Below are 57,671 nucleotides of genomic sequence, written 5' to 3'. Positions count from 1 at the left end.
GACAAAAGTTTCTTCAAATAATGAGATACATAACGTAACCGCAGTTGCTCAAGATCCAAGACCTGGATTTCAGAATATTTGGTATTATGGTACAGGAGAACTTTTAGGTAATAGCGCTTCATATGGTGGACCTTTTTATTTAGGTCAAGGTATTTGGCAGTCAACAGATAATGGGTTGACATGGAATCAATTACCTGGTACTAATTCCGTTCAGGAGAGTTTCGATTCAGATTTTGATTTAATTAATTCATTAGCGGTCAGTCCTATTACAGGTGAGTTGTTTGTAGCTGCTAATAGAAGTTTATATAGGTATGATGGTATTAACTTCAATTTGGAATTAGATAATACAACCGGAGGTAGAGAATCGGACGTGAAAATAACCAATACAGGTAGAGTTTATGTTGCTTTTCCAGGAGGAAGTACATTAGCAGGAGTGTATACTTCCCCTACAGGTAATGGAGGGTTTGTTAATATTGCTAATAATGGTAGCCCAGCAGGATGGACACCAACGGGCAGAATTGTTTTAGGAACTGCAGCATCAAATGAAAATATTGTTTATGCATTATATGAAAACGGTGTTAATGGTGGTATAGAAGCAGATTTGTGGCGTTATAATTTTACATTAGATGATTGGACAGATTTCAGCGCAAAACTGCCAGACGAGCCAGGAGGGAATCTTTCAGGGAATGACCCATTTGCTATTCAAGGTGGTTATGATTTGGAGGTTACGGTAAAACCAGATGATGAAAATTTTGTAGTTATTGGAGGTACAAACGTATATCGTATTAATAATATCAATGTAGATGCAGAATTTAATAGAATAGGAGGTTATGTAAGTAATAATAGCTACGGAAAATATAATTTAGGTGGAGGAGATGTGCACCACCCAGATATTCAAGATTTAGTGTTTAGTCCATTTAATCCTAATTTATTATACTCAGGTACTGATGGTGGAATACATAGTGCTGATGTAACGGCAGGGACTGTTGGTTGGACTAATTTGAATAATAATTATCAAACATACCAGTACTATCATGTTAATTTAGATCCTCAGGCCGGAACAGACTTGGTAATAGGTGGAGCACAAGATAATGGCACTACTCTAGGCGGACCTTTGGCAATCGGTTTGTCTAGTAATACCGAAATGTTAGATTTCGCTGGTGGAGACGGTGTTTCAGTAGCTGTTGGAAGAACAGGAACAGGTCCAACAAATTTTGGTGACATACAGCTTTATTATGGTTCTCAATTAGGTAATATAAGAACATTAAGAAATGGAAATCAGGCGTTTGATATTAGACCTTCGACCGCTAATAATAGCATATTTGTAACTTATTTTTATTTGGATACTGAAACCAACACTTTATACTATGCTGATGGAAATAAAATATTTAGAAACCTCGATGCTCCAACGGCTAGTAATACTAATTGGTCAGATATAAATAGTTTGCCAACTAATGAAGATATCAGGAGCATGGCTGCTACTAGAGGGACTTATAATGCAACTACAAGTTTCACTCTAATTGGTGGAGATAGTGGTGGTGTATTTATTCATAAAGATCCACGGGGAACTGACTTAAGTACTGCCAGAGATATTACGCCAGCAGATGCGACAACAAATTCTATAGTAAGCGGAGTAGCAATACACCCTTCTGACCCAAACATTGCTATGGTTGTATATTCAAATTACGGTATTAATAGTATTTATATAACCGAAAATGTTACAAGTAGAAATCCTGTTTGGAATTTGGTTGAACGAAATTTAGAGTCATCTTCTGTGAGATCAGCCGCAATAGCTGAAATAGATGGAGATGTGGGTTATTTTGTTGGTACGGCAAGAGGTCTGTATAGATCAGACGATCCTTTAACAACCGATTGGGAAATAGAAGGTGCAGACCAAATTGGTCTTGCATTGGTAACTAGTTTGGTTTTTCGTCCTGAAGATGAAGTTTTATTAGTTGGAACGCATGGAAATGGTATGTACCAAGGCAATTTTTCAACACTGAGTATTAATGAAAAAAGTTTTGATGAAAATACCGTAAAACTGTATCCAAACCCTGCCTTTGAAACCTTCACAGTATCATATAGCGGAGATATTCAACTCAAAGGAGCTAGTATCTCTGATATAAATGGAAAAATAGTTAAAAAATACGTACTTGACAGTTTCAACCAATCTAAACAACTTGATATAAGTCAATTGGTTAGTGGTATCTATTTCGTAAAGCTATATGATGTAAAAGGATCTACTTCAGTAAAGAAATTGATCGTTAGATAAAAGTTTAGGTTGTCCTAAATAGAATTTTAAAAAGCCATGTTAATCATGGCTTTTTGTTATTTTTAGACGTTTAAGACTAAGAATGGCATTTTTTAAAAAAGACCCACTTCAGATTATTGCGTTTCAAAGTTACGGGACAAATAAGCATTTCTACGCTCGAGGAAGGGCTATAGAAGACGAGTCTATTGACTTAGAAGCTCAAAAAATTTGGCACTTGGCTGTAAATACCTGGAAGCGGTTTGAAGCCGACGAAATTAAACATGTCGGTATCAATGTAAAACTACCCAACAATAAAGTTTTAAAATGCACAACAGATGACAACGGTTATTATAAAGTTGAAGAAAATTTAGAAGACTTAAAATCTCTTGCCAATGAAGAGGGCTGGTTATCATTTACTCTTTCTTATGATGATGTTAATATTGAGCGTACTATTCAAAATGATAATAGATTTCCGGGTGAATTACTGATACCATCAGACAAAGCTCAGTTTGGTGTGGCCAGCGATATTGATGATACAATACTCCATACTGGTGTCGTATCCCTTCTTAAATGGAAGGTGATTTATAATTCAATTTTTAAGCATGCCAAAAACAGAAGTCCATTAGAAGGTGCTGCCGATTTCTATCATAAATTACATCGTGGAAAATCTGGAGAAAATGCCAATCCTATTTTTTACGTTAGTCACAGCCCATGGAATCTTTATCGGTATTTAGAACTGTTTTTAAAGCAAAACAATTTTCCTAAAGGACCAATTTTATTGAGAAGTCTAAGTAATTTTTTAAGAAAAAAACCACTAGACGAAAAACCACAAAAACAAAAGGAAATTTTAAATTTATTAAAAACATACCCAAATTTACCTTTTATTTTAATTGGAGACAGTGGAGAGCATGACCCAGATATATACATGGAAATTGCAGAAGAATTTCCTGACAGGATTTTGGCCATCTACCTCAGAAGTGTAAAGCATAAAAAGAAAATGCTGCGCGTAAAAGGTTTAGTGGACAACTATAAAACGACAATGGTTCTTATGGTAGAAAGCAGCGAGCAAGCAATAGAACATGCTAGAAAACACGGATTTATTGCTTAAAATAGGCATAAGTAGCATATTGCGCTCTTACCTCTTTTTTTGAATTTTTTAAATAAGTATTTTTCTGGTCAGCATCAATTATTCTAGCTTTTACATTATCTGAAAGCTGAATATCTATTAAATCCTTCAATGTTTTATGAATGTCTTTATCCAAGATTGGCGTAAGCACTTCAATACGGTGACTTAAATTTCTAGTCATCCAATCCGCTGAACCTATATACATCTTTTCCTCTCCGTTATTACCAAAAATATAAACCCTACCATGTTCTAAAAAGCGATCCAAAATGCTTATTACCTCTATATGCTCACTTTGATTTTTTATACCTGGAACTAAGCTGCATATACCCCTTACAATCAATTGAATTTTCACGCCTGCATTATTTGCACGATAGAGTAACTTAATCATCGATTTATCTTGCAGACTATTCATCTTTAGAATAATGGAAGCGTCTTCTCCATTCTCCGCATTTTCGATTTCTTTATTTACTAACTTCTCTAAAGAGGCCCTTGTTGTATAAGGTGAAACTAAAAGTCTTTTGGTTTTTGGCATAATAGTTACACCTTGCAGTACCATAAAAACTTTATTTAAATCCTTAGTTATTTTTTTGTGAGAGGTTAACAAAGCATAGTCAGTGTAAAGTTTTGCGGTTTTTTCATTAAAATTTCCTGTACTAATGTAAGCATAGCGTTTTTTTTTGCCATCGACATTACGCTCTATATATAGAATTTTGGAATGTACCTTTATGTCGGGATAGCTGTAAATTACAGTTGCTCCGTTTTCCTTAAAAATACTTCCCCATTTCATATTGTTATCTTCGTCAAAGCGTGCTTTAACTTCAATAAAGACAATAACTTCCTTGCCGTTTTTTGCAGCTTTTGCAATGGCTGTATTCAGTCTAGACTCATCCGCAAGTCTATAGAGAGTCATTTTTATTGTAGTAACATTAGGATCTTCGGCAGCAGTTTCTACCAAATCTATTACTGGTTGAAATTGCTGATAAGGATAATGCAGTAATTGGTCGTTATGGTCAATAGTCTCAAAAATATTATTAGTTTTTGAAAGTACTGGATGCGGAATTGGCTTTAATTCCTTAAATGATAAATCTGTATCTGTTGGATTTGGAAACGAAAAGAAATCCTTGAAGTTATGATGTCTGCCACCTAGAACCAAATCTGCATTAAAAATATCAAGAGCATCTTTAATAATCTCCTGAAGATGCTCTGGCATCCTCTTATCTATAAGAACTCTGGTTGGTTGGCCTTTATCTCGTTTAGGAAGAGCATCTTTGATTTTTTTCATTAAATCGCCAGAAAATTCATCTTCAATATACAATTCGGCATCACGAGAAATTTTTAGCGCGTAATAGCGAACATTATCGTCTGGGTGAATTTTTCCTAAACCGTATTTTAAAATATCATCTATAAAAGTGATATAATGCTTGCCATTTTCAGACGGAAATGAGAAAAAACGTGGCTCACTATCTGGAATTTTCACCAACTGTAAAGTTTCACCCGAAAGAGTAGTTAAATATGAAGCTTCATTCTCTACAAAAATAGAATCTGGATTGGTGTGAAAAGATGAGTCGAGGTTAAGAAGCTCTTTTAGCACCGTTTCAAAATATGTGTTGGCTATTCTCTGTTGTTCTTCCGAAAATTCGTGATAGTCAATGAGGAATATATTTTCTTTTTTAAGGTCTGGAATAATTTCTTCCTTGAAAATTTTTCCAAATTCTTCTTGTTGGATATGAACCTGCTTTTTAATTTCCTTTAAAACCTTATTGGGTTTTGTGATCAGCTTTTTTCTCAGCGGCTTTTCAATATTTTTTATTTGTCTTATATCTGAAACTCTTACCCTAAAAAACTCATCGAGATTTGAAGAAAATATGGCTAAAAACTTAATGCGTTCGTATAGCGGATTTCTCTTGTCGCTTACTTCTTGAAGTACACGGTGGTTAAAGCGTAACCATGATAAATCACGATGGTAGTATTTAGAATTGTACAATTTCATAGGGCAAAAATAGGTGTATAAAATTGAAAGAGTGTTAGCTAAAAGCTAAGGTTTAGAATAAACCATTGATTTGTGCATCGATTTTATTAATGATGCCTCCCAAGTCTTCAGGTTCCGCTACAAAATCTAAATCATCAACATCAATGATGAGCAAATTGCCTTTATCGTATTTTGAAATCCAAGCTTCGTAGCGCTCGTTTAACCGACTTAAATAATCTATGCTAATTGTGTTTTCGTAGTCTCTACCCCTTTTGTGAATTTGATTGACAAGATTTGGTATGGAGCTACGTAGGTAAATTAATAAATCTGGACCTTTTACAAAAGACTCCATCAATTCAAACAACGAAGAATAATTTTCGAAATCCCGATTGGTCATCAGTCCCATGGCGTGCAAATTGGGTGCAAAAATATGTGCATCCTCGTAAATTGTTCTATCCTGGATTATATCCCTGCCGCTATTGTGTATTTGATTGACTTGACGAAATCTGCTGTTCAAAAAGTAAACCTGTAAATTAAAGCTCCAGCGCTCCATCTGATTGTAAAAATCATCTAAATACGGATTGTCCACCACGTCTTCAAGCTGTGCTTCCCATTTATAGTGTTTGGCCAATAATTTTGTGAGAGTGGTTTTGCCAGCTCCTATATTTCCTGCAACAGCAATATGCATATTTTAATCCTTTTTAAGTTGGTATCGACGAAGGTATTTGTCGTCGTAAATATACAAGGTTTCGTCGGTTACCAAAAACTGATTTATTAACAAATCAGGAAGTTTAACGGGTAGAATTTCGTCTTCATTTTTATGTAAAATAAATAATAAATTATCTTTTTTAAGCATCAAATGACCTTTGCTAAAAGCCATAGTTATATAGTTCTTGTTTTCGTATTTGTTAATGAGACTTCCAAAGTAATTATAGATGTATAGGTAATTTTCTGTAAGTAAGTAGCAGTAATTATAGTCGCTCTTTAAATCGAGCACTTTGGCTTGTACAGGAACTGTTTTTAATCTTGTTTTATTGGCCTTGTAATCATATAATTCCAGCACTTGTAAATCTTGATTAAAAAGCCATAACGTGTTGTCAAACCCTGTTGACACATGACTAATGTTTTTATAAGGTTGAAGCGTGTTGAAATCGACTTTAAATATCTCGGCAAGTCGATTATCTAATATTATGACCGTATTGAAATCTTGATAAAATAGGTTGATTTTTAGAGGATTGAATATATTCGCAGTGGTCACTCCTCCCAACTGAAAATTGGTGTAGGTTATTGTTGTGTCTTTGGTTTTTTTGTAAAATGTATTGTCCTCAGTAGTATAATATAGAGTTTCAAAATTATCAATGCCAAAAATAGTGGCAACTTTCAATTCAGTTGAGTCTATTGCGGTTACTCTAATACTTTTCTGAGCGAAAAGGAAACAACTAGAAAATAATAAAAGAAGTAAAATCTTTTGCATGGGATTTAGAGCATATAATTTAGAAAATTACAAAAATTGCTCCACATTTATTTAAACGGTCAACTTATATCCAAAACCGCGCACGTTAATAATCTGAATTTGCTCATCACGGCTCAGTTTTTTTCTGAGTTTTGAAATAAAAACATCCATACTTCTGCCTGTGAAAAAATCTTCCGTTCCCCAAAGCTTGTTTAGAATGAGCGATCGGTCTAAAACACTATTTTTGTTTTTGACTAAATGAAACAATAAATGAGCTTCCCTGTGGGTGAGTTGAATGTGGTTCTCAGACTTATATTGAAGCAATTGTTTTGGAAAATCAAAGGTGTAGTCTCCAATTTCTAAAATGTCTGCAATTTTTTGCACTTTAGTTCTGCTTATCAAATTATGGACTCTAACAATAAGCTCTTCCATGCTAAATGGTTTTTTGAGATAATCGTTTCCTCCGATAGAAAAACCTTCAACTACATCGGCAGTTTGTGATTTAGCTGTTAAAAATATAATTGGAACAGTATCGTCAATGGCTCTTATCTCCTTAGCTAAAGTGAAGCCATCTTTTTTAGGCATCATGACATCTAACACTAAAATTTCTGGCATTTCAGACTTATATTTTTCAAATGCTTTTTCACCATTATCGCATAAAATGACATCAAAATCCCGTGTTTCTAGACTCTCTTTTATAATTTGTCCTAAAGCTGCTTCATCTTCAGCCAATAGTAATTTTATGTTATTGGCCATTTGGAAGTATAATTTTAAAAGTTGTAGCAGTATTGCTCAGTTCTAGTTGAATAGAACCATTGTGTTTGTCGATGATTGTTTTTGTATAATACAGGCCAATCCCAAAACCTTTTACATCGTGTGTATTCCCTTTCGGTACACGATAAAATTTTTCGAAAATACGGTCTTTATTTGCCTTGGTTAAGGATCTACCATTATCAGAAATTAGAATACCAACGTTGTCTTTCTTCGTAACTAAATCAATTAAAATAATAGGGCCACCATATTTAACAGCATTGTCTATAATGTTGTTCAGGGCATTTTCAAAATGAAATGTATCGACATTCACTAATAAACTTTCAGTCTTAAAATTGATTTTGAATTCCTTTTCTGCAAACTGAATTTTAAACCTGTTTACTATTGAATTGAGTAGCTTAACAATATCAACAGGTTCCTTGTTCAGCTCTAAATTATCGCTATCTAAAGTGGCAGTTTCCAATAATTTTTCGACCATGAGATTCAATTTTTTCAATTGATTTGTAGACATCGAAAGGTATTTTTTTGTTTTTTCTTTATCCTCAATTGCGTTGAAGTTGCTCATGCTTTCCAATGCTACTCCTATGGTAGCAATAGGTGTTTTAAACTCGTGAGTAATATTACTGATGAGGTCGTTCTTAACTTCTGCCAATTGCTTTTGGTGTTTAATAATTTTTAGCAGATAGAATAAGCAGCTGATTACTGCTAAAACGAGAAGAGTTGAAATTAGAATGCCTCCAAGAATACGATTTAAAATTGCCTTTGTTGTATTTGTAAAAAGAATGGTCAAAAATGTACCTTCTGGAAGAAATGTGGATTTTGTATCTGTCTGAAGGTAATCATTAGATTCGTGGTTAGGATTTAATTCTGGCATGCTTCCATTCTCTATGGAATGTTCTATAGAATGTTCAGGATTTTTATAATCTAAATAAAAATCTACAGCGATATTTTTGCGTTCTAATTCTTGTGCTACAAGGCTATCGACAGCTTTTAAATCAAGGGTATCATTTGTTATCGAAATCATTACCTTGGATGTTAAAAACTCTACATTTTTAAAGTTAAGATCTTGATTAACGTTTTTTATACTATCAATTTTTGATTTAAATTCATCTATTGAGACCGGATTTTTAGTTTCATCATGCCTCTTCTCCATTGAGTCTGCCTTAAACCCTCTAACTATTGTGATACCTTCAATACTTTGCGTATCTATAGAATCTAAGTTTACGAATTCGTTATCGGTTTCATCAATATTTTTTAAAATTTTGGAGAGTTTGCTATTGTCGTCAAAAGCATTTTTCTGCTCATCACCTTCTAAAAAAACACCGACGGTAGTGCGTTCTGCCAAAGCTGCGTAATAATCATCGACGGCTTTATCTAAACTTATTTGCACATCATTAATAAGTTGTTGCTTGTTGGTTTGATAATTTTTATAATTCCAATAGACTTGTATTGCTATAGTTGCTATTATCACAGCAACGATAGTATATAAAATCCAACTGTAGCGTTTGTCGTTCATACTTCAAAAGTAAACGTTAAAATGAATTACTACTAATCGGTTAACACTCGTTAACGTTGGTTAACTTAAAAATGAAATATTAAAGCTAATATTTGTAGGGTATTAATCATAAGAACAAAATCATGAAGTATGTAATTGTAATTCTAGCAGTATTAATTTCAACAACTAGCTTTGGGCAATCCAAAAAAATAAATGGTAATGTAACTAAGGACAAAGTTGTAAAAGTAGAAAATGTTAAGATCGAAGTTAGTGTAGATTCGGCAGACGATTTAGAATCAAATTTTAAAATTGAAGATTTAAGAGAACTCTTTAAACATTCGAGTGAAAATGAAGCGATTTCAATAAAGATTATCTGTAACGGAAAAAAGAGGGATGATGGTATTGAGTCCCACGTATCTTATAAAGTGGATGGTAATAGTAACGATATTGAAGGACTTATTAAAAGTGTTGAGGTCATACGCAAAGCGGCCGTTAAATATTATAACGATAAAAAATAAACTATGGCAACAGTAATTAGAACACTCACTATTTTTCTTGTACTCGCAGTATCCAAAGGATTTGCGCAAGATTTTCAAGGTGTTGCAACCTATAGAACACAGAGAAGTATCAATATAAAGATGGACAGTACAAAGGTTAATTCCGACATGCAAGCCCAAATATTGGCACAAATGAAAAAGCAATTTCAGAAAACCTTTAAACTTACATTTAATAAAAGTGAGTCAATTTATAAAGAAGAAGAAAGCCTCGATACACCACAAGTTGGTGGCGGAAACTTTCAAATGGTCATGGTTGGTTCTGGTGGAGGTAATGATGTACTTTATAAAAACACCAAAGATCAAACTTTTACGAATCAACAGGATGCCATGGGCAAGATCTTTCTCATCAAAGATGATATTGAAAAAATCGATTGGAAATTAGAAGCGGACACTAAATATATAGGAGAGTACCAGTGCTATAAAGCTACCTATACTAAACAAGTGGAAGTTTTCAATGATTCAGGCTTCAGTAGCTCTAATGATAAAAAAGAAGTTGATAAAGAGCCGGAAATGCAAGATCACATAATTACAGCATGGTATGCGCCACAGATTCCTATCAATAACGGGCCTGCTAAGTATCAAGGTTTACCTGGTTTAATATTAGAAGTGCATGATGGGAAGTTAACAATTATGTGTAGTCAAATTGTGTTGAATCCAGAAGAAAAAGTTAAAATCGAAGCACCTACTAAAGGAAAGGAAGTGAACCAACAAAAATTTGATGAGATTATGGATAAAAAGGCCAAAGAGATGATGGAGCGTTATGCACCTAAAAATGGTAGAAAAGGCGAATCGATAGAAATAAGAATTGGTGGGTAATCGTTTTTTAGTTTAAGGCACCAATTGTGACAATGTTAATTTATTGATAAACAAAGCAAGTGTTGTTTAACATAACAGTATATTCGTTAAACAAAACAACATAGGTTTATCATGAAATCAATCTTAACTAAATTAGTGGTGCTAACATTTACTTTGATAGTGCCAAAGACCATAGTCTTCAACGAAACAAACCAAGGGTTCCAAGGAGTCGCTTATTATTATTCGAAATCAACGATGGAATTGGGAAATTGGGGAGCAAGGCTAAGCGAAGAGCAAAAAAAGCAAGTTGCAGCTCGATTAAAAAATAGACTGGAAAAAAAATATGTATTAACCTTTAATAAAGAGGAATCATATTTTGAAGAGGAAGATAAGCTCGATGCCATGTCTGGAGCAACCGATTCTTGGGGCAAAAATTTTACACCTGGCAACCAATACAAAAATTTAACAACGAATACACAAATTCAAAACCAAGAGTTTTATGGTAAGAATTTTTTAGTAAAAGATAAGTTGCAGCCAATTGAGTGGAAAATGGGATCAGAAAGTAAACAGGTAGGAAGTTATACCTGCTTTAAAGCTACAGCGTCCATACCCAAATCTGATTTGCAATGGTACAATTTTTCATGGGACAGTGTAAGAAATGACGAGAACGAAGACGATGAACCAATTGAAATGACCGAGGTTGAGGCTTGGTATACACCGCAAATTCCCGTGGGCCATGGACCATCAGAATATTGGGGTCTTCCAGGATTGATTTTAGAAATAAGTGCAGACAATACTACGGTGCTTTGTTCTAAAATTGTACTGAACCCTAAAGAAAAAACTGAAATTGAAGCACCAAGAAAAGGTGAAGAAATAACTAAGTCTAAATATCAGGAAACCATTAAAAGAAAAATGCAAGAATTTAGAAATAATAGAGGCGGGAGACGAGGTTAGATTTCTTTAACAAGAGTTTAACGTATCTAGGTTTAACTTTTATTGTTTTTTAGAGTCTAAAAGATGTCAATTATGCCGTCAGAGCAATTTAATTGATTTTAAAAAAAATAATTTAGACAGATTAAAATGAAGAATTTACCACTTAAAATTTCACTATTCGCACTTACTCTTTTTATCGGTTTCGGTGTATTTGCACAGGATTTTCAAGGAAAGGCCTATTACATGTCCAAAACTACTATGGATCTTGGAGAATGGGGAGGGCGCGAAATGACTCCTGAGCAAAAAAAGAGAATTGAAGCACGTATGAAGAATTTCCTGGAAAAAGAATACATACTTACCTTCAATAAAACAGAATCGATATACAAAGAGGATGAAAAGCTTGAAGCGCCAGGCGCAGGCGGAAGAGGTTTTGGAGGATTTGGAAGCAGCATGACTGGTGGTCCAAAATATAAAAACGTAAAGGAAAAAGAGGTTATCCAAGACCAAGAATTTTTCGGGAAACAATTTTTAATTAAAGACGAGCTTAAAGATCTCGAATGGAAAATGGGAACCGAAACCAAACAAATAGGTGCTTACACGTGTTTTAAAGCAACTGCAACCAAAGCAGTCGACGCTTTTGATTTTAGAAGTATGAGAAGACGCGGTGGTCGTGATAATAACGAAGAGACCAAAAAAGAAAAGGACTCAACTAAAAATGATAACGACCCAATGAGTGAGGTGGAAATTCCAAAAAGTATTGAAGTTATAGCATGGTACACACCTCAAATACCAATTAATCAAGGACCAGATGATTTTTGGGGATTACCAGGTTTAATTTTAGAAGTCAATGCGGACAGAACTACGATCTTATGTACAAAAATAGTCCTGAATCCCGAAGACAAAGAAAACATAGAAAAACCGGAAAAAGGTAAAGAAGTGACCCAGGCTGAGTATAATGACATTATTACGAAAAAAATGGAAGAGATGCGTGAGATGTATGGAGGAAGAAATAGAGGTCGCAGAAACTAAAACTATTAATTAGAAATACATAACCAATTAAATAAAATGGCTTTTCCAATAGAAGCCATTTTACTTACCAACCAAAAAAATCAAACTACACATGAAGAATTTACTAGTCCTGCTAGGTTTACTGGTAGCAAGCAGTTCCTTTGCTCAAATCAAAATGCAAGGAGTGGTGCGAGATAGCATCGGTACACCTTTGGAACTTGCTAATGTCATTGCAATAAATCAAGAATCCAATTCTTTAGAGTCGTATGCCATTACCAATAATCAAGGTAAATATGTTCTTTCTCTAGGTAAAAACGGTAAATATAAAATTCAGGTAAGTTATATAGGTCTCAAATCTATAGACGAAACTGTTACAACTTCAGAAGCTGATATCACTAAGGATTTTAAAATGCTTGAAGATAACATGTTGGATGCCGTGGAGCTTACCTACGAAATGCCTGTGACCATAAAAGGAGATACGCTCATTTATAATGCAGATTCCTTTAAAAATGGTACAGAACGAAAATTAGAAGATGTCCTCAAGAAATTGCCAGGAGTGGAAATCAATGCCGATGGACAAATCGAGGTCGAAGGCAAAGTGGTTAATAAACTTATGGTAAACGGAAAGGACTTTTTCGATGGGGATACTAAATTGGCCACAAAAAATATTCCGTCAAATGCGGTTGATAAAGTCGAAGTCTTAAGAAACTACGCGGAAGTAGGGCAGCTAGGTGGTGTTCAAAACAATCAAGATAATACGGCTATTAATATTAGATTAAAAGAGGGAAAAGAGAACTTTTGGTTTGGTAACGTCACAGCAGGTGGTGGTGTAGCACCTTCACCCAATGATGAGTTATATTTGGTGCAACCTAAACTGTTTTATTATAGTCCAAAATACAGTGTCAACGTAATCGGAGACTTAAACAATGTTGGAGAAGTAGCTTTAACAGGTAGAGATATCAGAAATTTTGGAGGTGGTTTTAGAAGACCTAGCAACAGTAGCGGCACAAGCATCAACTTAGGGGATAACGGTCTTGGTGGATTAACCAACCTTGGCAATGCTGAAGAAATTGAAGCAAAATTGGGCGCAATAAATTTTAGTTACGCACCAAACAAAGCATTGGATTTAAGCGGTTTTGCTATTTACAGTAGCAATAGGTTAAGAACAAGACAGGAAACGTTTGTGGAGTATACAGATTCTGATTTAGGAATCCCAGATGAACGAACGGTAGAAACTGGAAGAGAAGCTACAAATCAAGGGCTTTTAAAATTAAGCGCACAATACAAGCCAAACGTTAACAATCAATTGGATTATGATATTTTGGGTAGAATTTCGGACGATCAAGAAAGACAGGATTTATTCTCTAACGTCGTAGGTAGTATCAATCAGTTAGATGAAGCCAAACCATATAGCATCAACCAAAATCTAAATTATTATTATACACTAAACGCAACAAACATTTTTGCTTTTGAAGCTCAGCATCTAATCAAGGACGAAGACCCATTCTATAATGCGTTATTACCAAATGATCCAAATGCAGACACTGATGCCTTTGACAATACAGCTGAAAGTTTAGGCTTAAACCAAGACCAATTTGGATATAATCTTAACCAGGAAAGACGGATTAAATCTAATCAACTCGATGCTAAATTGGACTACTATAATATCTTGAATTCCAAAAGTAATATTAACTTGACTTTAGGAACTATTCTGAGTCGTCAAGAATTTAATTCTAATATTTTCCAGTTTCTGGATGATGGCTCATTTTTTGACCCAACGGCAAATTTGGAAGATGAAGATGGAAATTTATTGACCAATGAAAATGATACAGAATACAATTTCAGCGATGTTTATTTAGGAGTACATTATAGGTTCAAAACTGGTAAATTCACCATTACACCAGGGTTTTCGCTTCATGCCTACGGTAACAAGAACACGCAGTTTGGTGAAACGTTTGAGGATAACTTCTTTAGAATTTTACCAGATTTTGAAACACGTATCGATTTTAAGAAAAGTGAAAACCTAACATTTAGGTATAATATGAGAAATGCTTTTACGGACGTTACGAATCTGGCAGAAGGGCTGGTTTTAAATAACTATAATAGCATTGCTTATGGTGAGCCAGGATTACAAAACTCTTTATCGCACAATTTACAGTTGCGCTACTTTAGTTTCAACCTATTTAATTATACAAATGTGGTTGCTATTCTTAATTACAATAAAAATATTGATCAGATAAGATCTCTTACCAATTTTGACAACGTAATTAGAACGAGCACTTTTTTCAACTCTAATTTTGCAGACGAAAGCTTCACCGCTTTTGGTCGTGTAGAACGCACGTTTGGAAAAATAAGAGCTCGATTGGGAACTAGATTTAGTTATAATAAAAACAATCAATTTATACAAGATAGACGTTCTGTCAACGAGAGCTTTTCACAAACATATACGCCAGAATTGCGAACTAATTTTAGGGAAGCACCCAATGTGAGTCTCAGATATGCTTATACAGTAAACGATAATAGTCAAGGAAATAACGATACGCAATTTGTTACCCAAACACCTACTATAGAATTTGATGCTTATATCTGGAAGGCATTGACTTTTAGAACAGATTATTCATATACAAGGCAGAGTAGTGATATTAGCCCAACAGAATCATTTCAGAATTGGGATGCAAGCCTTTCTTATCGAAAAGATAAAGATGCCAAATGGGAATATGAGATTAGAGCTTCAAACTTATTGGATATAGATTCTCGGGTGAGTAATGGCTCTAATAACATTTCAGTATTTAGCTCAGAAACTTTTATACAGCCAAGGTTTGTAACATTAAGAGTTATTTATACCTTGTAAATTATCCTTTTTCCGAAACGAAGACCCATTGATGTTTTTTCAATGGGTTTTTTCATATTAATATATCTTAATTTCAAAGAAAATTGTAATTTAATAACCTAAACCAATTAAAAATGAAAAGACACTTATTTGTAACTATTGCCGCATTCTTTATAAGCTTCAATGGCTTAATAGCACAAGAAAACAACGTTATTGTAGAAGCTATTGTTAAAGAAGCCAACGAAAATTCCCATCTAGAAAAATTAGCACACGAAATGCTCGATGTGATCGGACCACGACTGGTCGGGACGCCACAGATGCAAAAAGCTCACGATTGGGCTGTAGCTAAATACGAATCTTGGGGAATCGACGCTCGAAAGGAAAAATGGGGAGAATGGCGCGGTTGGGAACGTGGTATTACACATATAGATATGCTAACGCCACGAGTGCAAACATTACAAGGTATGCAGTTGGCATGGAATCCAAGCACATCGGAAAAAGGCGTAACAGGTGAAGTGATTACATTACCAAAAAATATAAAAGATTCTTTGGATTTTCAAAAGTGGTTGCCTAACGTCAAAGGAAAATTTGTCCTGATTGCAATGAATCAACCAACGGGCCGTCCAGACTACAACTGGGAAGAATTTGCTACTGAAGAATCATTCAAAAAAATGAAAGATGAAAGAGATGCCCAATCTCAAGAGTGGCGAGCAAATATTGGTCGGTCTGGGTATAATTCTCGTTCAATAATTCCTGTGTTAGAAGAAGCTGGTGCGGTAGGTATAGTTGACTCTTATTGGTCCAGAGGTTTTGGTGTAAGCAAAATATTTAGTGCACGTACAAAAGAAATACCTACTGTAGATCTAGAATTAGAAGACTATACCATGCTTTATAGATTAGCAGAATATGGAGATAAACCAACAATAAGAATAGTAGCACAATCAAAGGAATTAGGAAGGGTACCAACTTTTAACACCATAGCAGAGATAAAAGGCTCAGAAAAACCAGAAGAATACATAATTCTTTCTGCACATTTTGATTCTTGGGATGGCGCAACAGGCGCTACGGATAACGGTACAGGTACATTGGTAATGATGGAAGCCATGCGGATTCTAAAAAAATTATATCCGAATCCTAAACGAACTATTTTAGTAGGTCATTGGGGAAGTGAGGAGCAAGGTTTAAATGGGTCGAGGGCTTTTGTAGAAGATCACCCGGAAATTGTAGAGAATGTACAGGCATTGTTTAATCAGGATAATGGAACGGGTCGTGTAGTTAATATTTCCGGAGCAGGATTTTTACATGCTTATGATTATTTATCGCGCTGGTTATATGCAGTACCAAGGGATATTACCCAACATATTGAAACTAATTTTCCTGGCAATCCAAGTGGTGGTGGATCAGATAATGCATCTTTTGTGGCTGCAGGAGCTCCAGCAATTAATCTAAGCGCATTAAATTGGTCGTATTGGAATTATACATGGCACACTAACAGGGATACATACGATAAAATTGTTTTTGATGACGTTAGAAACAACGCCATCCTAACTGCAATTTTAACTTATATGGCATCCGAGGATGATGAAAAAACATCAAGAGAAAAGATTGTGCTTCCTGTGAATCCCAGAACTGGTGAACAACGTACATGGCCTGAGCCACGTTCGCCACAACGTGATGGTGGTAGAAATTAAACAAAGAAAGCCTTTTCAAAATTCTGAAAAGGCTTTTTTTTATTTTAACAGTTAACAGTTAACAGTTATATCTCAAAAGCAGCTTTTACTTTATCAACATAATCTAATTTTTCCCAAGTAAATAATTCTACATCCATAGTTGCTGGTTCACCATACGGCTGTTCAAAGGTTTTGGAAACCGTTTCATTTTTTCGTCCCATGTGACCATAAGCCGCAGTCTCACTATACATTGGTTGACGGAGTTTTAAACGGCTCTCTATTGCAGCTGGTCGCATATCAAAAAGTTCAGTAACTTTTTTAGCGATTTCACCATCCGTAAGATTAAATGGGCATGTACCGTAGGTGTCAATAAAAATACCCATAGGTTCAACCACACCAATAGCATAAGATACTTGTACTAAGATTTCTTCACAAAGTCCTGCTGCTACTAAATTTTTTGCGATATGGCGCGTAGCATATGCACCACTTCTATCTACTTTACTTGGATCCTTTCCCGAAAATGCACCACCACCATGAGCACCTTTACCTCCATATGTATCAACAATTATTTTTCGACCTGTCAAACCTGTATCTCCATGAGGTCCACCAATAACAAACTTTCCTGTAGGATTGATATGATATTTGATGTCATCGGTAAAAAGAGGTTGAATGTGCTCAGGTAACTTGGCAACTACTCGTGGAATTAATATTTCAATTATATCTTTCCTTATTCTTGAAAGCATTACGTCGTCATCCTTATCAAAATCATCGTGTTGTGTCGATACCACAATAGAATCTATGCGCTGAGGTACATTGTCATCACTGTATTCTATCGTCACCTGGCTTTTAGAATCTGGTCTTAAGTAGGTTATATTTTTGTTTTCTCTTCTTAACTCCGCTAACTCCTTTAAAATGGTATGCGAAATATCAAGAGCAAGCGGCATATAATTATCCGTTTCATTAGTGGCATACCCAAACATCATACCTTGGTCACCTGCACCTTGTTCTTCTTTCGAAGCACGGTCCACACCACGATTAATATCTTCAGATTGTTCATGGATGGCTGAAATTACGCCACATGAATTACCATCAAACATATAAGCGCTTTTGGTATACCCAATCTTATTTATTGTATCTCTTGCGATTTTTTGCACATCGAGATAAGTTTTGGATTTTACCTCTCCTGCCAAAACTACTTGCCCTGTAGTTACCAAAGTTTCACAAGCTACTTTAGACTCTGGGTCAAAAGCTAAAAAGTTATCAATAAGTGCATCACTAATTTGGTCTGCGACTTTATCTGGGTGACCTTCAGAAACACTCTCTGAAGTAAATAAATAAGCCATATACGCTTTTTTTTTAATTATTTGATATTGAAAAAAAATGAGATTGCTTCGGTCGCTAGAGGAGTAGAATACTTACTGCTTTAGCATTTTTTTATCCCAAACTCGATTTGGAATATGCTTTCCGATTTACGTCAAGCAGAGAGGTTGCAATCAGACAAATTTTTCCTCTTAATTTTAATCTGGGCAAAAGTACAGATTAAAATTTAAGATAAAAATTTTTAAGGTGTTAAGTAAAACCAAAAACTTTCTATGAGGTTATATTTCAGTGAAATAAGTATATGGGCAAGACCTGGTTTTAAGGTTGATTAAATATTTGATTAAAAAGGCATCAATAATTTGTCAAAGTCATAAAATATGTAAAAATTTTGAAAATTATTTTGAATTTCAATTTTAATAACGCAATATTTGTATTCACAAAGTTCAAAAACTTACTGAAAAGGAAAACTTTTAGAGAAAAAGTTCAAGGCGCAATGTATTTTAAAAACGCAGTTTACTCTTGTAAATGAGGATTTTAAAATTTTGAAGCAACGAAGAAATTTGAATTTAAAATTTTCCGTAAATGTTATCAAGAAAGGTGGAGGGATTAGACCCGCTGAAGCCTTAGCAACCCTTAGACTTACTGAGAAGGTGCTAAATTCTACTTGAAGCTGCGAATCATTTCTCGCAATTCTAGATAGATAACTCAAGACTAATCACCCATCTGTGATTAGCATTTTCTTATAACATTTTTCTATTAGGTACGCTTCAGACGAGGCTTATTTGGCTTTTGGTTTAATTTATTTTAACTCAAAAAACTAGAAAAATGAGTACACAAAAATTTGCAACAAAAGCGTTGCACGCAGGACATGATGTCACAACAAATGGCGGAACTAGAGCAGTTCCTATTTATCAATCAACAGCATACGTATTTAACAATACAGACCATGCTGCCAATCTTTTTGCTTTAGCAGAACCTGGTAATATTTATACCAGAATCAACAATCCCACAAACGATATTTTAGAACAGCGTTTAGCTGCTTTAGAAGGAGGTATAGCTGCTGTTGTTACAGCTTCTGGCACCTCTGCAATCGCTACAACATTACTTACATTGTTACGAGCGGGAGATCATATCGTGGCTTCAAGCAGTCTCTATGGTGGAACATACAATTTGTTAAGTGTAACTTTACCAAGACATGGCATTACAACGACTTTCGTTGACCCTTCCAACCCTGAAAATTTTAAAGAAGCAGCACAAGAGAATACCAGAGCTTTTTTTATTGAATCCCTTGGAAATCCAAAATTGGATGTATTGGATATTGAGGCCATTTCAAAACATTCAAAAGCGCACAAAGTACCGCTAATTGTGGATAATACTGTGGCAACGCCATATTTATTAAATCCAATAGAATATGGTGCAAACCTCGTCATTCATTCATTAACCAAATACATTAATGGTAATGGTACAGCTTTGGGTGGAGCAATTATAGACGCTGGAACCTTTGATTGGACTAATGGAAAATTCCCAGAATTCACGGAACCTTCAGCAGGTTATCACGGCTTAGTTTATAGTGAAGCTTTGGAAGAAGCTGCATTTATAGCAAAAGTGAGGATTGAAGGTTTACGGGACTATGGAGGTGCATTGAGTCCATTTAATGCATTTCAAATTATCCAAGGTTTGGAAACTTTAGAACTTCGAATTAAAAAGCATAGTGAAAATGCACTCGAGTTGGCAAAATGGCTGCAGCAACAAGATGAAGTGGCTTGGGTTAATTATCCAGGATTGGATTCAAGTGACTATAAGGATTTAGCTGATAAATATCTACCTCAAGGTCAGAGTGGTATCGTAACTTTTGGTTTAGAAGGGGGTTTTGAAGCGGCTAAAAAAGTAACGGACTCTACTAAACTGTTTTCGCTTCTAGCGAATATTGGAGACACAAAATCACTCATCATTCACCCAGCAAGTACAACACATCAACAACTAAGTGACGAAGCTCAAGAGAGCACAGGTGTTACTAAAGACTTAGTAAGATTGTCTGTTGGGATTGAAAATGTAGATGACCTCAAAGCCGATTTAAAAGAGGCTTTTGCTACAGTAAACCAAACAAAAAAAGTTCAAAATTAAATTGTATTAGTGTTGTTAAAGTAAATAGGTGCCTTTAATTATAAAGGCATCTATTTAAACATTTTTTTATGCACTTCAATTTAAACATTAAGGATGAGTGATTTAAAATATATAGATATTCCAAATTTCAATATTGAAAACAATAAGACAATTGATATAAAGTTGTCTTACCAAACTTTTGGCAAACCATTATATGAAGCGCCAATTGTTTTGGTAAACCATGCGTTGACAGGAAATAGTAATGTATGTGGCAATAACGGTTGGTGGAGCGATTTAATCGGTATGAATAAATGTATTGACACCAACAATTATACAGTGTTGGCATTTAATGTACCAGGGAATAAATACGATGTTTTAGAAGAAAACAACATCGAAAATTATAAAGATTTCACTGCTCGTACAATTGCCGAAATTTTTTCAGAAGGACTTAAAGCATTAGAAATAGATAAACTTTTTGCAGTTATCGGAGGCTCAGTTGGTGGTGGAATTGCTTGGGAATTGTCAGCATTGCGACCAAAGTTGATTGAAAATTTAATTCCTGTTGCAACCGATTGGAAGTCCACGGATTGGGTGATTGCAAATTGCCATATTCAAGATAGTATTCTCAATAATTCAAAGAATCCTTTATTTGATGCGCGTTTGCATGCTATGACTTTATATAGAACACCGGAATCTTTCACCTTCAAATTTAATAGAACCGAAAAAGAAAAAGGATTTTATAATGTAGAAAGTTGGTTGAGCCATCACGGAAATTTCATGAATAAAAGATTTCAACTTTCAGCATACAAACTCATGAATCAGATTTTAAGGACTATTGATATTACCCAAGGAAATGAAACTAATTTTTTGAAAGTGGCTTCAAAAATCGAATCCAATATTCATCTCATCACTATAAAATCAGATTTATTATTTAAGACTGAAGAGCATTGGGATACTTACGTGCAACTAAAATCAGTAAAGCAAAATGTTACTATGGGAGAGATCAAATCCATTCATGGACATGATGCATTTTTAATTGAATACAAGCAACTCATAAAATTATTGCGTCCCATATTTGACATAAAAAAAACTAAAAATGAAAACAATCAATTTAGTCATATTCGGGATTGGTAATGTAGGTTCTACATTACTCAATCAAATCAATTCAACACAAACCAAGCTTAAAAAACAGCAGGATATTGACCTTCGTGTACCCATAATCGCCAATTCGCAATTAGCACTGTTTGCTGAAAATGGAAAGGGTAATTGGAAAGCAGATTTCGACAAATTTTCTGTGCCTTACAAACTTGAAGATATTTTAAGCTATGTTGAAAATCAAAAACTTAAAAATTTAATTGCCATAGATGTTACGGCAAGTGAAGGTTTCGTTCAGAATTACAATAGGTTAATAGCCTCTGGGTTTCATCTAATTTCAGCTAATAAAGTAGCAAATACTTTAGACATTGAATTTTACGAATCACTCAGGAAAACTTTGAAACAATTCAACAAACAATTTTTGTATGAAACTAATGTGGGAGCCGGTTTGCCAGTTATTGAAACCGTTAGAAATTTGCATAATTCAGGTGAAGGTATCACTAAAATTAAAGGTGTGTTTTCGGGTTCTTTGAGTTATATTTTCAATCGATTTTCGGAGGAAGATGAAGATTTTTCAAATATTTTGAATGCAGCTGCCAACGAAGGATTAACAGAGCCAGATTCCAGAGACGATTTATCAGGAAAGGATGTTGCAAGGAAGTTATTGATACTTGCTAGAGAGCTAGGTTTAAAGCAGGAATTGAAAGATGTAAAAATCCAGTCTTTAGTGCCAAAACAACTGAATGGGAAAACCACCTTAAGCCAATTCAACAAACGAATCACAGAGTTGAACCCAGCTTTTCAAAAAAGTAAAAATCAACAGCCAAAATCATCCGTATTAAGGTATGTTGGCGAATTGGATACAATCACGAACACACTCGATGTCAAATTGGTTTCAGAGCCCAAAGCATCACCGTTAGGTCAACTTAAGGGTGCAGATACCTTATTTGAGGTTTATACGGAGTCATATAAAGAACGGCCATTGGTTATTCAGGGTGCAGGTGCCGGAAAAGCAGTGACCGCAAGAGGTGTCTTGAGCGATATTATTAAAATTTCAGCGCAACTCAATTAATATGGCGGAGCAACATCCAGAAACCATAGCGATTAGGACACAAATTGAGCGCTCTCAGTTCTTGGAGCATTCCAATCCGTTATATCTCACTTCAAGCTATGTCTTTGAAGATGCTGAGGATATGAGAGCTTCGTTCGCAGACGAAAAAGACCGCAACATTTATAGTCGTTACTCTAATCCAAACTCATCAGAATTTGTAGATAAGGTTTGCCAAATGGAAGGTGCAGAACGTGGTTATTCATTTGCATCAGGTATGTCTGCAGTGTTTTCAACATTATCAGCTTTGCTCGATGCTGGTGATCATATCATTTCGTCACAAAGCGTTTTTGGGTCCACACAATCCTTATATAATAATGTGTTTCCAAAATGGAATATTGATGTCAGCTATTTTCAGGTAAATGAACTCGATAAAATGGAAAGCTTAATTCAGCCGAATACAAAAATCATTTTTGCCGAGAGTCCCACCAATCCAGCTGTTGATATTTTGGATTTAGAACTGTTGGGTAATATTGCCAAAAAACATGGCATTTTACTGCTTATAGACAATTGTTTTGCCACACCATATTTGCAACAGCCGATAAAATATGGAGCGGATTTAGTCATCCATTCCGCAACAAAATTAATGGACGGCCAAGGCCGTGTTTTAGGTGGAGTTACAGTTGGTAGAGAGGATTTGATTGAAAAAATTTATAGATTTTCAAGAATTACAGGGCCAGCTTTATCACCTTTCAACGCATGGGTACTATCCAAAAGTTTGGAAACGCTACCAGTAAGAGTCGATAGACATTGCGAAAACGCATTAAAAATAGCGCAATTTCTGGAAAGTCACGAGAAGGTAAATTTGGTAAAATACCCATTTTTAAAATCCCATCCACAATACAAATTGGCGAAAAAGCAAATGAAATTAGGGGGAAGTATTGTCGCTTTCGAAGTCAAAGGAGGTATTAAAGCAGGCCGAAAATTTCTTAATAGTATCCAACTGCTTTCGCTTTCCGCAAACTTGGGTGATACCAGAACAATTGTAACGCATCCAGCATCCACCACACATGCAAAACTTACCGAAGAAGACAGATTGCTAACGGGAATTACGGGAGGTTTAGTAAGAGTTTCCGTTGGATTGGAACACACAGACGATATTATTAAAGATTTAAAGCAAGCCTTGGAATCTTAGTTTTTTGTCATTCCTGCGAAGGCAGGAATCCATAGAAATCCTATTGAGAACATTTAAAAAAATATGGTAAACATTAAAGAAGAAATAAAAAAACGAATTCTAGTCTTGGACGGAGCGATGGGCACCATGCTACAACGCTATAATTTTTCCGAAGAAGATTTTAGAGGAAAACGTTTTAAGGATTACCCAACGTCATTAAAAGGGAACAATGATTTGTTATCCTTAACCCAACCTCAAGCCATTGCAGATATCCACAGAAAATATTTTGAAGCTGGAGCAGACATCGTCGAAACCAATACGTTTTCAGGGACTACAATAGCCATGGCAGATTATAATATAGAGGAGTTGGTATATGAATTGAATTATGAATCGGCACAAATTGCCAAAAAAGTAGCCGAAGAATTCACAAATAAAAATTCAGAAAAACCAAGATTCGTGGCAGGCAGTATTGGACCAACCAACAAAACAGCAAGCATGTCTCCAGACGTTAATAAACCAGAATATAGAGCTGTTACATTTGAAGAATTAAGGGTCGCATACAAGCAGCAAGTTGAAGCATTAATTGATGGTGGAGTAGATGTCCTATTAGTCGAAACCATTTTTGATACGCTCAACGCTAAAGCCGCTTTATTCGGTATAGAAGAAGTAAAAGAAGAACGCCAAATTGATATTCCGATCATGGTGTCAGGTACGATTACAGATGCTTCGGGTAGAACGTTATCTGGTCAAACGGTTGAAGCATTTTTGATTTCAATTTCACATATTCCGTTGCTAAGTATTGGATTTAATTGCGCTTTGGGAGCAGAGCAGCTTAAACCTTATTTGCAAAGATTGTCCAACGAAACTCAATTTTACACATCCGCACATCCCAATGCAGGACTGCCAAATGCTTTTGGCGAGTATGATCAATCCGCAAAACAAATGAAAGTCTTAATTGAAGATTATTTAAAAGAGGGATTAATAAACATTATAGGAGGGTGTTGCGGTACTAATCCAGAACACATCAAGGCGATTGCAGAAGTTGCAAAAAACTATAAGCCTAGATTGATAAAAGAATTTGCATAATGGCAGAGAGTGACTGTAAGAAATATTTAGCCCTTTCCGGATTAGAGCCTTTGGTGGTTACACCTGAAAGTAATTTTATAAATGTTGGTGAACGCACCAATGTTACAGGTTCAAGAAAATTTCTTCGCCTAATAAAAGAAGAAAAATATGACGAGGCTTTAGACGTAGCCAGAGACCAAGTTGAAGGTGGTGCACAGATTTTGGATGTCAATATGGACGAAGGTATGCTCGATGGTGAGTATGCTATGGTCAAGTTTTTAAACCTGATTGCGTCCGAACCTGACATTGCTAGAATTCCATTAATGATTGATAGTTCCAAATGGCACATTATTGAAGCCGGACTGCAAGTCGCTCAAGGAAAATGTGTGGTCAATTCAATAAGTTTAAAGGAAGGAGAAACCGAATTTAAACGACAAGCAAAACTTGTAAAACGTTACGGAGCTGCAGTAATTGTCATGGCCTTTGATGAGGTTGGGCAAGCTGACACGTACCAAAGACGTATCGATATTTGCAAACGCTCTTATGATATTTTGGTGAACGAAATTCACTTCCCACCTCAAGACATCATTTTCGATCCCAATATCTTTCCGGTTGCCACAGGAATGGATGAACATCGTTTAAACGCGCTGGACTTTTTTAAAGCCACCAAATGGATTCGAGAAAATTTACCGTATGCTAATGTCTCTGGAGGAGTGAGTAATGTATCGTTTTCGTTTCGAGGAAATACAGTCGTTCGCGAGGCTATTAATTCGGCATTCCTGTATCACGCTATCCAACACGGCATGAATCTGGGAATTGTTAATCCAACAATGTTAGAAGTTTACGATGAAATTCCAAAAGATTTATTAAAACATGTCGAGGACGTGTTATTGGATAAAAGTGATGATGCCACGGAACGCTTATTGGATTTTGCCGAAACTGTAAAAGGCGATAAAAAAGAGGATATCACAAAAGTTTTGGAATGGAGAGAAAAACCATTGCAGGAACGGATCACCCACAGTCTTGTAAAAGGTATCGATGCATTTATTATTGAAGATGTTGAAGAAGCAAGATTGGCTTCAAATAAACCAATTGAAGTGATTGAAGGCCATTTAATGATTGGAATGAATGTGGTTGGAGATTTATTTGGAAGTGGAAAAATGTTTTTGCCACAAGTAGTGAAATCTGCAAGAGTAATGAAAAAAGCAGTGGCATACTTGCAGCCATTTATTGAAGCAGAGAAAGATGGTAAGCAAGAATTTGCCGGAAAAATTTTAATGGCAACGGTAAAGGGAGATGTACACGACATTGGTAAAAATATAGTGAGTGTGGTTCTCGGTTGTAATAATTACGAAATTGTGGATTTAGGCGTAATGGTGCCACCTGAAAAAATAATACAAACTGCTGTTGAGGAAAAAGTGGATATTATCGGTTTGAGCGGATTAATTACACCGTCGCTTGACGAAATGGTGTACCTCTCAAAATCCATGGAAAAAGAAAACTTGGATATTCCATTGATTATTGGTGGAGCAACAACATCAAAGGCACATACCTCAGTAAAAATTGCACCGAATTATAACAATTCCGTTGTTCATATTAATGATGCATCGCGAGCTGTAACTGTGGTTGGCGAATTACTTAAAAAAGATAATAAGATTTATAAATCCCAAATTCGGGAAGAATACGATAAGTTTAGAGAACAGTTTTTAAAGCGTGGCAAACGAAAAGAATACCTTTCTATTGAAGATGCGCGAAAGAACAAGTTCAAGATAGATTGGAGGCATACAGAAATTGTAAAACCGAAGAAACTCGGTATTCAAGTTATAGAAGATTTTGATATTACAAAACTCGAAGATTTTATAGATTGGAGTCCATTTTTTAGAAGTTGGGATTTGCACGGTAAATTTCCAGATATACTGAAAGATGAAGTTGTTGGTAAACAAGCCACGGAATTATTCGAGGATGCAAAACAATTATTAAAACGAATTTTTGATGAAAAATTATTGAAAGCAAAGGCTGTTTTCGGTTTGTTTCCTGCAAATACTGTGCATGTTGATGATATTGAATTACTTGTCAATAATCGTCATGCTAAACTTGATTCAGCATCACACAGCGAGCTAGAGGATTACCAATCAACATTCAAATTCCTAACCCTTCGTCAACAATTGAAAAAGAGAGAAGGAAAACCAAATATAGCTTTAGCAGATTTTATAGCGCCAAAAGAATCAGGCATCAAAGATTACATCGGTTGTTTCTGTGTCACCACGGGATTCGGCACAGAAAAATTAGCAAAACAATTTGAAGCTGATAACGACGATTACAATTCTATATTGATTAAGGCATTAGCAGATAGATTAGCAGAAGCTTTCGCAGAGTATTTGCACAAAGAAGTTAGGACTAAACATTGGGCTTATGCTTCCGATGAAAATTTATCTAATGACGAATTAATAAAGGAAAGCTATAAAGGCATTAGGCCAGCTCCTGGCTATCCTGCTTGCCCAGACCATTTGGAGAAAAAAACTATTTGGAAAGTATTGAAAGTTGAAGAAAACATTGGAGTAAAATTAACAGAGAGTTTAGCCATGTGGCCAGCAGCAAGTGTCAGTGGATATTATTTTGGAAATCCCGAGGCCAAATATTTTGGATTGGGAAAAATTACCGAAGACCAATTAAAAGATTATGCCAAAAGAAGAAACATTAGTGAGGACGAAGCCAGAAAATGGTTAAGCCCAAATTTAGCGGATTAGTGCGTTAGGGATGGAAGCGGCATCCTTTTTTACGTCAGTTAGAGTGTCCCGACTTTTTTGTCGGGATGTATCGAGAACAAGTAAAAAAGATAAAGCGGACAGCCCGACCTTTAGGTAACGCCAAAAATAAAATAATAAAGAGATACCCACTTTCGTGGGCAATATTATGAAAGTAACGGACCACATAAAAAACGCCAACGGAAAAACACAATTTTCGTTTGAAATTCTACCACCTTTAAAAGGACAACATATTCAATCCATTTTTGACAATATTGATCCGTTGATGGAATTTAATCCACCTTTTATAGATGTGACGTATCATCGTGAAGAATACACCTATAAAGATGTTGGTAATGGTCTTTTAAAAAAGCAAATCGTAAAGAAACGACCAGGAACAGTTGGGATTTGTGCTGCAATTCAAAATAAATATAATGTTGATGCTATTCCGCATATTTTGTGTGGTGGTTTCACCAAAGAAGACACAGAAAATTTCTTGATCGATCTTGATTTTTTAGGTATTGAAAATGTGATGGCATTGCGTGGTGATGCGGTAAAGAACGAAACCTATTTCAAGCCAGAAAAAGAAGGGCACAATTTTGCCAGCGATTTAGTAAGCCAGATTACTGATCTCAACAAAGGATTGTATTTGGATGAAGAACTTCAGAATTGTTCAACTACCAATTTTTGTGTTGGTGTTGCTGCTTATCCCGAAAAGCATATGGAGGCACCAAGCTTAGAAAGCGATATTCATTTCCTGAAAAAAAAGATAAAAAACGGAGCGGAATATATAGTCACACAAATGTTTTTTGATAACCAGAAATTCTTTCAATTTGTGGATAAATGCAGGCAAGAGGGTATTACAGTGCCAATTATTCCTGGGTTAAAACCAATTGCTACAAAGAAACAACTGAATTTAATTCCGCATAGATTTCACGTCGACCTACCCGAAGATTTAATTACTGAAATAGTAAAGTGTAAGGATAACAAACAAGTACGACAAGTAGGTGTAGAATGGTGTGTGCAACAGTCCAAGGAATTGCAGAAAAAAGGCATCACGGTATTGCACTATTATTCTATGGGAAAAAGCGATAACGTGAGGGAAATTGCATCTCAGGTTTTTTAAAACATTTTAATAACATTTTGTTTGGGTTTTAATAACAATTTAACCGAGAATAGGATTTACCTTTGCAAAAAATTGAAAGGATATAGTCATGAAATTGATAAGAAAAAATAAAAAAGAAGCGCGTTTTATATTTCAGGTTATCATCTTAACTGTTGCTTCATTGCTGATTGCGACTTTTATCTGATAACGTATAGAAACATTAAAACAGAATTGTAATTTATCATTACTTTTGCCAGTAATCATTGTAGAATGAAATACTGGCTTTTTTATTTTGTTTATTGTGCTGGCTTAGTATCTTTTTCTCAAGACAAGCCGGTTTCAAACACCTATTTAGACATCAATAATTTTGGCGGAGCCATTGCGTTGCACAATAATGATATTCTTCATTTAATATCTGGTCGTCCTCAGGGGTTTATTTTAAGTTACAACAAAAAAACCTTTGGTAACGAGGCCTGGGAACAACGCTTTAACTATCCCGATTATGGGGCTTCGTTGATTTATCAAGATTTAAAAAATGAAACACTAGGTAATAATATTGGGTTGTACGCACACTACAATTTTTACTTTTTTAATCGCAATTTAATGTTGCGATTGGGTCAAGGATTAGCTTACAATAATAATCCCTACGACAAGTTTGAAAATCCTAAAAACATTGCCTTTGGCTCACATATTTTAAGTTCAACATATGTGATGCTAAATTATAAAAAAGAACGCATTTTTGACCATTTCGGATTTCAGGCAGGTTTGTCTCTAATCCATTATTCCAATGCCAATGTAAAGGCACCAAATACTAGTATTAATACCACGGCACTTAACGTGGGAATTACCTATAATTTGGATAATGAGGATGCTGAATATACCAAGAACCCAAAAGACAAAAAATTCACAGAACCCATAAAATATAATCTTGCTTTTAGAGGCGGAATTAACCAAAGTGACATCATTGGCAGCGGTCAGTTTCCGTTTTATATAATTTCTGCTTATGCAGATAAACGCTTGAGTCATACAAGTGCAATCCAATTTGGAGCAGATGTGTTTTTTTCCAAATTTTTGGAAGAGTTGATTTATTACCAATCAATTTCTTTTCCGGAGGAAAATGTAAGTGGAGATGAAGATTATAAACGCATTGGCTTGTTTGCAGGTCACGAACTGTTTATCAACAGAATGTCTATAGAGACCCAATTGGGATATTACATTTATTATCCATTTGATTTTGAAGGCAGGACTTACATTAGAATCGGTTTAAAACGGTATTTTGGAAAGAAGCTTTTTGGTGCCATTACCTTAAAGTCCCACGGAGCAAAAGCTGAAGCAGTTGAATTTGGAATTGGAGTGAGATTATAGTTATTTATGAAGGTTAAAGCATTATTAATGTTTTAAATATGAAAAAAACGATTTATATATTATTGTTATTAATCTTTGCCTGTAACAGCGAGGATGCTAACGATTGTTTTCAAACAGCAGGAGAAATTATTAAGAAAGAAGTTGAAGTCTCGGGTTTTGAAAGAATTCTTGTTAACCGTGACATCGAATTAATAATCAAAGAAGCGCCAGATTACAAGGTCACCATTGAAACCGGAAAAAATCTTTTAAACGATGTTGTTGTTGAGGTCATTGGCAACCGATTGCAATTAACAGACAACAATACCTGCAATTATGTAAGGGATTTCGGCATTACAAAAATTTATGTGGAATCACCGAATATCACGGAAATAAGAACATCGTCCCAATATGAAGTTTCATCAGATGGTCTTTTAAATTATTCTGAATTAAGTTTGGTTTCAGAAGATTTTTCTGAAAGCACAGAATTCACCGTCGGTGATTTTAGGTTAAATGTCAATTCTCAAAATTTAGATATCATTTCCAATAATATTTCATTCTTTTATTTAGAAGGACAAGTCGACCACCTTTTTGTCGGTTTCTTCTCTGGTACGGGACGGTTTGAAGGTAGGGATCTAGTGGCTCAAAATGTTGAAATTTCCCATCGTGGAAGTAACGATATGGTTGTAAACCCTCAACAATCATTAAAAGGTCAACTCAGAGGTACAGGAAATTTGATTTCGGTTAACCAACCACCAATTGTAGATGTTGAGCAAATTTATATTGGCAAGTTAATTTTTGAATAACGCGGTTGTATGACTGGTTGCGTTTTTAAATACGTAAAACCAAATAGAAAATCTGCGAAGATTCCCATAAGTAATGTAAAACCGGTAATTAAGTGTGTATTGGGTTATGTGTAGAGTTTTAATAATCAATAAAATCACTATCGTTTATATAAAATTCAAATTCTGCTAAATCAGTACTATTAGTTGCTGGCATATCAAAAATCACATGTTGCGCTTGTCCATCAGATGTTGTTCTAGTTAATTCTATTTGCCAACTTAAATTTTTGTCAATATGATAAATACGACTTATTCCAACTCCAGTTTCGGTTAAATTATCTACCACACGACTAAAAGGTTCACGTATTCTAATTGGTAAAAACTGAACATCAGAATCAAGAGTAAATTTCAGATTTACTGGAAAAAAAAATAAAACTTCGTAATTTATTTCATTATCTACTCCTAAAGTATCTAATTCAGTGCTAAGTTCTTGGTTTAAAAGCCCAAAGACATTATCATCAGTTAAACCAAAATAATTGTCATAATCAAAATCGACTTCCAATTGATATCTGTCTCCTTGACCACTTGTAGTAAACGCAAAATCAAAAAAACCAGCTGAATCTGTTGTTGATGAATCTACATATTGAATAAAATCAATGTTCGGTGCTGAACCGAATCCAGGTGTTAAATTGTATTCACCTATTCTTAATTTATGATTTGTTAGAGGTAATTCATTTTGACTATCATACATTCGACCATAAACCCTCGTTTCGATTCCGCTTGGTTCAAATATATCTTCACAAGATGATAACACCAACATCAATAACAATAGTAATGAGAAGTCAAATCTTATTTTCATAGCACAACTCTTTTTTATATTAGATGTTGATTGTCGCAATTGGTTGCGTTAAGCTAACCACTATTGCGATAATGAACCTTTTTTTAATTCGAAGGGTTAAGATGTACTGGTCAATTCCCTAAACAAACTTTCCAGACTCGTATTTTTCTGATTCAGCTGAAGAATTTTCAGTTTATTATCGTGTGCAAAATCAAATACATGTGAGCGCATGTCGTCTTTGGTAGAGAATGTAATTTCGTAAATAAAATCGTGAGTATTTTTTACTGAAGTTACATTGGGTAATTTTAACAGGAAAACATCTTCGACCCGGTAATCAAATTCCACAATCACTATTTGCTCTTGGCCTTTACGTAAGTCCTTTAAATACTTATCCGCAACAATCTCTCCTTTATTGATAATGATTACGCGATCGCACATCGCCTCGACTTCCTGCATAATGTGTGTAGATAGAAAGACGGTTTTTTCCTTGCCTATAGATTTTATCAAATTTCTAATTTCAACTAGTTGGTTAGGATCCAAACCTGTAGTGGGTTCGTCTAAAATTAAAACATCAGGGTTGTGTAAGAGTGCATTTGCTAATCCCACGCGCTGTCTGTAACCTTTAGATAGCTGTTCAATTTTTTTGTGCGCTTCCGGACTCAATCCAGTTAATTCAATAACTTCATTTATTCTAGATTTTGAAGTGCCATAAACATTGGCATTGAAATTCAAATATTCCTTTACGTACAACTCGGTGTAAAGTGGATTTTGTTCCGGCAAATACCCAACGCTGCTTTGGACCTTCTTTTTTTCGTCAGTAACGTCATATCCATTAACATTCGCAGAGCCTGCGGAAGCTTCGATATAAGTGGTAAGGATTTTCATCATGGTAGATTTACCAGCACCGTTTGGCCCCAAAAAACCAACAATTTCAGCATCCTTCACTTTAAAAGATACATTATCAAGCGCCTTTTGATCTTTATACTGTTTTGTTACGTTTTGGACTTCAATTGACATATTGGATGAAATTTATTCAAAAATAGCTATTATATAATTTTGATGGTACATTTATACATATACTTTAAAATTAAACGATAATCTTAAAAAAGTATTTCAACAATTTTAATTTGTAAAAATATTAGTTACATTAGCCAAATAATTAAAAATGAACATATCTAAAGCATATTACAACTGGTTTTATTTCTTTTTCAGCAAAGGGAACGAGGCTTAGTATGTTTTATTTAAAATATATAATTTATAAAAGTCTCGATTTAATCGGGACTTTTTCTTTTTAACCATATTTGGTTAAAGAGTCCCGAACTCGTTTAAGAGCATATAAAAAATTAAAAACTTGAAAAAACCAATTGCCATACAAGGGATCAAAGGCTCGTTTCATCACGAAGTGGTACAGAGCTATTTTAATCTTGACACAGATGTGGTAGAGTGTATGACATTTGATAGCGCTGTGGATGCTCTATTGGCAGAAGAAACTGAACATGTGGTAATGGCGTTAGAGAATTCTATTGCTGGTTCTATCATTCCAAATTATGCCTTAATCGATGTACATAATTTAAAAATTGTTGGTGAGTATTATCTTGATATTCAGCATAATTTATTGGCTTTACATGGACAGGCGATTAAGGATATTCAAGAGGTACATTCGCATCCTATGGCATTGTTGCAGTGCAAGGTGTTTTTTAGAAATTATCCACACATTAAACTGGTTGAAGCTAAGGATACGGCCGACGTGGCCAAACAAATTTCTAATAGAAGTTTAAAAGGTATTGCGGCAATTGCCAGTAAAAATGCGGCCAATTTATATGGTTTAGAGATTTTGGCAGAACGTATTCAAACCATAAACCACAACGAAACAAGATTTGTAATCGTTAAGCAAGAAAAATTTGAAACAGAAAAAAAAGTAATTAATAAAGCATCGATAAAGTTTGAGTTGGATCACAAACGTGGTAGCTTAGCTACTATACTTAATGTTATGAGCGATTGTAAACTTAACCTAACCAAAATACAATCCTTACCAAAAATAGAAACCCCTTGGAAGTATGCCTTTTTTGTCGATGTAACTTTTGAAGCATATAAGAATTATGAGAAATCCATTTCGATAATGCAACTTATGGCAGAGAATTTTAAAGTGTTAGGTGAATATAAAAATGCAAGATCATGATTAAAGTCGCTAACCGTCTAAAAAGTGTAGAAGAATATTACTTCTCTAAAAAACTTAGAGAAGTTGCTTTTCTGATTTCGCAAGGAAAGCCAATTATTAATTTGGGCATTGGAAGTCCAGATTTAGCGCCCTCCAACAGTTCCATCAACGCACTTAGTGATAGTCTTAAAGATTCTAATGCTCATAAATACCAGAGCTATCAAGGTTTGCCTGAGCTGAGGAAGGCAATTGCTGGCTTCTATAAACAGCATTACAGTGTTAATTTAAGTGCCAAAACAGAAGTGTTGCCATTAATGGGTAGTAAAGAAGGGATCATGCATATTTCCATGGCTTTTTTAAATAAAGGTGATGAGGTTCTAGTACCCAATCCAGGTTATCCTACCTATGCAGCCGTAACAAAATTGTTAGAAGCCAAACCTGTTCTTTACGATTTAACCGAAAAAAATAATTGGGAACCTGATTTTGTAGCGTTAGAACGTATGGACTTGAAGAAAGTAAAAATCATGTGGATCAATTATCCTCATATGCCAACCGGAGCAAAAGCTACCAATAAGTTTTACGACGATGTAATTGCCTTTGGAAAACGCCACAATATTTTAATTGTAAATGATAATCCTTACAGTTTTGTGCTCAATGATAGACCTATTAGCATTATGCGATATAGAAATGCAAAAGATGTTTGTTTGGAACTTAATTCTTTAAGTAAAACATTTAATATGGCAGGTTGGAGAGTTGGTATGTTGGTAGGTAATTATGATTATTTAACTGCAGTACTAAAAGTAAAGAGTAACATGGATTCTGGGATGTTTTACGGTATTCAGAAAGGTGCTGTAGAAGCGCTGAAAAGTTCCGACATGTGGTTTTTAAGTCTAAATAGCGTCTACCAAGAACGAAGAAAACTCATTTGGAAATTGGCTACGGCCCTCAATTGTACTTATGATAAATATGCAATAGGCTTGTTTGTCTGGGCAAAATTACCTCCTCATATTAAGTCTGAAGAATTTACGGATTTAGTATTAAAAGAACACTCTATTTTCATTGCACCAGGAACAGTATTTGGGAGCAATGGTGAAGGTTATGTGAGATTTTCGCTTTGTGCATCAGAATCTACAATAAATGAAGCTATAGCAAGAGTATGACACAAATATTCATCATAGGAACAGGTCTAATTGGAGGAAGCTTTGCGCTGGATATCAAAAAATTAAATCCAAATGCAACAATTTATGGTATTGATAATAATGAAGCACATTTAGATGAAGCTATAGAATTAGGGATTATTGACGAAAAAGCTACACTAAAAGATTTAAAAAGAGCTGAATTAGTGATTTTGGCCATACCTGTAGATGCCACACTAAAAGTTTTGCCTGAGGTTTTAAATCATATTGCTGATGAAGCCGTGGTATTTGATGCAGGTTCAACAAAAGAAGATATTTGTGCTATAGTTAAAAATCACCCAAAACGAAGAAATTATTTGGCAGCACATCCCATTGCCGGAACGGAATATTCTGGTCCGAGTGCAGCTATAACTGGACTTTATGAAAACAAAACCAATATTATTTGCGAAGTTGAAGAAACGGCATTTAAGCTTCAAGAGAAAGTATTGAAGTTGTTTTCAGATTTAGGTATGCGCATAAGATACATGAACCCAAAGGCACACGATAAGCATATTGCCTATGTGTCACATTTATCGCATATCAGCTCATTTATGTTGGGGAAAACCGTAATTGAAAAGGAAAAAAACGAGCGCGATATTTTCGATATGGCTGGTAGCGGCTTTGAAAGTACTGTTCGTTTGGCAAAAAGTTCTCCAGCAATGTGGACCCCAATTTTTCAACAAAACAAAACTAATGTCATCGAAACTTTAGATGAATACATTAACAATTTGAAGCATTTTAAAAAATTAATGGAACAAGAGAACTTTGGGGCTGTTTACAAGGAGATGGAAACAACCAATCATATAAAAGATATATTAAACGGAATAAAATAAAATTGATAAAGAGTTAATAGCACTATGGAAAATAAAAAAGAACTTAGAAACTGGTTAGACGCATTTAAGCTTAACCATCCATTGGTAATAGCAGGTCCTTGCAGTGCCGAAACTGAAGAGCAAGTTTTAAAAATAGCACATAAATTAAAGGACAGTGATGCAACGGTTTATAGAGCAGGAATTTGGAAACCGAGAACCCGTCCAGGAAATTTTGAAGGCGTAGGAGCTTTGGGGCTAAAGTGGCTTCAAAAAGCTAAGGAAGAAACTGGCATGATGATTACTACTGAAGTTGCCAATGCCAATCACGTGGAGCTGGCTCTTAAACACGATGTAGATATTCTATGGATTGGAGCAAGAACAACCGTTAGTCCATTTATTGTTCAGGAAATTGCGGATGCTCTAAAAGGAACTGATAAACCTGTTCTGATTAAGAATCCTGTTAATCCAGATTTATCCCTATGGTTAGGTGCCGTTGAGCGTTTTTATACTAATGATATTAATAATTTGGGTGTAATTCATAGAGGTTTTTCTACTTATGAAAAAACACGATACAGGAATAATCCAGAATGGCAGATTGCGGTAGATTTACAGAATCGTTTTCCAGATTTACCATTAATACTAGACCCTTCTCATATTGCTGGTCGTCGTGACATAATTTTTGAATTATGTCAGACAGCCTTAGATCTAAACTACGATGGATTAATGATAGAAACACATCACGATCCTGACAATGCCTGGAGTGATGCTGCCCAACAAATTACTCCTGACGATTTAGTTAAATACACCGAGGATCTAAAAATTCGTAAAGAAGTTGGTGAGGCTACAGAATTTAAAAACAAAATAAACACGCTAAGAACTCAGATTGATGTGATTGACCATCAATTAATTGAAATGATGGGCAAACGTATGAATATAGCCGACGATATAGGACAGCTCAAAAAAGAACATAATGTTGCGGTACTACAATCTAAACGTTGGAATGAGATTTTGGGTAAAATGATTCTTCAAGGTGATGAGAAAAACTTAAGTGAGGAATTTATTCTTCGTGTATTTAAGGCCATCCACCAAGAGTCGATTAACCATCAAGAAAAGATTATTAATAATTAATCGCATTTAAACGTTAGATATACTATGTCATTTTGGGCATAGTCGAAAAATAACATGCTTTTCGGCTATGCTCAATTTTGCTATAATGGCATTTGCAACTTACTTTTCACGCTTAAAAGTGTAACGCGTCACAAAAATTCCTTGACCGTCACCTTCACCACTGTCACTTTCCACGGCACTGTTTATAAACATTAATTCCCAGCCTTCGTTAGCCATTGCAGTTAGTTTAGAACTTACAACAGCGTCATTTGCGACAATATTCTGAAAGCGAATACCAGCAATATTATAAAAGTTAAGCAATTTGGTTTCTTCAAAATCCTTGACCCTAATGTTACTACGTTTAGATTTGTTTCTTTCATCATCATCGTCTGAGCGCTCAGAAGTAAATTCTTCAAAATTACGATCTTCGTTAGACGAAATAAGCCTTGATCTTCCTAGTCCACTAGGCACAATAGATTCGACAGCGGTTATTACCTTGTATTCTGTTTGAGCGGCAGGTTCTTCATCATTAATAAAAGAGAAAGAAAAAAAGCCTGCAACCACTAATCCGGTAATGAGTAAAATTTTTTTCATGTGTTTTTTCTGATTTAAGATTATAGTTTTAAAATTAACATATTTTGGTTTAAAATCGTTTCTTTGTTGTAGTCTAATCTGATTGAATGACAGGTACAGTTTACAAATCTACAGGTAGTTGGTACACCGTTAAGAACCTAAATGGCAAATTTTACGAGTGCCGCATAAAAGGCCGATTTAGGTTGGAGGGCATTAAAAGTACCAATCCTATTGCCGTGGGCGATAAGGTTGAGTTTGAGCTAGAAACTAAAAATAATACTGAAACGGGAGTCATAAATCGCATTGAAGAACGGAAAAATTATATCGTTCGGAAATCGGTGAACCTGTCCAAGCAAACGCATATAATAGCAGCTAATATAGACCAGGTTTTTCTGTTGGTGACCATTAACAACCCACCCACATTTACGAGTTTTATAGATCGTTTTTTAGTAACAGCAGAGGCTTATGGTATTGAAACTGTTTTGCTATTCAATAAGATTGACGCTTATGACAAAGCTACATTGCTCGAAGTAAAAAACCTCACTAATCTGTACAGAAAAATTGGTTATGAATGTATTGAAATCTCAGCAAATACAGGAGAAAATATCGAGATGGTAAAGCAATTGATGGAGGGTAAAGTAAGTATGTTTGCAGGTCATTCAGGAGTGGGTAAATCTACATTGGTAAATGTCATTGAGCCATCTTTAGATTTAAAAACAAAGGCAATTTCAGATCAGCATATGCAAGGACAGCACACCACAACATTTGCCGAAATGTTCGATTTAAGTTTTGATGCTAAAATTATAGACACACCTGGTATTAAAGGGTTTGGAGTTGTGGATATGGAGAAGGAAGAAGTGGGAGATTATTTTCCGGAGTTCTTTGCATTAAAGCAAGACTGTAAATTTAACAATTGCATCCATGTCAATGAGCCCAAATGTGCTGTAAAAGAAGCTTTGGATAACGATGAATTACCTCACACTAGATACCGAAGTTATCTTCAGATCTTGGAGGGTGAAGATGAACACTATAGAACTGATAACTGGGATAGCGAATGAGAATAGTTTTGCAGAGAGTTTCTGAAGCCTCAGTTGAGATCGATAACCAAAAAGTGGCAGCTATTAAGACAGGTCTTCTGGTTTTGCTCGGAATTGAAAAAGAAGATACGCAAGATGATATCGATTGGTTGTGCAAAAAAATTGTTAATCTTAGGATTTATCCTGATGAGAAAGGTGTAATGAATGTTTCTCTAAATGATTGCAATGGTGATATTATTGTTGTTAGTCAATTTACCCTTCATGCGAGTACAAAAAAAGGTAATCGTCCGAGCTATATCAAAGCGGCTAAGCCTGATATTGCCATTCCGTTATACGAGCAGTTTATTAGTCAACTTCAAAGTGAGCTGGGTAAAACCATACAGACAGGAGAGTTTGGAGCAGATATGAACGTGCATTTGGTTAACGACGGTCCAGTAACCATTATTATAGACTCAAAAAATAGAGAGTAATGGCATCAATTTTCGGTCATGGGTTAGTGGCATACACAGCGACAAAAGTCATAGATCAAAAATCTAATAAACTTTTAATGTATTTGGCCATAGGATCTGCGATGTTGCCAGACTTAGATGTTATAGCTTTTAGATTAGGTACTGATTATCTTCACCCTTTAGGTCATCGTGGTTTTACACATTCTATTTTGTTTGCCACAGTTTGGGGAGGTTTAATTTCATTAATATTTTTTAAGGATAGAAAGTATGTTGCTTTCCTAGTTCTGTTTATATCAACTATGTCACACGGTATTCTTGATGCCATGACCACAGGAGGCGAGGGTGTTGGGTTTTTTATACCATTTGAAAATTCGAGATATTTTTTTTCATTCAGAGAAATTAGAGTATCTCCAATTGGCATCCGTAGATTTTTTTCAGAATGGGGATTAAAAGTTATATTAAGTGAATTAAAATTTATAGCAATACCATGTTTTGTGCTACTATCGGTTAACTATTTTGGCAGAAAAAGAACTGAAACTAAGCAATAAACTGCATTTGGTCGTATATTTTATTACTTTAAAAGGTAGGAAAGTACTTTGGTAATCCAATAATTGGGTGGATTAGATTTACTTTTTATATTGTAAGTCCTAATCTAAGCTTAAATTTTATGTCGAAAATTCCTTCGAGGGTTCTATGCCTGCTATTCTTATTCCAGATTTTCTCATTTGCACAAACAGACAACGATTATATTTCTTCTAAAACACCTTTTGAATTAATACCAAAAGCAAATGCCGTAGTGCGTTACGAAAAACAGGTTGTTGAAGTTTCTGCTTACAATAGGATGCATGTTACTACAAAACGAGTTGTTACAGTTTTTAATAAATATGGGGAAAGACATCATGATGCCTTTGAGCATTATAATAATAATATTAAAATTAAAGATCTCGAAGTTCGAATTTTTGATGCATCTGGCCAGGAAATAAAAAAAGTAAAATCTCGAGATTTTAATGATGAGAGCGCAGTAAGTGGCGGTACTTTGTATTCAGACTTTAGAGTAAAATATTTGGATTATACACCAGTTAACTATCCCTATACAATAGAATTTTATTCTGAAGTAGAGCAGAGGAGTACAGCCTTTGTCCCAGAATGGAATCCAATAGATAGTTACTATTTATCGGTACAACATTCAGAATATGAGTTAATCAACAACTCGGATGTCGAAATAAAAGCAAAGTCTCAAAATTTTGAAAACTTCAATGTAGAAACTAATGGAAAACACCACGTGGTGGCAAAAAATCTAAAGGCCATCAAACCTGAAGAATACAGCCCTAATATTTCTGAGATGACGCCAAGACTCAAGTTGGCCTTAACTCAATTTGATATGGAAGGTGTCGAAGGGGTAAACAACACATGGGAAGATTTCGGAAAATGGATGTATAACAATTTACTCATGGGTACGGATGAGTTGCCACAAACTGCAATTAATGACGTAAAGGCTTTGACAGAGGGAGTAGAAGATAAGTTAGAGCGTGCCAAACTGGTCTATAAGTACATGCAAGACAAAACCAGATATATTAGCGTCCAAGTTGGTATTGGAGGATGGAAACCAATGTTGGCCAATGAGGTGGACCGGTTGGGTTATGCGGATTGTAAGGGTTTAACTAATTATACAAAAGCGCTATTAGAAGCCGTGGATGTCCCTTCTTATTATACCGTAGTTTATGGAGATACCGATTTAAAAAATATAGATAAGGATTTTTCAGTAACCGAAGGCAATCATGTTATTTTGTGCTTACCAAATGAAGAAGAAAACATTTTTCTTGAATGCACGAGCCAAACAAACCCTTTCGGTTTTACTGCTGGTTTTACAGACGATAGGGATGTGCTTTTGATCACGCCAGAAGGTGGCAAAATTGTACATACCAAGTATTATTCTGAAGAGGAGAGCAAGCAACTTACGGATGCATTAATCAATTTGAATGAAAATGGTGGCTTTACTGCGGAAGTGAAAATTGAAACAACGGGTTATCAATATGGTCTGCATGAAGGCCTCGAAAATCAAAACGTTAGAGATCAAAAGATGTACTATAAGAACTATTGGGATAACATTAATAGTTTAGACATTGGCGAAATGATCCTCGAAAATGACAAAGAGAATATTGTCTATACCGAAAAAATAGCAGTTAATGCCACTAGTTATGCTTCAAAAACAGGAAATAGACTTATTCTACAGCCTAACATGTTCAATAAAATTTCTGCTGTACCTCCTCGCTACGAAAATCGGCAATCAGATTTTAAAATTACAAGAGGATTTACAGATATTGATGAGTTTATAATCAAAATACCAGAAAACATGAAGGTTGAAGCCATGAACGATAATGAATCCATAGAAACTAAATTTGGTAGTTACAGCTATAACATCGAACCATTAGAAGGAAATAAATTAAAATATTCTAGGAAGTACATTATGAAGAAGGGTAATTATGAAAAAGATGACTATATGAAATTTAGGGAATTCAACAAAAAAATTGTTAAGGCAGATAATGCCAAAATCGTCTTAATATCCATCTAACCAATCTAACAATCAATCACTTTTTAACATGAAAAATCTTTACATCACAATGTGCTTATTATTTAGCACTACCATTATTAATGCCCAAGATTACAAATTTGGTAAAGTCTCGGAAGTAGAACTTGCTGAAACAGTACACCCTTTGGACTCATCTGCAAATGCAGCTATATTGTACAAAGAAGAAACCATTAGTTTTACTTACACTAAAGAAGACGGTTTTATGCAAGAGCGCGAGGTCCATGAGAGAATTAAGATTTACAATAAAGAAGGTTATGATTGGGCTACAAAAAAAATATACTTATATAAAAGTAAGGCTGGCGCGAATGAAAAACTAAGAGGTCTTAAAGGTTATACCTACAATATCAAAGAAGGTAAAGTCGATGAGGACAAGTTGAAAAAAGATGGGATTTTTGAAGAGCAATTTAACGAGTATCTAGAGCTTACTACCCTCACCATGCCTAATATTAATGACGGATCGGTTATAGAATATACTTATAAAATTGTCTCGCCATTTCTGCAAATAGACGATTTGTACTTCCAGGCACTTATTCCAACTAACAAATTAGTCATGTCAATTGCGACTCCTCAGTATTATCAATATGACAAACAAATGAACATTCAGGCGTTTTATTATCCTAAGATTAAAGAGGGTAGGGATAATAGGACATTTACTTCAACTAATACAAATAGAGGTGAAGGTTTTACAGCTACAGGCACATCATTTTCACAATCCAAAAGTGAATATTTCGACAATACGATAAAAATCGATGAAGAAAATATTCCAGCTGTCAGAGCTGAGGCTTTTGCAGGAAACATTGATAATTATTTGTCTAAAATGAGTTTAGAGCTATCCGCTATCCTGACTCAAATTGGCACTGTTGAAAAGGCTCTGTCTTCCAATTGGGAAAAGGTCTCAAAAACTATTTATGATTATGATTCTTTTGGAGGTGAATTGTCGAGACATAATTTTTTTAAAAAAGATTTGCCTTCTGTTTTGGGTGGTGCAAGCGAACCGTTCGAAAAAACAGCAGCGCTTTTTAATTACGTAAAGAGTAAAGTAAAATGGAATGGCAACAACGGATACACAGCACAAAAAGGAATAAAAAATGCATATAAGGAAGGTGTGGGCAATGTTGGAGACATCAATTTATTATTAATAGCTATGCTTAAATCTCAAGGTATAGAAGCAAATCCCGTATTGGTAAGTACTAAAAATAATGGGATTCCACTTTTTCCAACAAGAAATGGGTTTAATTATGTGGTATGTTTGGTACAAGATGGTGAGAATGCAGTATTGCTTGACGCAACAGAACCATATTGTGCACCTAATATATTACCTGTGAGAGCCCTTAATTGGCAAGGAAGGATTGTAAAAGAAAACGGAACATCTGGTTGGATTCCACTGAGACCATCTAACATTTCTAACACATCCACAATGCTCAACGTTACACTAAACGATGATGCTTCTGCAGCAGGTAAGGTAATGCAAGGTTTAACTTCACATACTGCTTTGAATTACAGACAACGCTATACATCTATGAGTTCAGATGACCATAGAAAAGCAATTGAAAAAAATAAAGGTGCAATAGAAATAAGCGATTTGGCAATGGAAAACTCTAAACAAATTATGGAACCTTTAAAATTGTCGTATAATTATGAGTTGCCTGATGCTGTCGATGTTATCGGTGATAACATATACCTTACGCCCTTGCTTTTCATGGCAGATAAAGAGAGTCCGTTTAAATTGGATAAAAGAAATTATCCTATAGATTTTGTAACCCCATTTAATGATAAATATTTGGTGAATATTAAATTGCCAGAGAATTACGTTGTAGATTCAATGCCGCAAAGTGAAATTATAGAGTTTAATAATGGTATAGCAACATACAGTTTTATCGGAAAACAAAATGGATCTTTTCTCCAGTTTAATATCACATTAGAATTAAATAATTCTTTAATTGATCCTGCAGATTATGAAATCTTCAAGGATTTTTATGAAAAAATCATACAAAAACAAGCTGAACAGGTTGTTCTAAAAAAGAGCTAGAATGAATATTAAAAATGCCCAAAAAGAAGTAGATATATGGATTAAAGAGCATGGTGTCCGTTACTTTAACGAGCTTACCAATATGGCACAACTCACTGAAGAGGTGGGTGAAGTTGCTCGCATTATCGCACGACGTTATGGAGAACAAAGCGAAAAGGAAAGCGACAAAGACAAAGACCTGGGAGAGGAATTGGCAGATGTAATGTTTGTAGTTTTATGTCTGGCGAATCAAACAGGTATAGATTTACAGACCTCATTTGATAAAAAGATGGAAAAAAAAACAAAACGAGACCACGATAGACATCATAATAACGAGAAATTAAAGTAATTTTGTTCCCGCTTCGGCGGGAATCTTTTTTATATGAATATTACGCTTCAAAAATCAACAATCCATAAATCATCGGCAGTAGAAATAACGGGTTCAAAGAGCGAGTCTAATCGTTTACTTTTACTTCAGGCCTTATATCCAAATATTAAAATTGAAAATCTTTCAAATTCAGATGATTCAGTTTTAATGCAAAAAGCTATTAAAACGGGTAGTGACTTTATAGATATTCATCATGCTGGTACTGCGATGCGCTTTTTAACAGCTTATTTTTCAATTCAGGAAGGCAGGGAAATCACAATTACGGGTTCCTCAAGAATGAAAGAGCGTCCAATTAAAATCTTGGTTGATGCATTAAAAGCGCTAGGTGCAAAAATCGAATATTTAGAGAATGAAGGTTTTCCTCCCTTGAAAATTCAGGGTACAAAATTGGCAAAAAATAAAGTTAGTCTGGATGCAAATGTCAGCAGTCAATATATTTCAGCCTTACTTCTTATTGCTTCAAAATTAGATAACGGATTAGAAATTCAACTTAACGGAAAAATCACTTCAGTGCCATACATTAAAATGACATTGAGCTTGTTGAATGAAATAGGAATTGAAACTAATTTTAAAAAAAACACAATTATAGTTAAACCAATTATTGATAAAGTTGAACCAAAAACTTTGATCGTTGAATCCGATTGGTCATCTGCATCTTACTTTTACAGTATCGTAGCTTTAAGTGCTGTTGCAACTGAAATAACACTTTCATCCTATAAAAAAGAGAGTTTACAAGGCGATTCGGTCTTGGCTGAGATTTATAAGAATTTTGGTGTTGAAACTAATTTTGAAGACAATCAAATTAAATTAACAAAAGTTGAAAAGGACAATCTTTCAAATTTAAATTTCAAATTAAATGATGCGCCAGACATTGCACAAACTATTGCAGTTACTGCATTCGGTTTAGGTGCAGAATGTAAAATGACAGGTCTGCATACTTTGAAAATAAAGGAAACCGACCGACTTATTGCCTTAAAAACCGAATTGGAAAAATTTGGTGCACAAGTAGATATAACTGATGAGAGTTTGCACCTCAATTCATCTCAAACAATCAATAACAAAATCTCGGTCGCGACATACAATGATCACAGAATGGCAATGGCTTTTGCGCCCTTGGCTCTAAGAACAAATTTAATCATCGAAAAAGGTGATGTAGTGAGTAAATCCTATCCAGAATTTTGGGAAGATTTGAGCACAATAGGATTTCAAGTAAAATAAACGCTCATTTACTTGACAACCCCTATCTTGAGATTGTATATTTGCAACTTCTAAAAAATTAAGACATTACCTATGAAATTATCAAACTTTAGTTTTGACCTTCCAGACGAATTATTAGCTGAGCATCCCGCAGAACATAGAGACGAAGCCAGATTGATGGTTTTAAACAGAGAAAAACAAACCATAGAGCACAAGCTTTTTAAGGATGTTATCGACTATTTTGACGAAGGTGATGTAATGATTTTAAACAATACAAAAGTATTTCCGGCGCGCTTATTTGGTAATAAAGAGAAAACGGGTGCACGTATTGAAGTGTTTTTATTAAGAGAATTAAACCAAGATCAGCGTCTCTGGGATGTATTAGTAGATCCAGCACGTAAAATTAGAATTGGTAATAAGTTGTATTTTGGTGAAGATGAGACATTAGTAGCAGAAGTCATCGATAACACTACATCTAGAGGGCGTACTTTGCGTTTTTTATATGATGGTTCATACACAGACTTTAGAAGAAAACTAACAGAGCTTGGTGAAACACCACTTCCAAAATATATTAAAAGAGATGTAGAGCCAGAAGATGAAGACCGTTACCAAACTATATTTGCTAAGAATGAAGGAGCGGTAGCAGCACCAACGGCTGGTTTGCATTTTTCTAAGCATTTATTAAAACGATTGGAAATTAAAGGTGTTGAAACTGCTGAGGTAACTCTTCATGTTGGCTTAGGAACATTCAATCCTGTTGAAGTTGAAGATTTGTCTAAGCATAAAATGGATAGCGAAGAAATCGTCATCACAGAGCAAGCTGCTGCTAAAGTAAATAAAGGTATTGAAAACAAGAAGCGTGTATGTGCTGTTGGTACTACCTCTATGCGAACCATTGAGAGTTCAGTATCATCAGGTGGCAGGTTAAATGCTTTTGAGGGCTGGACCAATAAGTTTATTTTTCCACCATATGATTTTAGCATTGCTAATTGTATGATTACCAATTTTCATACACCTAAGTCAACTTTGTTGATGATGACATCTGCATTTGCTGGTCACGATTTCATGAAAAAAGCATACGAAGAAGCCGTAAAAGAAAAGTATAAATTCTATTCTTATGGTGATGCCATGCTCATTATATAATTATCGAAATATAATAAATCTTAAAGCCTCTTAATTGAGGCTTTTTTATGCAATCAATTATTATATGCTAAGACGCATCTATAAAAATTCATAGATTACAAGTCTAAGCAAATTTTAAATTTTATGCCATTACGCATAAAATCGAACTAAACAATACATTTCACTACTTTTGCATTCAATGGAAGTAAAAAAGAAAGACATACGGGCACTTACCAAAGAACAACTGCGAGAATTTTTCGTGAAACAAGGTGATAAGGCTTTTCGTGGAAATCAAGTCTATGAGTGGATATGGAAAAAAGGAGCACATGGTTTTGAGGATATGACCAATGTTTCATTGCAAACACGTCAAATGCTTCAGAATAATTTTGTGATTAATCATATAAAAGTAGATCAGATGCAACGTAGTTCTGACGGTACTATAAAAAACGCCGTTAGACTTCATGACGATTTAATAGTAGAATCCGTTTTAATCCCTACAGCAACAAGAACAACGGCTTGCGTATCTTCACAAGTAGGATGTAGTCTGGATTGTAAATTCTGTGCCACAGCTCGTTTAAAGCGTATGCGAAATCTCAATCCGGATGAAATTTACGACCAAGTAGTCGCCATTGATAACGAAAGTCGTTTATACCATAACAGACCGTTGAGCAACATCGTATTTATGGGAATGGGAGAACCGTTGATGAACTATAATAATGTATTAAAAGCCATAGAAAAAATTACATCACCCGAAGGGTTGGGAATGTCACCAAAACGTATTGTAGTGTCAACTTCAGGTGTGCCTAAGATGATTAAAAAAATGGCAGACGACGAGGTGAAATTCAAGCTTGCTGTATCGCTGCACTCAGCAATTGATGAGGTGCGTACTTCTATAATGCCTTTCAATTCAACATTTCCTTTAAAAGACTTAAGAGAGGCTTTAGAATATTGGTATGCCAAAACCAAAAATAGAATTACCTATGAATATGTAGTGTGGGAGGGTATTAATGATAGTCGTAAGGATGTGGATGCCCTAGTGGAATTCTGCAAATTTGCACCGAGCAAGGTCAATTTAATCGAGTACAATCCAATTGATGACGGCCAATTTCAACAAGCTAATCCAAAAGCATTGGATATGTATGTGAGTGTTCTTGAAGCCAATAATATTACGGTTACTGTAAGACGCAGTAGAGGAAAGGATATCGATGCCGCTTGTGGGCAGCTGGCAAATAAAGGATAAATGGTTTTAGAAGTTTATATTTGTCTTAGCATACGATTCTAGTTAGATGAAAATTACCGAACAGATTAAACAACCCATCGCATACGAGATGGAACTTTTTGAACAAAAGTTTCAGCTCGCAATGTCAAGTAAGGTCGCACTTCTCAATAGGATTACACATTACATTGTCAATAGAAAAGGCAAGCAAATGCGGCCAATGTTCGTTTTTTTGGTGGCCAAAATGATGAATAACGGCGAAGTGAGCGATCGTACTTACAGAGGGGCTTCGGTTATAGAGTTGATACATACAGCAACCTTGGTACACGATGATGTAGTAGACGATAGCAACAGACGTCGTGGATTTTTCTCCATTAATGCCCTTTGGAAAAACAAAATTGCGGTACTTATCGGAGACTATTTGCTGTCTAAAGGACTTCTGCTTTCAATAGATAACAATGACTTTGACTTGTTAAAAATTATCTCGGTTGCCGTTCGTGAAATGAGTGAGGGAGAGCTGCTTCAAATTGAAAAAGCTAGACAATTAGATATTACAGAAGATATTTATTATGATATCATCAGACAAAAAACGGCAACACTTATTGCGGCTTGTTGCAGTTTAGGTGCCGCTTCGGTAAAACCAAATTCATCAGATGTGGAGGCTATGCGGAAGTTTGGCGAACTTATTGGTATGGCATTCCAGATTAAAGATGATTTGTTTGATTATGGGGAAGAAGCTATTGGAAAACCAACAGGTATCGATATCAAAGAACAAAAGATGACGCTTCCACTCATCTATGTTCTTAACAATTGTTCTAAAAAAGAAAAATCATGGCTTATCAATTCAGTAAAAAACCATAATAAAGACAAGAAACGCGTTAAGAAAGTCATTTCTTTTGTTAAAGAAAAAGGTGGTTTAGAATATGCTGTTTCAAAAATGAAATCTTTCCAAGAAGAAGCACTCAATCTACTATCCCATTATCCTGAATCACAATACAAAGCCTCGCTTAAGCTCATGGTAGATTATGTGATTGATAGAAAAAAATAATCTTTTTTAATATTTCCCTTGAGATGACTTTAAGCGTATTTTTAGAGTAAAAATTCATAATTATTTTATTGAAAAAAAGTAACACTCTGAAAATAAAACCTTAAAAATCAGATAATTAAAAAATTTATTAATTATTTTTCTCGTTCCAGACAACCATTAGTCCAATATTTGCGTCTATATAAATAGAAGGTCAAGTGTAATTTATGCAATGAAAGTTATTCAACTTCATAAAAACGAAACAAAACTCATACAAAGAGCTGCGAAACAAAATCGTGAAGCACAACATGTGTTGTACGAGTTGCACGCGCCTAAAATGCTAAGTATTTGCAGATATTATATTAAAGACGTGCATCAGGCAGAAGAGGTGATGCTGAATGGATTTTTCAAAGTATTCAAAAATTTAAAGTCATTCCGAAGCGAAGGCAGTTTTGAAGGTTGGATAAGAAGAATCATGGTAAGAGAGGCCATTTCATATTTAAGGCAAAAAAAGCGGATTGAATTTGCAACGGAAGATGAGTATTTAGAAAAGGATTACAGCAATAATATCAAAACTAATATTGAAGTAGCGGAAATCCAGCAGCTCATCGACAGCCTTCCGGAAGGTTACAAAATGGTTTTTGTCATGTATGCGATTGAAGGTTACAAACATCAAGAAATTGCAGACCTACTAAAAATCACAGAAAGCACATCAAAGTCGCAATTATTTAAAGCACGACAAATGCTTCAGACTAAAATTAAAGAACTTAATAACACCAGTTATGGCACCAATTAAATTTGAAGAACAAATAAAAGATAAGCTCGAAAAGCGGAGCCTATCACCATCGTCCGATAGCTGGTCTAAGTTGGCCAATAGATTGGAAGCAGAAGAAAAGCCAACTAAAAACCCGTGGTTTTGGTGGTTGGGCATGGCGGCTGCAATTGTAATAATGTTTACGGTTTCATATCAGTTTTTTGGTTCAGGCGAGTCAGAATCCGGTCTGCCTATTCTTGTAGAAGAACAAAACGAAGAGAAAAAGAATTCAACTCTAAATAAAATTGAAACTATTGAATTGGCAAACGAAGCAGAACCAAAAGTTGAAATACCTCAAGAGCAAAAAACAACCGAGGAACCAGAAATAATAGAATATAAATCGACAATTCAGACTAATAAAAAGGAAAGGATACAACTAGCTTCAAATGCTGTTGAAGAAGAAAAAATGAATGAAAAAATCGAAGCTAAAAAACAATCAGTTTTAAACGAAGATGAGTTGTTAATGAGAAGAGCAGTGGCATCTGCACTAGAGGATTTAAAATCCGAAAATACTGGAGTCACAGATAGAGAAATAGACTCATTATTAAAACTGGCAAGTCAAGAGCTTTTAATGGATAAGCAACTCAAAGAATCTGCACAATCAGTAAATGCTGAAGCACTGTTGCAAAGTGTAGAGGATGAAATGGGCCAATCATTTAGAAGTCGAGTTTTTGATGCCTTAAAGACAAGTTTTGAGACGGTAAAAACTGCAGTTGCTGAGCGGAATAATTAAAATCTCTTGAAAACGGGATCTCATAAAAGAGAAGATACAATGTCACACTAAGCGCGGTCACTGAGGTACCCGAAGTATGGTAACTGAGGCTCTCAAAGCGGCATTTTAATAGAATTAGATAAAATTTTCATCAATAATCATTAATCAAAAAACGAACAATTATGAACACAATTACAAGAATCGCAGTGTTTCTAATGATTTCATTAGTTACTGTAAATGTACAAGGACAGGAAAAGAAAATAGATTCTACCTCGGTAGCGGAAATCAGCTATGAAATTGAAATCCTTCAAAAAGAAAAACAGAAAATCGAAGCCGAGGAACGGGAAGCACTGAAAAAAGAAATTAGTGCGATAAACAGAAGGTTGGATCAAAAAGAGATTACTGCTGCCCAAGCAGAAGAACTTAAAAAAGAAGCAGCAAAAAAGAGAGCAGCAAATATTGAAAACCGATTAGCAATAATTGATAACAAGATTGCTTTATTGGTTAGAAATAAGGATAATAAGGTTGGAAATAACAACTACGGAGATTCTTTTGTTATTAGAATTGGGGGAAGTGAAGATCACAGCGATAGTTTTATTTATTTAGGAAAACGGTCTGATGACAAACCTAGAATTTATGACAGGCGTACCACAACCGATGTTGTCTTTGCAATTGGTTTTAATAATACCTTAATTGACGGTCAATCAATAGATGATTCCCCATATAAATTAGGTGGTTCAGGATTTGTAGAACTCGGATATGCTTGGAAGACAAGGGTTTTTGATAACTCTAATTTCTTACGTTTAAAGTATGGATTTTCAATACACTGGAATAAGTTGGATATAAAAGACAACAACTATTTTGTGAACAACGATGGAGATATAACCCTTGAGGAATTTCCACTGGATCTAAAAAAAGCAAAATTCAGAACAACTAATTTAGTGTTTCCGCTTCATTTTGAATTTGGGCCTTCAGAAAAAATTGAACGTGATACTTATTTCAGATATTCGACACGTAAAAAGTTTAAAATGGGTCTTGGTGGCTATGCTGGCATTAATTTGGCGCACAGACAAAAACTAAAATATTCTGAAGATGGTAATCGTGAAAAAGATAAGCAGCGTGGAGGTTTTAACGTCAACGAATTTATATATGGTCTTAGTGGTTATGTGGCTTTTGGAGACACAGCTGTTTATGTGAAATACGATCTTAATCCTTTGTTTAAGGACCAAGCAATTGAACAAAACACCATTTCCGTAGGTTTGAGATTTGATATGGACTAACCAACCAATATTTTCAGTGTTAATTGGCCTTAGCTTTTTTAGCTAAGGCTTTTTATTTTTTTATATTTCAGCAAATTAAATTTTACCTTAATTTTACAGACTTGTCATTCCTGCAAAGACAGGAATCCATTATGTTGTCAAATTCATTAAAAAATTTCTGCCTTCGTAGGAAATAGTATGATCACACAGAACACCATAGCCAAAGTTTTTGAAACCTCTCGAGTAGAAGAGGTCATCGGTGATTTTGTGCAGCTAAAAAAATCAGGAAGTAATTTTAAGGGCTTGAGTCCATTTACGGATGAGCGTTCACCAAGTTTTATGGTGAGTCCTGTAAAACAAATTTGGAAAGACTTTTCAAGTGGTAAAGGTGGTAATGCCGTCAGTTTTTTAATGGAGCATGAACATTTTACTTATCCAGAAGCTATAAAATATCTCGCCAAAAAGTACAATATTGAAATTGAAGAAACAGAAAGAAGCGATGAGGAAAAGGAGCAGGCGAACGAACGCGAAAGTCTCTACTTAGTCAGTGAATATGCAAATGAGTATTTTCAAAAAATACTTCATAAAACAGACCAAGGTAAATCGATTGGTCTGAGCTACTTTAAGGAGCGAGGTTTTACAGAGGAAACTATTGAAAAGTTTCAATTGGGATATGCACTAGACGAGTGGCAGGCCTTTACAGATGAGGCATTAGGCAAAGGCTATAAGTTGGAGTTTTTGGAGAAAACAGGTCTCACAATTGTTAAAGGAGAGAAGCGTTTTGATAGATTCAAGGGTCGCGTTATGTTTCCTATTCATAGTATGAGCGGAAGGATATTAGGCTTTGGAGGAAGAATTCTTGTAAACGATAAAAAAGCGGCAAAATATCTTAATTCACCTGAAAGTGAAATCTATCACAAAAGCAAGATTTTATACGGTTTGTATTTTGCCAAGCAAACTATAGCAAAGGAAGATAATTGTTTTTTGGTTGAAGGTTACACGGATGTTATTCAATTTTACCAAACTGGTATCGAAAATGTAGTGTCTTCTTCGGGTACGGCATTGACTCCAGATCAAATTCGTCTAATAAATAGGTTAACAAATAACATAACGGTTCTTTTTGATGGTGATGCAGCTGGGATTAGGGCGTCCATTAGAGGTATTGATTTAATATTGGAACAGGGAATGAATGTGAGAGTTTGTATGTTTCCTGATGGTGAAGATCCTGATAGTTTTGCCAAATCTAACTCTTTAACGGAACTTAAGGATTATCTTGAGGAAAATGCCATGGATTTCATCCAGTTTAAAGCATCTTTATTAGTAAAAGAAGCTTCTAATGATCCAATTAAGAAGGCTGAGACTATAAGGGAAATTGTAAACAGTATTTCCAAAATTCCAGATCAGATTAAGCGTGAGGTATATGTTCAAGAATGCGCACGGATCATGGATATTAGCGAAAATGTTCTTTTTAATACTTTGGCGCAAATCAATAAAAAAGATGCACTAGAAGCCAATAAACAGTTCAAACAAGAGCAAAAAGCATTTGAAGTTGTAAAAAACGAACAACCAAAACGGAAAATTGATGTTCAATATGAATTGGAACGTAAAATCATTGAAATTTTAATGCTTTACGGAGATAGGAAAGAGCAATTTGAAGATTTAATTTTGAAAGAAGACGAAGCTTCGGGCGATTTACTTTTAGAGCCAACCGTCCACGAAACCCGTGTTTTTGAAAAAATATATTTAGATCTCCAAGAAGACGAAATGCAATTTTCCAATGAAAAATTTAAAGCTCTTTATTATAGCATCATTGACAGGTTAAATCAAGATGAAAATTTTTCTACTAAAGATTTTATAAATCAATTAGACCAAGAGTCGGCTAGTATGGTTACTGGTATTTTAATGGAAGATGAAAAATACCGATTGCACGATTGGCAACGCAATCAGATCATACCCAAACAAAAGGAACATACAATTTCGCAGTTGGTAAGTCAGACTATCTTGAGTTTGAGATGTAATTTAATAGATAAAAAAGTGGCAGAATATAAAAATGATACGCTGCGGGAAGAATCAGATTCTAGAACTATAATAGAAGATGTAAAAGACTACGTAGGTCTCAAAATGCTACTATCTCGTAAATTAGGTAAAGTTATTGGCGGTTAATTTAATTATGCCGTAAGGTTGTGGTGTTTGGCTTGATGAATCAAGTCCACAATATTATTTACATTCAGTTTTTTAAACAATCTGGCCTTATAGGTGCTAACTGTTTTTTCGTTGATGTCTAATTCTTCAGCAATTTCTTTGTTTTTTCTTCCGATGGAAAGTAGCTTTAAAACTTCGACCTCTCGGGTAGAAAGCTTTTTGAATAATCGACTTCTACTTTTACGCGTATCTTCATATCTCAAATGCTTATCCATTTTGTCGCTAAGAGATACGTCTCCACCATGAATCTTGCGTACTGCTGTCTCAATTGCTTCAGTACTAGCAGCCTTATTTAGATATCCGGAAGCACCAGCTTTTAACGTGCTTATAGCATAAATTTCCTCAGGTTGATGACTAAACATGAGTACGTTGATGGATTGATTTTCTTTCTTTATGGCACGTAAAGCCGTAATTCCATTGAGTTCGGGTAGATCTACTTCAGAGATAATTACATCGACTTTATTTTGTCTGATAAAATCAAATATTTCTATTCCACTGCCCAGTGTGCCGACGACTTTGAAATCTGGCTTACTATTAAGAAAAAGTTCTAGGCCAGTTCTCACAATAGGATGATTGTCCACAATCAGAATTTGTATCATGATAAATGGTTTTTTTTGGTTTGTTAGTTCAGTAAAAAAATAAGCAAACGCTATCTAGGGGAGATTTGTTAAACAAAAATAACGAAATTCTAACATAACTAAATATTTATTCGATAAAATGCAACATTTATTTTAATTTGTTGGGAATTTCGCAAATTGGTATTGGAATCATCTTGTGTTTGTTTGATGAGTTGTAGCGCATAAATATTTCAAAAACTTCACGTTTTCTGCCCTTAAAGTCATCAGCTGATTTTCCTTCGTCTTTCATTTGCATTGCCCATTCCAGTTCAGGATACGAGGCTCCTATCTGATCTTCGTCACTTCTCGCATCACCAAATAGCCCATCACTTGGTGCCGCTTTCATAATCGAATCAGGCACCTCGAGATTCTGGCCTATTTCATAAACTTCAGACTTTAACAAATCTGCAATTGGACTTAAATCCACACCTCCATCACCATATTTGGTGTAAAAGCCAACACCAAAGTCTTCCACTTTGTTACCTGTTCCCGCAACCAATAGACCTTTGAGACCTGCATGATAGTATAGTGTTGTCATTCTTAGTCTTGCTCTTGTGTTAGCAAGTGCCATATCCACTGTGGTTTGTTTTCCTTCTAAACTGACTTCGGTTTTAAATTCTTCAAAAACTGGGGTTAAATCTACACGACTGTCTGACACGTTTGGGAAACGTTTTTTAAGATTAGTAATGTGTTCTTGTGCTCTAGTAACGTGACTTGCCGCCTGATGAATCGGCATTTCCAAGCATAGCAAATCCAATCCGGTTTTTGCACAAAGGGTTGAGGTTACTGCCGAATCAATTCCTCCAGATATACCAATCACAAAACCGTTGACTTTGGCATTAGTGGCATATTCTTTTAACCAATTTACAATATGATTTACAACCTTTTCTGTTTGCATAATTTTTGATCATTTAACACAAAGAAGTGTACCTTTGCATAACAAAAATAACGGAAAGCAGTTAACATTAAAAATGTTTTGTTGTAAGCCTATGAGAATTTATTTTATTTTATTATTTGGGTTGTGTTTACTCTCTTGTGATAATGACTCAAAACTTGCGGAAGAAATTAGTGCGATTGATGTCGATTTTAACATTGAGCGCTTTGATACTGCTTTTATGGAAGCGAATCCGGAGGATTTACAAGATTTAAAAAACCAATTTCCGTTTTTGTTTTCTAAACGTGTGCCAGATTCAGTTGTAATAGCAAAAATGAACGATACGCTTCAGGTTGAATTGCTAAATGAAGTGAAATCTAAATTTACTAATCTAAATGAAACAAAAGATCATTTGGAAAGCTTATTTCAACACCTCAAGTATTACGAGAAGACTTTTGAAGCACCGAGGGTAGTAACATTGACCAATGATGTGGATTATAGAAACAGTGTCATTGTGAACGATTCTTTGGTTTTAATTGCTTTGGATAACTATTTGGGAAGTGAACATAAATTCTACCAAAGTTTCCCAAAATATATCACGGAAAATATGACGAAGCAACAGATCATCGCAGATGTCGCAGAGGGTTATGCTAATCAATACGCTTATCAAACTAACAGAAAGACCTTGTTGGATGAAATGGTCTATTTTGGCAAATTGCTCTATTTTAAAGATGTCATGACACCATTTTTATCTGATACAGAAAAAATAGGTTATACCAAAAAACAGTTAGAATGGGCTAAAGCCAATGAAAGTTCAATTTGGAGCTATTTTATAGAGAAAGAACTATTGTACAGCTCAGATAATAAATTGTCGGCACGCTTTATTGCTAATGCACCATTTTCTAAATTCTATTTGGAAAAGATAGATAATGAATCGCCTGGACGATTAGGCCAATATTTAGGTTGGCAAATTGTGAGAGCTTATGCTATAAATTCAGGTAAGGATATCATGGAAATTATGCAAACTGAACCCGAATTTCTTTTTAATAAATCAAAATATAAACCGAGAAAATAATGTCCAAAACCATAACATCTAAAATTGAACTGAATGTAGAACTCGACGAAAACCGAGTGCCAGAGAAACTAAAATGGTCTGCCCAAGATGGCGGCATTGACAATGAAGAAGCTAAAGCATTAATGTTATCTGTATGGGACAGCAATGCTCAAGAAACCTTAAAGATTGATCTTTGGACTAAAGATATGCCGGTTGATGAAATGAAACTTTTCTTTCATCAGACTTTGGTCACTATGAGCGATACATTTTTAAGGGCTACTCAAGACGAAAAAATGACCGCAACTATGAAAGATTTTTGCGATTATTTTGCCGAGAAGTTAGAACTTAAAAAACAGTAAATTATAATGCTCTTGAATGTTTGGTCGATTCAAAATAAGGGTAGGAATTGAAACTTTCATCTGAATCTCTCGAAGTTCTGAAATCTTTGTTTATACGTTTAAATTTCAAGAAACTTCTGGTGTCATAAACCTCCAATATCGTAAGCTCATTAAATTTTCCGTTTTTTGATTTGAGGTCCAATTGGTGCTGCTCTATAAGTCTTTCAACATTTTTTATATCAGCAAATTTAGTCACTTTGCGTGAACTATGACCATTGTTAATCATGTTGATTACCCAATAAGCAGTTCGTATTTTTTCAGGGGTTTTTTCTGTTCTACCTTTATCAACAAATGTGGTAGATAATTCATCTTTGTTTTCGTTTGTCAGTATGCTGTTTTTAGTATCGAGAATCTCATTCTCTTTAATCAGGTCGTCACTCTCTAAAGTTTGCGTTTCATCATTTTTATTCTGAGCTGTTTTTGCAATTAATGGCACAACATCAAGATTTACGAAATTTCTAGATTCATTTAATTTTGCCAACGCCGGTGTCGTTTTAATGATATCATGACGTAGTAGCGTTATAATAACATGTTTGTCCCTAAGTTTTACTTCAGTAACAAATCTACCCACAGGTACTTTGTTTAAAGGAATTATAGTGGAATTTTTTTGAACGATGAAGCTTTGTTGAAAATCACTATTAAAGATATTTACTTTATCGATCTTTCTTTCTCCTTCTAAAATTAAGCTGTCGCCTGAAATATTGAGCCGGTGCTTTAATTCATTGGCATCAATATTAACGTTTTGGATTAATGTAGATTTTTGACCATAAACAAGTGAGGTCAATAGCAGGATTGCTATAGTATACAGTAGTTTCATAAGTAGGTTTTTTTTGTTTTTGGGAAACAATTAAATAACGACATTCCTAATAGGATATGTAGCTATTTAAAATCAAAATTAAGGGCAAAGATTTTGTCATAACCAAGATTTAGATACAATGCTAAATTATTCGGTTAATAGGTAAGGTGTTTCGACAAAAAACCAAAATTAGGTGCCAAGGTGGAACGTCTGAATTCTTAAATTGTTTATTGTGATGGTTTCGGTTTGTCTTATTTTATTTTAAAATTGTCTTGATGTTGTATCAATATTATGGGGTGGGAAAGAGTTCAGTAACTTACTGTGAGAATCACTGGTTAACTTTGAATCCTGAATGTCTCTAGTTTTAAAGATATTTTTTTCTTCAAAATGGATGGTTTAATTTTATTAAATTAGCCTATGTGAAAAATACTATTTGGCGTTATTATTACACTGATTATTCTTTTTACCTTCAAATACTGTGGAGATAAAAACGAAGATAAAATTGAGCTCAAGGAGCATTCAGCGCTCATTCAAGAGCAAGTTAAAAATGTTGGTAAACTAATTGTGACCGAAGGCCATTTTAGTGAAGTTTTCAGCTATAAAAACTCAAAGGCGT

At 34.9% G+C, this 57,671-nt stretch carries 50 protein-coding genes and 1 riboswitch (2 of these 51 cut by a window edge); of the genes, 38 read left to right on the top strand and 12 right to left on the bottom strand.

What is annotated here, in order from left to right; all coding sequences use genetic code 11:
* Positions 1-2,272, top strand: partial view of a T9SS type A sorting domain-containing protein gene (locus HM983_RS04320; RefSeq protein ID WP_179344178.1) — the 3' portion only. The gene continues 290 nt to the left of window position 1, outside the view; the window shows 2,272 of its 2,562 coding nt (coding positions 291-2,562); its start codon lies beyond the left edge, outside the window; the stop codon is at positions 2,270-2,272.
* 82 nt (positions 2,273-2,354) lie between these two features.
* Entirely contained in the window at positions 2,355-3,359 is a 1,005-nt protein-coding gene (locus HM983_RS04315) for an App1 family protein (protein ID WP_179344177.1), read from the top strand.
* On the opposite strand, the gene ppk1 is transcribed toward HM983_RS04315, so the two are convergent.
* From ppk1 to HM983_RS04290, 5 genes are read right to left on the bottom strand one after another with little or no spacing between them, the layout of a single operon-like run.
* Positions 3,349-5,367 carry a polyphosphate kinase 1 gene (ppk1, locus tag HM983_RS04310; RefSeq protein ID WP_179344176.1) on the bottom strand — a complete coding sequence of 673 codons (2,019 nt, stop codon included), beginning with the start codon at positions 5,365-5,367 and terminating at the stop codon, positions 3,349-3,351. The two genes, HM983_RS04315 and ppk1, sit on opposite strands and share 11 nt — an antisense overlap.
* Positions 5,368-5,419: 52 nt before the next feature.
* Entirely contained in the window at positions 5,420-6,034 is a 615-nt protein-coding gene (locus HM983_RS04305; protein WP_179344175.1) for a deoxynucleoside kinase, read from the bottom strand.
* 3 nt (positions 6,035-6,037) lie between these two features.
* Positions 6,038-6,820, bottom strand: coding sequence for a hypothetical protein (locus tag HM983_RS04300; protein WP_179344174.1), 783 nt, complete (start codon positions 6,818-6,820; stop codon positions 6,038-6,040).
* Between the two features lie 51 nt (positions 6,821-6,871).
* Entirely contained in the window at positions 6,872-7,555 is a 684-nt protein-coding gene (locus HM983_RS04295; protein ID WP_179344173.1) for a response regulator transcription factor, read from the bottom strand.
* Positions 7,545-9,086, bottom strand: coding sequence for a sensor histidine kinase (locus HM983_RS04290; RefSeq protein ID WP_179344172.1), 1,542 nt, complete (start codon positions 9,084-9,086; stop codon positions 7,545-7,547). The genes HM983_RS04295 and HM983_RS04290 overlap by 11 nt, the downstream gene beginning before the upstream one ends.
* A gap of 122 nt (positions 9,087-9,208) precedes the next feature.
* Between HM983_RS04290 and HM983_RS04285 the strand changes: the two genes are divergently transcribed.
* The 6 genes from HM983_RS04285 (at position 9,209) to HM983_RS04260 (ending at position 16,879) form a co-directional block, all read left to right on the top strand.
* Entirely contained in the window at positions 9,209-9,583 is a 375-nt protein-coding gene (locus HM983_RS04285) for a hypothetical protein (RefSeq protein WP_179344171.1), read from the top strand.
* 3 nt (positions 9,584-9,586) lie between these two features.
* Positions 9,587-10,438: a GLPGLI family protein gene (locus HM983_RS04280; protein WP_179344170.1), complete on the top strand. Its 852-nt coding sequence runs from the start codon at positions 9,587-9,589 to the stop codon at positions 10,436-10,438.
* A gap of 111 nt (positions 10,439-10,549) precedes the next feature.
* Positions 10,550-11,371, top strand: coding sequence for a GLPGLI family protein (locus tag HM983_RS04275; protein WP_179344169.1), 822 nt, complete (start codon positions 10,550-10,552; stop codon positions 11,369-11,371).
* A gap of 126 nt (positions 11,372-11,497) precedes the next feature.
* Positions 11,498-12,379 carry a GLPGLI family protein gene (locus tag HM983_RS04270; RefSeq protein ID WP_179344168.1) on the top strand — a complete coding sequence of 294 codons (882 nt, stop codon included), beginning with the start codon at positions 11,498-11,500 and terminating at the stop codon, positions 12,377-12,379.
* 91 nt (positions 12,380-12,470) lie between these two features.
* Positions 12,471-15,209, top strand: a complete 2,739-nt coding sequence (locus HM983_RS04265) for a TonB-dependent receptor (protein WP_179344167.1) — start codon at positions 12,471-12,473, stop codon at positions 15,207-15,209.
* 113 nt (positions 15,210-15,322) lie between these two features.
* Complete coding sequence (locus HM983_RS04260) at positions 15,323-16,879, top strand: M20/M25/M40 family metallo-hydrolase (RefSeq protein ID WP_179344166.1); 1,557 nt, start codon at positions 15,323-15,325, stop codon at positions 16,877-16,879.
* Between the two features lie 65 nt (positions 16,880-16,944).
* Here HM983_RS04260 and metK read toward each other — a convergent pair whose 3' ends face one another.
* Positions 16,945-18,201 carry a methionine adenosyltransferase gene (metK, locus tag HM983_RS04255; protein WP_179344165.1) on the bottom strand — a complete coding sequence of 419 codons (1,257 nt, stop codon included), beginning with the start codon at positions 18,199-18,201 and terminating at the stop codon, positions 16,945-16,947.
* A gap of 559 nt (positions 18,202-18,760) precedes the next feature.
* A riboswitch (SAM riboswitch) is annotated at positions 18,761-18,885 on the top strand.
* A 118-nt stretch (positions 18,886-19,003) separates the two neighbouring features.
* On the opposite strand from metK, the gene HM983_RS04250 reads away from it, so the two are divergent.
* The 9 genes from HM983_RS04250 (at position 19,004) to HM983_RS04215 (ending at position 30,659) form a co-directional block, all read left to right on the top strand.
* Positions 19,004-20,302, top strand: a complete 1,299-nt coding sequence (locus HM983_RS04250) for an O-acetylhomoserine aminocarboxypropyltransferase/cysteine synthase family protein (RefSeq protein WP_179344164.1) — start codon at positions 19,004-19,006, stop codon at positions 20,300-20,302.
* Between the two features lie 93 nt (positions 20,303-20,395).
* The gene (locus tag HM983_RS15840; RefSeq protein ID WP_246277456.1) at positions 20,396-21,415 is read left to right on the top strand and encodes an alpha/beta fold hydrolase; all 1,020 of its coding nucleotides are present in this window, start codon (positions 20,396-20,398) and stop codon (positions 21,413-21,415) included.
* Complete coding sequence (locus HM983_RS15835; RefSeq protein WP_246277455.1) at positions 21,378-22,448, top strand: homoserine dehydrogenase family protein; 1,071 nt, start codon at positions 21,378-21,380, stop codon at positions 22,446-22,448. The genes HM983_RS15840 and HM983_RS15835 overlap by 38 nt, the downstream gene beginning before the upstream one ends.
* Before the next feature lies 1 nt (position 22,449).
* Entirely contained in the window at positions 22,450-23,619 is a 1,170-nt protein-coding gene (locus HM983_RS04240; RefSeq protein ID WP_179344163.1) for a trans-sulfuration enzyme family protein, read from the top strand.
* Positions 23,620-23,682: 63 nt separating this feature from the next.
* Positions 23,683-24,684, top strand: a complete 1,002-nt coding sequence (locus tag HM983_RS04235) for a homocysteine S-methyltransferase family protein (RefSeq protein WP_179344162.1) — start codon at positions 23,683-23,685, stop codon at positions 24,682-24,684.
* On the top strand, positions 24,684-27,410 hold the full coding sequence (metH, locus tag HM983_RS04230) for a methionine synthase (protein WP_179344161.1): 2,727 nt from the start codon (positions 24,684-24,686) through the stop codon (positions 27,408-27,410). The genes HM983_RS04235 and metH overlap by 1 nt, the downstream gene beginning before the upstream one ends.
* Positions 27,411-27,576: 166 nt before the next feature.
* Entirely contained in the window at positions 27,577-28,533 is a 957-nt protein-coding gene (gene metF, locus HM983_RS04225) for a methylenetetrahydrofolate reductase [NAD(P)H] (protein WP_179344160.1), read from the top strand.
* Positions 28,534-28,782: 249 nt separating this feature from the next.
* Complete coding sequence (locus HM983_RS04220) at positions 28,783-29,877, top strand: acyloxyacyl hydrolase (protein WP_179344159.1); 1,095 nt, start codon at positions 28,783-28,785, stop codon at positions 29,875-29,877.
* Between the two features lie 38 nt (positions 29,878-29,915).
* Complete coding sequence (locus HM983_RS04215; protein ID WP_179344158.1) at positions 29,916-30,659, top strand: head GIN domain-containing protein; 744 nt, start codon at positions 29,916-29,918, stop codon at positions 30,657-30,659.
* 118 nt (positions 30,660-30,777) lie between these two features.
* On the opposite strand, the gene HM983_RS04210 is transcribed toward HM983_RS04215, so the two are convergent.
* Together HM983_RS04210 and gldA are read right to left on the bottom strand one after the other, a co-directional pair.
* On the bottom strand, positions 30,778-31,494 hold the full coding sequence (locus HM983_RS04210) for a hypothetical protein (RefSeq protein ID WP_179344157.1): 717 nt from the start codon (positions 31,492-31,494) through the stop codon (positions 30,778-30,780).
* Between the two features lie 96 nt (positions 31,495-31,590).
* On the bottom strand, positions 31,591-32,490 hold the full coding sequence (gene gldA / locus HM983_RS04205; protein WP_179344156.1) for a gliding motility-associated ABC transporter ATP-binding subunit GldA: 900 nt from the start codon (positions 32,488-32,490) through the stop codon (positions 31,591-31,593).
* 334 nt (positions 32,491-32,824) lie between these two features.
* Here gldA and HM983_RS04200 point away from each other — a divergent pair, with 334 nt between their 5' ends.
* Genes HM983_RS04200 through HM983_RS04185 form a run of 4 tightly spaced genes read left to right on the top strand, consistent with a single transcriptional unit; the run spans position 32,825 to position 36,746 of the window.
* Entirely contained in the window at positions 32,825-33,652 is an 828-nt protein-coding gene (locus HM983_RS04200; RefSeq protein WP_179344155.1) for a prephenate dehydratase, read from the top strand.
* Positions 33,649-34,791 carry a pyridoxal phosphate-dependent aminotransferase gene (locus tag HM983_RS04195; protein ID WP_179344154.1) on the top strand — a complete coding sequence of 381 codons (1,143 nt, stop codon included), beginning with the start codon at positions 33,649-33,651 and terminating at the stop codon, positions 34,789-34,791. Before HM983_RS04200 ends, HM983_RS04195 begins: the two co-directional genes overlap by 4 nt.
* Positions 34,788-35,639 carry a prephenate dehydrogenase gene (locus tag HM983_RS04190; protein WP_179344153.1) on the top strand — a complete coding sequence of 284 codons (852 nt, stop codon included), beginning with the start codon at positions 34,788-34,790 and terminating at the stop codon, positions 35,637-35,639. The genes HM983_RS04195 and HM983_RS04190 overlap by 4 nt, the downstream gene beginning before the upstream one ends.
* A 24-nt stretch (positions 35,640-35,663) precedes the next feature.
* A complete protein-coding gene (locus tag HM983_RS04185) occupies positions 35,664-36,746 on the top strand; it encodes a bifunctional 3-deoxy-7-phosphoheptulonate synthase/chorismate mutase type II (protein WP_179344152.1) in 1,083 nt (360 codons plus the stop codon).
* A gap of 99 nt (positions 36,747-36,845) precedes the next feature.
* Here HM983_RS04185 and HM983_RS04180 read toward each other — a convergent pair whose 3' ends face one another.
* On the bottom strand, positions 36,846-37,319 hold the full coding sequence (locus HM983_RS04180) for a hypothetical protein (protein ID WP_179344151.1): 474 nt from the start codon (positions 37,317-37,319) through the stop codon (positions 36,846-36,848).
* Between the two features lie 86 nt (positions 37,320-37,405).
* Here HM983_RS04180 and rsgA point away from each other — a divergent pair, with 86 nt between their 5' ends.
* The 14 genes from rsgA (at position 37,406) to dnaG (ending at position 53,277) form a co-directional block, all read left to right on the top strand.
* Positions 37,406-38,356: a ribosome small subunit-dependent GTPase A gene (rsgA, locus tag HM983_RS04175; protein WP_179344150.1), complete on the top strand. Its 951-nt coding sequence runs from the start codon at positions 37,406-37,408 to the stop codon at positions 38,354-38,356.
* A complete protein-coding gene (dtd, locus tag HM983_RS04170) occupies positions 38,353-38,805 on the top strand; it encodes a D-aminoacyl-tRNA deacylase (RefSeq protein ID WP_179344149.1) in 453 nt (150 codons plus the stop codon). The genes rsgA and dtd overlap by 4 nt, the downstream gene beginning before the upstream one ends.
* Positions 38,805-39,332 (top strand): metal-dependent hydrolase, encoded by a 528-nt coding sequence (locus HM983_RS04165; RefSeq protein WP_179344148.1) that lies wholly within the window; start codon positions 38,805-38,807, stop codon positions 39,330-39,332. The genes dtd and HM983_RS04165 overlap by 1 nt, the downstream gene beginning before the upstream one ends.
* A gap of 119 nt (positions 39,333-39,451) precedes the next feature.
* Positions 39,452-41,356, top strand: a complete 1,905-nt coding sequence (locus HM983_RS04160; protein ID WP_179344147.1) for a DUF3857 domain-containing protein — start codon at positions 39,452-39,454, stop codon at positions 41,354-41,356.
* A 28-nt stretch (positions 41,357-41,384) separates the two neighbouring features.
* Entirely contained in the window at positions 41,385-43,403 is a 2,019-nt protein-coding gene (locus tag HM983_RS04155; protein ID WP_179344146.1) for a DUF3857 domain-containing protein, read from the top strand.
* A gap of 1 nt (position 43,404) precedes the next feature.
* On the top strand, positions 43,405-43,731 hold the full coding sequence (locus HM983_RS04150) for a nucleotide pyrophosphohydrolase (protein ID WP_179344145.1): 327 nt from the start codon (positions 43,405-43,407) through the stop codon (positions 43,729-43,731).
* Positions 43,732-43,764: 33 nt separating this feature from the next.
* On the top strand, positions 43,765-44,988 hold the full coding sequence (locus HM983_RS04145) for a 3-phosphoshikimate 1-carboxyvinyltransferase (protein ID WP_179344144.1): 1,224 nt from the start codon (positions 43,765-43,767) through the stop codon (positions 44,986-44,988).
* Between the two features lie 72 nt (positions 44,989-45,060).
* Complete coding sequence (gene queA, locus HM983_RS04140) at positions 45,061-46,110, top strand: tRNA preQ1(34) S-adenosylmethionine ribosyltransferase-isomerase QueA (protein WP_179344143.1); 1,050 nt, start codon at positions 45,061-45,063, stop codon at positions 46,108-46,110.
* A 178-nt stretch (positions 46,111-46,288) separates the two neighbouring features.
* The gene (gene rlmN / locus HM983_RS04135; RefSeq protein WP_179344142.1) at positions 46,289-47,329 is read left to right on the top strand and encodes a 23S rRNA (adenine(2503)-C(2))-methyltransferase RlmN; all 1,041 of its coding nucleotides are present in this window, start codon (positions 46,289-46,291) and stop codon (positions 47,327-47,329) included.
* 46 nt (positions 47,330-47,375) lie between these two features.
* Positions 47,376-48,353, top strand: coding sequence for a polyprenyl synthetase family protein (locus tag HM983_RS04130; protein WP_179344141.1), 978 nt, complete (start codon positions 47,376-47,378; stop codon positions 48,351-48,353).
* Between the two features lie 208 nt (positions 48,354-48,561).
* On the top strand, positions 48,562-49,125 hold the full coding sequence (locus HM983_RS04125; RefSeq protein ID WP_179344140.1) for an RNA polymerase sigma factor: 564 nt from the start codon (positions 48,562-48,564) through the stop codon (positions 49,123-49,125).
* Entirely contained in the window at positions 49,112-49,876 is a 765-nt protein-coding gene (locus HM983_RS04120; RefSeq protein WP_179344139.1) for a hypothetical protein, read from the top strand. The genes HM983_RS04125 and HM983_RS04120 overlap by 14 nt, the downstream gene beginning before the upstream one ends.
* A gap of 161 nt (positions 49,877-50,037) precedes the next feature.
* On the top strand, positions 50,038-51,135 hold the full coding sequence (locus tag HM983_RS04115) for a hypothetical protein (protein ID WP_179344138.1): 1,098 nt from the start codon (positions 50,038-50,040) through the stop codon (positions 51,133-51,135).
* 177 nt (positions 51,136-51,312) lie between these two features.
* The gene (dnaG, locus tag HM983_RS04110) at positions 51,313-53,277 is read left to right on the top strand and encodes a DNA primase (protein ID WP_179344137.1); all 1,965 of its coding nucleotides are present in this window, start codon (positions 51,313-51,315) and stop codon (positions 53,275-53,277) included.
* 5 nt (positions 53,278-53,282) lie between these two features.
* On the opposite strand, the gene HM983_RS04105 is transcribed toward dnaG, so the two are convergent.
* Both HM983_RS04105 and nadE read right to left on the bottom strand, forming a co-directional pair.
* A complete protein-coding gene (locus HM983_RS04105; protein ID WP_179344136.1) occupies positions 53,283-53,915 on the bottom strand; it encodes a response regulator in 633 nt (210 codons plus the stop codon).
* 127 nt (positions 53,916-54,042) lie between these two features.
* Complete coding sequence (nadE, locus tag HM983_RS04100) at positions 54,043-54,831, bottom strand: NAD(+) synthase (protein WP_179344135.1); 789 nt, start codon at positions 54,829-54,831, stop codon at positions 54,043-54,045.
* Between the two features lie 91 nt (positions 54,832-54,922).
* Here nadE and gldB point away from each other — a divergent pair, with 91 nt between their 5' ends.
* Both gldB and gldC read left to right on the top strand, forming a co-directional pair.
* Positions 54,923-55,882, top strand: a complete 960-nt coding sequence (gene gldB, locus HM983_RS04095; protein ID WP_179344134.1) for a gliding motility lipoprotein GldB — start codon at positions 54,923-54,925, stop codon at positions 55,880-55,882.
* Positions 55,882-56,220, top strand: a complete 339-nt coding sequence (gene gldC / locus HM983_RS04090) for a gliding motility protein GldC (protein ID WP_179344133.1) — start codon at positions 55,882-55,884, stop codon at positions 56,218-56,220. Before gldB ends, gldC begins: the two co-directional genes overlap by 1 nt.
* Before the next feature lies 1 nt (position 56,221).
* On the opposite strand, the gene HM983_RS04085 is transcribed toward gldC, so the two are convergent.
* On the bottom strand, positions 56,222-57,076 hold the full coding sequence (locus tag HM983_RS04085) for a hypothetical protein (RefSeq protein WP_179344132.1): 855 nt from the start codon (positions 57,074-57,076) through the stop codon (positions 56,222-56,224).
* Between the two features lie 405 nt (positions 57,077-57,481).
* Here HM983_RS04085 and HM983_RS04080 point away from each other — a divergent pair, with 405 nt between their 5' ends.
* Positions 57,482-57,671, top strand: the beginning of a protein-coding gene (locus HM983_RS04080; RefSeq protein WP_317166952.1) for a DUF4230 domain-containing protein. The gene runs 425 nt beyond the window's last position; only the first 190 of its 615 coding nucleotides appear in the window; it begins with the start codon at positions 57,482-57,484; its stop codon lies beyond the right edge, outside the window.

This window comes from Winogradskyella ursingii, assembly GCF_013403975.1.
Lineage (GTDB): Bacteria > Bacteroidota > Bacteroidia > Flavobacteriales > Flavobacteriaceae > Winogradskyella > Winogradskyella ursingii.
This window is presented reverse-complemented; position numbering and strand designations above follow the sequence as displayed.

Bases quoted from the DNA above. Each gene is read 5' to 3' on its own strand.
- HM983_RS04220 (WP_179344159.1), top strand. From the start codon at position 28,783: ATGAAATACTGGCTTTTTTATTTTGTTTATTGTGCTGGCTTAGTATCT.
- HM983_RS04235 (WP_179344162.1), top strand. From the start codon at position 23,683: ATGGTAAACATTAAAGAAGAAATAAAAAAACGAATTCTAGTCTTGGAC.
- HM983_RS04290 (WP_179344172.1), bottom strand. From the start codon at position 9,086: ATGAACGACAAACGCTACAGTTGGATTTTATATACTATCGTTGCTGTG.
- HM983_RS04145 (WP_179344144.1), top strand. From the start codon at position 43,765: ATGAATATTACGCTTCAAAAATCAACAATCCATAAATCATCGGCAGTA.
- HM983_RS04190 (WP_179344153.1), top strand. From the start codon at position 34,788: ATGACACAAATATTCATCATAGGAACAGGTCTAATTGGAGGAAGCTTT.
- HM983_RS04270 (WP_179344168.1), top strand. From the start codon at position 11,498: ATGAAGAATTTACCACTTAAAATTTCACTATTCGCACTTACTCTTTTT.
- rsgA (WP_179344150.1), top strand. From the start codon at position 37,406: ATGACAGGTACAGTTTACAAATCTACAGGTAGTTGGTACACCGTTAAG.
- metH (WP_179344161.1), top strand. From the start codon at position 24,684: ATGGCAGAGAGTGACTGTAAGAAATATTTAGCCCTTTCCGGATTAGAG.
- HM983_RS04300 (WP_179344174.1), bottom strand. From the start codon at position 6,820: ATGCAAAAGATTTTACTTCTTTTATTATTTTCTAGTTGTTTCCTTTTC.
- HM983_RS04215 (WP_179344158.1), top strand. From the start codon at position 29,916: ATGAAAAAAACGATTTATATATTATTGTTATTAATCTTTGCCTGTAAC.
- HM983_RS04195 (WP_179344154.1), top strand. From the start codon at position 33,649: ATGATTAAAGTCGCTAACCGTCTAAAAAGTGTAGAAGAATATTACTTC.
- HM983_RS04160 (WP_179344147.1), top strand. From the start codon at position 39,452: ATGTCGAAAATTCCTTCGAGGGTTCTATGCCTGCTATTCTTATTCCAG.
- HM983_RS04125 (WP_179344140.1), top strand. From the start codon at position 48,562: ATGAAAGTTATTCAACTTCATAAAAACGAAACAAAACTCATACAAAGA.
- HM983_RS04165 (WP_179344148.1), top strand. From the start codon at position 38,805: ATGGCATCAATTTTCGGTCATGGGTTAGTGGCATACACAGCGACAAAA.
- HM983_RS04130 (WP_179344141.1), top strand. From the start codon at position 47,376: ATGAAAATTACCGAACAGATTAAACAACCCATCGCATACGAGATGGAA.
- ppk1 (WP_179344176.1), bottom strand. From the start codon at position 5,367: ATGAAATTGTACAATTCTAAATACTACCATCGTGATTTATCATGGTTA.
- HM983_RS04275 (WP_179344169.1), top strand. From the start codon at position 10,550: ATGAAATCAATCTTAACTAAATTAGTGGTGCTAACATTTACTTTGATA.
- queA (WP_179344143.1), top strand. From the start codon at position 45,061: ATGAAATTATCAAACTTTAGTTTTGACCTTCCAGACGAATTATTAGCT.
- HM983_RS04305 (WP_179344175.1), bottom strand. From the start codon at position 6,034: ATGCATATTGCTGTTGCAGGAAATATAGGAGCTGGCAAAACCACTCTC.
- HM983_RS04120 (WP_179344139.1), top strand. From the start codon at position 49,112: ATGGCACCAATTAAATTTGAAGAACAAATAAAAGATAAGCTCGAAAAG.
- dnaG (WP_179344137.1), top strand. From the start codon at position 51,313: ATGATCACACAGAACACCATAGCCAAAGTTTTTGAAACCTCTCGAGTA.
- HM983_RS04315 (WP_179344177.1), top strand. From the start codon at position 2,355: ATGGCATTTTTTAAAAAAGACCCACTTCAGATTATTGCGTTTCAAAGT.
- dtd (WP_179344149.1), top strand. From the start codon at position 38,353: ATGAGAATAGTTTTGCAGAGAGTTTCTGAAGCCTCAGTTGAGATCGAT.
- HM983_RS04150 (WP_179344145.1), top strand. From the start codon at position 43,405: ATGAATATTAAAAATGCCCAAAAAGAAGTAGATATATGGATTAAAGAG.
- HM983_RS04115 (WP_179344138.1), top strand. From the start codon at position 50,038: ATGAACACAATTACAAGAATCGCAGTGTTTCTAATGATTTCATTAGTT.
- HM983_RS04250 (WP_179344164.1), top strand. From the start codon at position 19,004: ATGAGTACACAAAAATTTGCAACAAAAGCGTTGCACGCAGGACATGAT.
- gldA (WP_179344156.1), bottom strand. From the start codon at position 32,490: ATGTCAATTGAAGTCCAAAACGTAACAAAACAGTATAAAGATCAAAAG.
- HM983_RS04260 (WP_179344166.1), top strand. From the start codon at position 15,323: ATGAAAAGACACTTATTTGTAACTATTGCCGCATTCTTTATAAGCTTC.
- HM983_RS04265 (WP_179344167.1), top strand. From the start codon at position 12,471: ATGAAGAATTTACTAGTCCTGCTAGGTTTACTGGTAGCAAGCAGTTCC.
- gldC (WP_179344133.1), top strand. From the start codon at position 55,882: ATGTCCAAAACCATAACATCTAAAATTGAACTGAATGTAGAACTCGAC.
- HM983_RS04085 (WP_179344132.1), bottom strand. From the start codon at position 57,076: ATGAAACTACTGTATACTATAGCAATCCTGCTATTGACCTCACTTGTT.
- rlmN (WP_179344142.1), top strand. From the start codon at position 46,289: ATGGAAGTAAAAAAGAAAGACATACGGGCACTTACCAAAGAACAACTG.
- HM983_RS04280 (WP_179344170.1), top strand. From the start codon at position 9,587: ATGGCAACAGTAATTAGAACACTCACTATTTTTCTTGTACTCGCAGTA.
- HM983_RS04240 (WP_179344163.1), top strand. From the start codon at position 22,450: ATGGCGGAGCAACATCCAGAAACCATAGCGATTAGGACACAAATTGAG.
- metK (WP_179344165.1), bottom strand. From the start codon at position 18,201: ATGGCTTATTTATTTACTTCAGAGAGTGTTTCTGAAGGTCACCCAGAT.
- HM983_RS15835 (WP_246277455.1), top strand. From the start codon at position 21,378: ATGAAAACAATCAATTTAGTCATATTCGGGATTGGTAATGTAGGTTCT.
- HM983_RS15840 (WP_246277456.1), top strand. From the start codon at position 20,396: ATGAGTGATTTAAAATATATAGATATTCCAAATTTCAATATTGAAAAC.
- HM983_RS04285 (WP_179344171.1), top strand. From the start codon at position 9,209: ATGAAGTATGTAATTGTAATTCTAGCAGTATTAATTTCAACAACTAGC.
- metF (WP_179344160.1), top strand. From the start codon at position 27,577: ATGAAAGTAACGGACCACATAAAAAACGCCAACGGAAAAACACAATTT.
- HM983_RS04105 (WP_179344136.1), bottom strand. From the start codon at position 53,915: ATGATACAAATTCTGATTGTGGACAATCATCCTATTGTGAGAACTGGC.
- HM983_RS04185 (WP_179344152.1), top strand. From the start codon at position 35,664: ATGGAAAATAAAAAAGAACTTAGAAACTGGTTAGACGCATTTAAGCTT.
- HM983_RS04210 (WP_179344157.1), bottom strand. From the start codon at position 31,494: ATGAAAATAAGATTTGACTTCTCATTACTATTGTTATTGATGTTGGTG.
- gldB (WP_179344134.1), top strand. From the start codon at position 54,923: ATGAGAATTTATTTTATTTTATTATTTGGGTTGTGTTTACTCTCTTGT.
- HM983_RS04180 (WP_179344151.1), bottom strand. From the start codon at position 37,319: ATGAAAAAAATTTTACTCATTACCGGATTAGTGGTTGCAGGCTTTTTT.
- HM983_RS04155 (WP_179344146.1), top strand. From the start codon at position 41,385: ATGAAAAATCTTTACATCACAATGTGCTTATTATTTAGCACTACCATT.
- nadE (WP_179344135.1), bottom strand. From the start codon at position 54,831: ATGCAAACAGAAAAGGTTGTAAATCATATTGTAAATTGGTTAAAAGAA.
- HM983_RS04295 (WP_179344173.1), bottom strand. From the start codon at position 7,555: ATGGCCAATAACATAAAATTACTATTGGCTGAAGATGAAGCAGCTTTA.